Origin of the sequence: Pelagibius sp. (assembly GCF_965227505.1) — a bacterium.
GTDB lineage: Bacteria > Pseudomonadota > Alphaproteobacteria > Kiloniellales > Kiloniellaceae > Pelagibius.
This window is the reverse complement of record NZ_OZ245757.1, coordinates 1,971,608-2,026,890: the sequence shown is the minus strand read 5'-3', so window position 1 is coordinate 2,026,890 and position 55,283 is coordinate 1,971,608. Positions and strand designations below refer to the sequence as shown.

56 protein-coding genes and 1 riboswitch (2 of these 57 running past the window's edge) are annotated in these 55,283 nt (G+C 67.5%); of the genes, 47 read left to right on the top strand and 9 right to left on the bottom strand.

The window, feature by feature from the left end:
• The 18 genes from ACO06P_RS09520 to hypB all read left to right on the top strand — a co-directional run.
• Positions 1-1,246: the 3' portion of a nickel-dependent hydrogenase large subunit gene (locus ACO06P_RS09520; RefSeq protein WP_420349881.1), read on the top strand. 353 nt of this gene lie to the left of the window's left edge; only the last 1,246 of its 1,599 coding nucleotides appear in the window; the start codon falls outside the window, past its left edge; it ends in the stop codon at positions 1,244-1,246.
• Between the two features lie 101 nt (positions 1,247-1,347).
• Entirely contained in the window at positions 1,348-1,734 is a 387-nt protein-coding gene (locus ACO06P_RS09515; RefSeq protein ID WP_420349880.1) for a hypothetical protein, read from the top strand.
• A 25-nt stretch (positions 1,735-1,759) separates the two neighbouring features.
• A complete protein-coding gene (locus ACO06P_RS09510) occupies positions 1,760-2,107 on the top strand; it encodes a hypothetical protein (RefSeq protein WP_420349879.1) in 348 nt (115 codons plus the stop codon).
• Positions 2,104-2,610: a hydrogenase maturation protease gene (locus tag ACO06P_RS09505; RefSeq protein ID WP_420349878.1), complete on the top strand. Its 507-nt coding sequence runs from the start codon at positions 2,104-2,106 to the stop codon at positions 2,608-2,610. The genes ACO06P_RS09510 and ACO06P_RS09505 overlap by 4 nt, the downstream gene beginning before the upstream one ends.
• An 8-nt stretch (positions 2,611-2,618) precedes the next feature.
• Complete coding sequence (locus tag ACO06P_RS09500) at positions 2,619-2,936, top strand: hypothetical protein (RefSeq protein ID WP_420349877.1); 318 nt, start codon at positions 2,619-2,621, stop codon at positions 2,934-2,936.
• Positions 2,937-3,054: 118 nt separating this feature from the next.
• The gene (locus tag ACO06P_RS09495; RefSeq protein ID WP_420349876.1) at positions 3,055-4,050 is read left to right on the top strand and encodes a hypothetical protein; all 996 of its coding nucleotides are present in this window, start codon (positions 3,055-3,057) and stop codon (positions 4,048-4,050) included.
• Between the two features lie 84 nt (positions 4,051-4,134).
• Positions 4,135-4,329, top strand: coding sequence for a hypothetical protein (locus ACO06P_RS09490; RefSeq protein ID WP_420349875.1), 195 nt, complete (start codon positions 4,135-4,137; stop codon positions 4,327-4,329).
• Positions 4,330-4,339: 10 nt separating this feature from the next.
• Complete coding sequence (locus ACO06P_RS09485; RefSeq protein ID WP_420349874.1) at positions 4,340-4,561, top strand: hypothetical protein; 222 nt, start codon at positions 4,340-4,342, stop codon at positions 4,559-4,561.
• Between the two features lie 6 nt (positions 4,562-4,567).
• Complete coding sequence (locus tag ACO06P_RS09480) at positions 4,568-5,446, top strand: NifU family protein (protein WP_420349873.1); 879 nt, start codon at positions 4,568-4,570, stop codon at positions 5,444-5,446.
• 4 nt (positions 5,447-5,450) lie between these two features.
• On the top strand, positions 5,451-6,629 hold the full coding sequence (locus ACO06P_RS09475; RefSeq protein ID WP_420349872.1) for an NHL repeat-containing protein: 1,179 nt from the start codon (positions 5,451-5,453) through the stop codon (positions 6,627-6,629).
• Positions 6,626-9,034, top strand: coding sequence for a carbamoyltransferase HypF (hypF, locus tag ACO06P_RS09470; RefSeq protein ID WP_420349871.1), 2,409 nt, complete (start codon positions 6,626-6,628; stop codon positions 9,032-9,034). Before ACO06P_RS09475 ends, hypF begins: the two co-directional genes overlap by 4 nt.
• A complete protein-coding gene (gene hypC / locus ACO06P_RS09465; RefSeq protein WP_420349870.1) occupies positions 9,012-9,293 on the top strand; it encodes a HypC/HybG/HupF family hydrogenase formation chaperone in 282 nt (93 codons plus the stop codon). Before hypF ends, hypC begins: the two co-directional genes overlap by 23 nt.
• A gap of 37 nt (positions 9,294-9,330) precedes the next feature.
• Entirely contained in the window at positions 9,331-10,032 is a 702-nt protein-coding gene (locus tag ACO06P_RS09460; RefSeq protein WP_420349869.1) for a D-sedoheptulose-7-phosphate isomerase, read from the top strand.
• A gap of 4 nt (positions 10,033-10,036) precedes the next feature.
• Positions 10,037-11,179, top strand: coding sequence for a hydrogenase formation protein HypD (gene hypD / locus ACO06P_RS09455; RefSeq protein ID WP_420349868.1), 1,143 nt, complete (start codon positions 10,037-10,039; stop codon positions 11,177-11,179).
• A complete protein-coding gene (gene hypE, locus ACO06P_RS09450) occupies positions 11,176-12,240 on the top strand; it encodes a hydrogenase expression/formation protein HypE (RefSeq protein ID WP_420349867.1) in 1,065 nt (354 codons plus the stop codon). Before hypD ends, hypE begins: the two co-directional genes overlap by 4 nt.
• A 26-nt stretch (positions 12,241-12,266) precedes the next feature.
• The gene (locus tag ACO06P_RS09445) at positions 12,267-12,986 is read left to right on the top strand and encodes a hypothetical protein (RefSeq protein ID WP_420349866.1); all 720 of its coding nucleotides are present in this window, start codon (positions 12,267-12,269) and stop codon (positions 12,984-12,986) included.
• Positions 12,986-13,228, top strand: coding sequence for a hydrogenase/urease maturation nickel metallochaperone HypA (locus ACO06P_RS09440; RefSeq protein ID WP_420349865.1), 243 nt, complete (start codon positions 12,986-12,988; stop codon positions 13,226-13,228). Before ACO06P_RS09445 ends, ACO06P_RS09440 begins: the two co-directional genes overlap by 1 nt.
• Complete coding sequence (gene hypB, locus ACO06P_RS09435; RefSeq protein WP_420349864.1) at positions 13,228-14,103, top strand: hydrogenase nickel incorporation protein HypB; 876 nt, start codon at positions 13,228-13,230, stop codon at positions 14,101-14,103. The genes ACO06P_RS09440 and hypB overlap by 1 nt, the downstream gene beginning before the upstream one ends.
• Before the next feature lie 76 nt (positions 14,104-14,179).
• Here hypB and ACO06P_RS09430 read toward each other — a convergent pair whose 3' ends face one another.
• Positions 14,180-15,307 (bottom strand): NAD(P)/FAD-dependent oxidoreductase, encoded by a 1,128-nt coding sequence (locus tag ACO06P_RS09430; RefSeq protein WP_420349863.1) that lies wholly within the window; start codon positions 15,305-15,307, stop codon positions 14,180-14,182.
• A gap of 95 nt (positions 15,308-15,402) precedes the next feature.
• Positions 15,403-16,440, bottom strand: a complete 1,038-nt coding sequence (locus tag ACO06P_RS09425) for a LacI family DNA-binding transcriptional regulator (protein WP_420349862.1) — start codon at positions 16,438-16,440, stop codon at positions 15,403-15,405.
• A gap of 142 nt (positions 16,441-16,582) precedes the next feature.
• Here ACO06P_RS09425 and ACO06P_RS09420 point away from each other — a divergent pair, with 142 nt between their 5' ends.
• The 11 genes from ACO06P_RS09420 to ACO06P_RS09370 all read left to right on the top strand — a co-directional run bounded on the left by ACO06P_RS09420 (position 16,583) and on the right by ACO06P_RS09370 (position 29,508).
• Positions 16,583-17,581, top strand: coding sequence for a substrate-binding domain-containing protein (locus tag ACO06P_RS09420; RefSeq protein ID WP_420349861.1), 999 nt, complete (start codon positions 16,583-16,585; stop codon positions 17,579-17,581).
• 98 nt (positions 17,582-17,679) lie between these two features.
• Complete coding sequence (locus ACO06P_RS09415; protein WP_420349860.1) at positions 17,680-19,182, top strand: sugar ABC transporter ATP-binding protein; 1,503 nt, start codon at positions 17,680-17,682, stop codon at positions 19,180-19,182.
• Positions 19,175-20,158 (top strand): ABC transporter permease, encoded by a 984-nt coding sequence (locus ACO06P_RS09410; RefSeq protein WP_420349859.1) that lies wholly within the window; start codon positions 19,175-19,177, stop codon positions 20,156-20,158. The genes ACO06P_RS09415 and ACO06P_RS09410 overlap by 8 nt, the downstream gene beginning before the upstream one ends.
• Positions 20,155-21,141, top strand: coding sequence for an ABC transporter permease (locus tag ACO06P_RS09405; RefSeq protein ID WP_420349858.1), 987 nt, complete (start codon positions 20,155-20,157; stop codon positions 21,139-21,141). Before ACO06P_RS09410 ends, ACO06P_RS09405 begins: the two co-directional genes overlap by 4 nt.
• Positions 21,138-21,986 (top strand): sugar phosphate isomerase/epimerase family protein, encoded by an 849-nt coding sequence (locus tag ACO06P_RS09400; RefSeq protein WP_420349857.1) that lies wholly within the window; start codon positions 21,138-21,140, stop codon positions 21,984-21,986. The genes ACO06P_RS09405 and ACO06P_RS09400 overlap by 4 nt, the downstream gene beginning before the upstream one ends.
• On the top strand, positions 21,986-22,654 hold the full coding sequence (locus tag ACO06P_RS09395) for a nucleoside/nucleotide kinase family protein (RefSeq protein WP_420349856.1): 669 nt from the start codon (positions 21,986-21,988) through the stop codon (positions 22,652-22,654). The genes ACO06P_RS09400 and ACO06P_RS09395 overlap by 1 nt, the downstream gene beginning before the upstream one ends.
• A gap of 206 nt (positions 22,655-22,860) precedes the next feature.
• The gene (locus ACO06P_RS09390) at positions 22,861-23,661 is read left to right on the top strand and encodes an inositol monophosphatase family protein (RefSeq protein ID WP_420349855.1); all 801 of its coding nucleotides are present in this window, start codon (positions 22,861-22,863) and stop codon (positions 23,659-23,661) included.
• 385 nt (positions 23,662-24,046) lie between these two features.
• Entirely contained in the window at positions 24,047-25,081 is a 1,035-nt protein-coding gene (locus tag ACO06P_RS09385) for an ABC transporter substrate-binding protein (RefSeq protein ID WP_420349854.1), read from the top strand.
• Positions 25,082-25,130: 49 nt separating this feature from the next.
• Positions 25,131-27,344, top strand: a complete 2,214-nt coding sequence (locus ACO06P_RS09380; protein WP_420349853.1) for an ABC transporter permease — start codon at positions 25,131-25,133, stop codon at positions 27,342-27,344.
• A 13-nt stretch (positions 27,345-27,357) separates the two neighbouring features.
• Complete coding sequence (locus tag ACO06P_RS09375) at positions 27,358-28,425, top strand: ABC transporter ATP-binding protein (RefSeq protein WP_420349852.1); 1,068 nt, start codon at positions 27,358-27,360, stop codon at positions 28,423-28,425.
• A gap of 69 nt (positions 28,426-28,494) precedes the next feature.
• Entirely contained in the window at positions 28,495-29,508 is a 1,014-nt protein-coding gene (locus tag ACO06P_RS09370; protein ID WP_420349851.1) for an arginase family protein, read from the top strand.
• Between the two features lie 8 nt (positions 29,509-29,516).
• On the opposite strand, the gene ACO06P_RS09365 is transcribed toward ACO06P_RS09370, so the two are convergent.
• Positions 29,517-30,242, bottom strand: a complete 726-nt coding sequence (locus ACO06P_RS09365; protein WP_420349850.1) for a ThuA domain-containing protein — start codon at positions 30,240-30,242, stop codon at positions 29,517-29,519.
• Between the two features lie 250 nt (positions 30,243-30,492).
• Between ACO06P_RS09365 and ACO06P_RS09360 the strand changes: the two genes are divergently transcribed.
• Together ACO06P_RS09360 and ACO06P_RS09355 are read left to right on the top strand one after the other, a co-directional pair.
• The gene (locus ACO06P_RS09360) at positions 30,493-31,113 is read left to right on the top strand and encodes a TetR/AcrR family transcriptional regulator (RefSeq protein WP_420349849.1); all 621 of its coding nucleotides are present in this window, start codon (positions 30,493-30,495) and stop codon (positions 31,111-31,113) included.
• A gap of 115 nt (positions 31,114-31,228) precedes the next feature.
• On the top strand, positions 31,229-31,516 hold the full coding sequence (locus ACO06P_RS09355) for a YciI family protein (protein ID WP_420349848.1): 288 nt from the start codon (positions 31,229-31,231) through the stop codon (positions 31,514-31,516).
• Positions 31,517-31,533: 17 nt separating this feature from the next.
• Here ACO06P_RS09355 and ACO06P_RS09350 read toward each other — a convergent pair whose 3' ends face one another.
• The 4 genes from ACO06P_RS09350 to puuE are packed head-to-tail and all read right to left on the bottom strand — an operon-like array spanning position 31,534 to position 35,486.
• Positions 31,534-32,772, bottom strand: a complete 1,239-nt coding sequence (locus ACO06P_RS09350) for an ArgE/DapE family deacylase (protein ID WP_420349847.1) — start codon at positions 32,770-32,772, stop codon at positions 31,534-31,536.
• Between the two features lie 43 nt (positions 32,773-32,815).
• The gene (locus tag ACO06P_RS09345) at positions 32,816-34,078 is read right to left on the bottom strand and encodes an allantoate amidohydrolase (protein ID WP_420349846.1); all 1,263 of its coding nucleotides are present in this window, start codon (positions 34,076-34,078) and stop codon (positions 32,816-32,818) included.
• Complete coding sequence (uraD, locus tag ACO06P_RS09340) at positions 34,075-34,581, bottom strand: 2-oxo-4-hydroxy-4-carboxy-5-ureidoimidazoline decarboxylase (protein ID WP_420349845.1); 507 nt, start codon at positions 34,579-34,581, stop codon at positions 34,075-34,077. Before uraD ends, ACO06P_RS09345 begins: the two co-directional genes overlap by 4 nt.
• Positions 34,578-35,486: an allantoinase PuuE gene (puuE, locus tag ACO06P_RS09335; RefSeq protein WP_420349844.1), complete on the bottom strand. Its 909-nt coding sequence runs from the start codon at positions 35,484-35,486 to the stop codon at positions 34,578-34,580. The genes uraD and puuE overlap by 4 nt, the downstream gene beginning before the upstream one ends.
• 339 nt (positions 35,487-35,825) lie before the next feature.
• On the opposite strand from puuE, the gene uraH reads away from it, so the two are divergent.
• From uraH to ACO06P_RS09300, 7 genes are read left to right on the top strand one after another with little or no spacing between them, the layout of a single operon-like run.
• A complete protein-coding gene (gene uraH, locus ACO06P_RS09330) occupies positions 35,826-36,227 on the top strand; it encodes a hydroxyisourate hydrolase (protein ID WP_420349843.1) in 402 nt (133 codons plus the stop codon).
• Between the two features lie 4 nt (positions 36,228-36,231).
• Complete coding sequence (gene xdhA / locus ACO06P_RS09325) at positions 36,232-37,722, top strand: xanthine dehydrogenase small subunit (RefSeq protein ID WP_420349842.1); 1,491 nt, start codon at positions 36,232-36,234, stop codon at positions 37,720-37,722.
• Positions 37,715-40,051, top strand: a complete 2,337-nt coding sequence (gene xdhB / locus ACO06P_RS09320) for a xanthine dehydrogenase molybdopterin binding subunit (RefSeq protein WP_420349841.1) — start codon at positions 37,715-37,717, stop codon at positions 40,049-40,051. The genes xdhA and xdhB overlap by 8 nt, the downstream gene beginning before the upstream one ends.
• Positions 40,048-41,634 carry an ABC transporter ATP-binding protein gene (locus tag ACO06P_RS09315; protein ID WP_420349840.1) on the top strand — a complete coding sequence of 529 codons (1,587 nt, stop codon included), beginning with the start codon at positions 40,048-40,050 and terminating at the stop codon, positions 41,632-41,634. The genes xdhB and ACO06P_RS09315 overlap by 4 nt, the downstream gene beginning before the upstream one ends.
• A complete protein-coding gene (locus ACO06P_RS09310; RefSeq protein ID WP_420349839.1) occupies positions 41,624-42,811 on the top strand; it encodes an ABC transporter permease in 1,188 nt (395 codons plus the stop codon). Before ACO06P_RS09315 ends, ACO06P_RS09310 begins: the two co-directional genes overlap by 11 nt.
• A 6-nt stretch (positions 42,812-42,817) precedes the next feature.
• The gene (locus tag ACO06P_RS09305) at positions 42,818-43,747 is read left to right on the top strand and encodes an ABC transporter permease (protein WP_420349838.1); all 930 of its coding nucleotides are present in this window, start codon (positions 42,818-42,820) and stop codon (positions 43,745-43,747) included.
• A 60-nt stretch (positions 43,748-43,807) separates the two neighbouring features.
• Complete coding sequence (locus tag ACO06P_RS09300; RefSeq protein ID WP_420349837.1) at positions 43,808-44,887, top strand: BMP family ABC transporter substrate-binding protein; 1,080 nt, start codon at positions 43,808-43,810, stop codon at positions 44,885-44,887.
• 141 nt (positions 44,888-45,028) lie between these two features.
• On the opposite strand, the gene ACO06P_RS09295 is transcribed toward ACO06P_RS09300, so the two are convergent.
• Positions 45,029-46,240 carry a hypothetical protein gene (locus ACO06P_RS09295; protein ID WP_420349836.1) on the bottom strand — a complete coding sequence of 404 codons (1,212 nt, stop codon included), beginning with the start codon at positions 46,238-46,240 and terminating at the stop codon, positions 45,029-45,031.
• A 59-nt stretch (positions 46,241-46,299) separates the two neighbouring features.
• Here ACO06P_RS09295 and ACO06P_RS09290 point away from each other — a divergent pair, with 59 nt between their 5' ends.
• Together ACO06P_RS09290 and ACO06P_RS09285 are read left to right on the top strand one after the other, a co-directional pair.
• Positions 46,300-47,205, top strand: coding sequence for a LysR substrate-binding domain-containing protein (locus tag ACO06P_RS09290; protein ID WP_420349835.1), 906 nt, complete (start codon positions 46,300-46,302; stop codon positions 47,203-47,205).
• 39 nt (positions 47,206-47,244) lie between these two features.
• Positions 47,245-47,382 carry a hypothetical protein gene (locus ACO06P_RS09285; RefSeq protein WP_420349834.1) on the top strand — a complete coding sequence of 46 codons (138 nt, stop codon included), beginning with the start codon at positions 47,245-47,247 and terminating at the stop codon, positions 47,380-47,382.
• 77 nt (positions 47,383-47,459) lie between these two features.
• Here ACO06P_RS09285 and ACO06P_RS09280 read toward each other — a convergent pair whose 3' ends face one another.
• Positions 47,460-49,178, bottom strand: a complete 1,719-nt coding sequence (locus tag ACO06P_RS09280) for a tryptophan halogenase family protein (protein WP_420349833.1) — start codon at positions 49,176-49,178, stop codon at positions 47,460-47,462.
• A gap of 270 nt (positions 49,179-49,448) precedes the next feature.
• Between ACO06P_RS09280 and ACO06P_RS09275 the strand changes: the two genes are divergently transcribed.
• The 7 genes from ACO06P_RS09275 to ACO06P_RS09245 all read left to right on the top strand — a co-directional run.
• Complete coding sequence (locus ACO06P_RS09275; protein ID WP_420349832.1) at positions 49,449-50,273, top strand: SDR family NAD(P)-dependent oxidoreductase; 825 nt, start codon at positions 49,449-49,451, stop codon at positions 50,271-50,273.
• Positions 50,274-50,310: 37 nt separating this feature from the next.
• Entirely contained in the window at positions 50,311-50,973 is a 663-nt protein-coding gene (locus ACO06P_RS09270) for a cysteine hydrolase family protein (RefSeq protein WP_420349831.1), read from the top strand.
• Between the two features lie 71 nt (positions 50,974-51,044).
• Positions 51,045-51,170, top strand: a riboswitch (TPP riboswitch).
• Positions 51,171-51,297: 127 nt separating this feature from the next.
• A complete protein-coding gene (gene thiC, locus ACO06P_RS09265) occupies positions 51,298-53,136 on the top strand; it encodes a phosphomethylpyrimidine synthase ThiC (RefSeq protein WP_420349830.1) in 1,839 nt (612 codons plus the stop codon).
• Between the two features lie 5 nt (positions 53,137-53,141).
• Complete coding sequence (gene thiO, locus ACO06P_RS09260) at positions 53,142-54,170, top strand: glycine oxidase ThiO (RefSeq protein ID WP_420349829.1); 1,029 nt, start codon at positions 53,142-53,144, stop codon at positions 54,168-54,170.
• A complete protein-coding gene (thiS, locus tag ACO06P_RS09255; protein WP_420349828.1) occupies positions 54,139-54,336 on the top strand; it encodes a sulfur carrier protein ThiS in 198 nt (65 codons plus the stop codon). Before thiO ends, thiS begins: the two co-directional genes overlap by 32 nt.
• A 5-nt stretch (positions 54,337-54,341) precedes the next feature.
• The gene (locus ACO06P_RS09250; protein ID WP_420349827.1) at positions 54,342-55,112 is read left to right on the top strand and encodes a thiazole synthase; all 771 of its coding nucleotides are present in this window, start codon (positions 54,342-54,344) and stop codon (positions 55,110-55,112) included.
• Positions 55,109-55,283: the 5' end (the start) of a thiamine phosphate synthase gene (locus ACO06P_RS09245; protein WP_420349826.1), read on the top strand. The gene runs 437 nt beyond the window's last position; 175 of the gene's 612 nt are visible here — the first part of the coding sequence; the start codon lies at positions 55,109-55,111; its stop codon lies beyond the right edge, outside the window. Before ACO06P_RS09250 ends, ACO06P_RS09245 begins: the two co-directional genes overlap by 4 nt.

Below are 55,283 nucleotides of genomic sequence, written 5' to 3'. Positions count from 1 at the left end.
CTTCACCAATAAGAACTATGCCTCAAGCCAATTCTTCGAAGAGGCGGTGAAACGCTACTCGCCCTTCACCGGAACCTCCTACGAGGCGGGCGTGACGATTTCCGGCCGGCCGGTGGAGATCTATGCGCTGATGGGCGGCCAGTGGCCGCACTCGTCCTACATGGTGCCGGGCGGCGTGATGTGCTCGCCGACGCTGACCGACGTCACCCGCGCCTGGTCGATCCTGGAGCACTTCCGGCGCAACTGGATCGAGCCGCTGTGGTTCGGCTGCTCCATGGAGCGCTACGAGGAAATCAAGTCTTACGACGACTTCATGGCCTGGCTGGACGAGCGCCCGGAACATGCCAACTCCGACCTCGGCCTCTATTGGCGGATGGGGATGGAGATCGGCCTGCAGAACTATGGCAAGGGGCACGGCAAGTTCATCTCCTGGGGCTACCTGCCGCATGAGGACAGGTACCAGAACCCGACCATCGAGGGGCGGAACGGGGCTGTCATCATGAAGTCGGGCGTCTACGACGGCGCCAGCGACAGCTTCAAATCGATGGACCAGATCCATGCCCGCGAGGACATGACCCATGCCTGGTACGACGAGACGGGCGAGACCCATCCCTTCGACCGGGTGACCAATCCCGTCGGCAAGAACCCGGTGGACCCGGAGGGCAAGTACTCCTGGTGCACGGCGGTGCGCCATGCCGAGAACGGCCGCCTGGAGGCCGGACCCCTGGCCCGCCAGCTCATCGCCGGCGGGTCCCATGGCGAGGATTGGCAGCACAGCGATCCGCTGATCCTCGACATGTACCGCAAGATGGGCGGGGCCTCGATCCAGCTGCGGCACTTCGCGCGCATGCACGAGCTCTGCAAGCTCTACCGGGAGGCCGAACGCATCCTGCGCGAGTTCAAGTTGAACGACGAGTGGTACATCAAGCCGACCGAGAAGGATGGTCAGGGCTGGGGCGCCACCGAGGCGATCCGCGGCGCGCTCTGTCACTGGATCGACGTGCGCGACGGCAAGATCCGGAACTACCAGATCATCGCCCCGACCACCTGGAACGTCGGGCCCCGTGCCTCGGACGGCGAGCGTGGACCGATCGAAGAGGCGCTGATCGGCACGCCGATCAAGAGTTCGGCGGATCCGGTGGAGGTCGGCCATGTCTGCCGGTCCTACGACTCCTGCCTAGTCTGCACGGTGCACGCCCACGATGCCAAAACAGGAGACGAACTGGCACGCTTCCGCACTGCCTAAGCCCAAGACGGCGATTGGGGGGTGGCCTGCCACCCCCTTTCCGTCAACAATAACGATAACAAGAAACAACGATAAAAAATGGCAAACTGGGGAAGGGGCGGATGACGCAGGCTGCCACGAGGGATCAGGAGACCGCCGAACGGGAGGCCTATATCGCACGCTACGGCGTCGCGCCGGGCGAAGCCGATCACGCCACCCTGTTGCGGATGATCGAGGATCAGATGAACGAAGGGCTGAAGACCATGGTCGAGCCCTTTCCGGAGACCGACAAGGAGTTCGCGGCCCTTCTCGACGAGCTGCGGCCGCTGAGCGCCGACCAGCTGCGCGAAAAGCTGGTGATCAGCGGCTGGCTGCTGAAGCCCTACGGCGAAGAGGAAATGCGCTGCCAGGAGTGCATGTACTACCTCGTCCACAAGCGCTGGTGCGACCTGCCGGAGCTCAGCCTGCCCGCCGAGCCCGACTGGTGGTGCCGGCTGTGGCGGATCTGATCCTGGCAGACCTGAGGAGGCCGTGATGAGCGAAACCGCATCCGCGCCGCCGGTCGATGCCGCCGATGAGGAGCGCCAGCGGGCCGAGATCGCGGCGCGGCTGAAAGCGGGTCTCGAAACCGAAGCCTGGCCGCGGGCGGAGACCTCGGAGATGGTGAACGAGATCGTCGCCCGCCTGCAGCGCGCGGCGCTGGGGGACCTCGACGCCAAGCTCATCATTGCCGGTGTGACCGACCACACGGTCGAGGCTGACGAGATCGAGCAGCCCTGCGAGACCTGCATGTACTACCTGGTGCACCGGCGTTTCTGCGAACTGCCGGAGCTGATGATCCCGGTGGAGCCGCAGTGGTCCTGCCGGCTGTGGCGGATATGAGCCTGTCCCCGGAAGCTCTGCCCGAAAAGCCAGCGTTCGAGCTGGCGGTGATCGGCTGCGGCAATGCCAACCGCAGTGACGACGGCGTCGGCCCCAGGGTGATCGCGCTGTTGCGGGAGGCGGCGCTGCCGCGCGGGGTGGCGGTCTTGGATGCGGGCACCGACGGCATGGGCGTGATGTACAGCGCCCGGGGTGCCAAGCGGCTGATCATCGTCGACGCGCGGGCGCCGGAGGCGGCGCCTGGTGCGGTCTATGAGGTGCCCGGCGACGCGCTGATGGCGCCGCCGCCGCAAAGCCTGAACCTGCACGACTTCCGCTGGGATCATGCGCTCTATGCCGGGCGCAGGATCTACGGCGAGGCCTTCCCGTCCGAGGTGACGGTCTTCCTGGTGGAGGCGGAGCGCCTGGACCTTGGTCTGGACCTCAGCCCCGCGGTCGAGGCGGCGGCGCGCCGCGTTGCCGGACAGATCGCCCGGCTCGCCGGTGCCCTGGAAGCGGGGTGACGCCGGCCATGGCCGCCACCGTCGATGTCCGTGCCGGTACCGTCTATCTCTCGGCGGCGGTCGTCGAGCGTTACTTCCCCGGCATCGATGCGGTCATCGTCCTGATCCGCGAGGGCGGGCTGCAGGTGCTGCCGGTCCACCGCATGGCCGCCGGGGGCTGCCTGCTGAAGGTCCGCAATGCCGCTGGCGACCGGGTTGCCACGGCGCCCGATGTCTTCCACGCCAACGGCCTGGGCGACTGGGCCGCAGAGGGCCTGGCCGCCCGCTGGTCGGCGCATCACGGCGCCTTGGTCGTCGACCTGCCGTCGATGGAAACTGCAAACTAAGTTTGCAAACCAAAAAAGAAGTAGACAGTTATTTGCAAGGCAGCTTTACTATCTGAAAAGATGGTTTTGCGGCCTTGACCCGGCTGCGCCATCCGAGAAAACCGGGAGGAAACGGGGCATGACCGCACGCAGCCGCACGGAAGATCAGGTGAAAGCCGCCCTGCGGGTTGTCGAAGAGGCGGAGGCGACTCCCGAAGAGAAGGCCGAGATGCTCATGGAGGTCGCCATGGGCCTCCAGCAGAAGCCGCAGGCGGCCGAAGACCTGGAAGCGGCGCTTCAGCTCTACGCCCTGGCCCTGGACCTCTGCCCGCCCGAGCGGGCGCTGCTGGCGGCGCGGATCCGCGCGCGCCGGGGCACGGCGCTGCTGGCCTTTCCGGCAGAGGGGCCGGAGACCATCGTCGAAGCGCGCGAGGCCTTTGAGACTGCACTCGAGACCTTGCGGGTCGAGGGCGCGGCGGAAGAGGTGGCCGAGGCGGAAATGAACCTGGGCCTCGCGCTGCAGAACCTGGCGGGCGCGCAGATGGCGCGCATCCAGGATGCGATCGGCGCCTATCAGCGCGCCCTGCGTACTTTCGACCGTCAGCGCTTTCCCAAGGAGTTCGCCATCCTGCAGAACAACCTGGCGACGGCCTTTCTCTCCATTCCCTTCACCGACGAGCGCGGCAAGATGCGCGAGGCCCTGGCCGTCCAGGCCTTTGAAGAGGGCCTTTCGGTCGTCACCCTCATCGACCATCCGTCCGAATACGCGATGCTGCAGAACAACCTCGGCAACGCCCTGCAGTACGTTTCTTCCAGCCACCGCGTCGAGAACGGCCTGCGCGCGCTGGAGGCTTACGACGAGGCCCTGAAGGTGCGCAGCGCCCGCACTGCGCCGGGCGAGTACGCCAACACCATCGCCAACAAGGCCAACTGCCTGGCCAATCTGCCTGATGATCCGGCCGATCCTGCAGCGGGCAATGCGGGCAACTGCGCGGCGGCCATCGCGCTCTACCGCGAGGCCATGACCATTTTCCAGGACCTCGGCGAGCGCGAGAAGTCGACGACCCTGCAGCTTGCCATTGCCGAACTTGCCGGCGAAACGGAACGCGAAAGCCTGCGGGCCAACGGCGCCTAGCCGGGTGCCGGCGCGGTTCCGTTCAGCCCACTCGAACCAGAGGCCCATTCGGACAAGAGGCCCATTCAGACAAGAGGATAAGACATGGTGATTGCATTTCTCATCGTTTCGCTGGTCTCCGGCATCGCGGCGGCCATGGTGGCGGGCGCCCTTTCCGGCGTGCGCATCGGCGGCGAGGCGATCGGCAACGAACTCGCCGCCTACATGGGCTCGCTCTACGGGTTCCTATCAGGCTCGGTCGGCGTGCTGCTGGGCCTGATCATTCTGCTGCTGCTGTGAGGAGGGGACCATGCTGAGCACGGCAATCGATTCCGCGAAGCTTCTCCTCGCCGGCAAGCTGTTCAAGGACAATGCGAAGGTCATGCGCCAGATCGCCATCGGCGCCGGCAGCGGTGCCGCGGTGGTGGTGGTGGTCGGTCTCTTCGCGCCCATGTGGGTGGCGGCCGTCGCCGGGGGCGCGGTCTCCGGGGTGCTGCAGCCGATCCTCTTCAAAGACCTGAAGTACGCGTAAGAGGCCATGGCCCGGACCGCCGAACAAAACACTTCGGAAGGCGCCGAGCGCAGCCTGGAAGCCATGCTCCAGGACATCGCGGCGCTGGAGGCGCTGGCCGCAGACTGGCCGGAGGCCCACCGCAATGCCGCGCTGGCCCGGTCGCGGGCCATCGACGAGCTGAATGCCGAAGCCTTCCGCCGGCTCATCCGCTCCCTGAAAGCGGCCCCCGGCATGGCGGCGGCGCTGCGCAGGGCGGCTGCCGACGAGGTCGTCTATGCCGTGCTGCGGCGTCACGGGATTCTGAAGCCGTCGCTGTTCGAGCGGGTCGACGCCGCCCTCGACACCATCCGCCCGACCCTTGCCGGCCATGGCGGCGATGTCGAACTGGTGCGGGTCGAGCCGCCCTTGGCCGAGGTGCGGTTCCTCGGCGCCTGCGACGGCTGTCCGGCCTCCATGCTGACCTTCTATGCCGGGGTGAAGAAAGCCATCCAGGACAATGTGCCGGAGATCACCGAGGTCAAGCAAGCCAAGGGCCTGGGCGGTGGTGGCGCCGAGGCGGTGCACTTCACCTCGCCCTTTGCCGCGCAGCAGACCGACGGCTGGCAGGCGGCGGTGGCTCTGGCCGAGCTGCCGGACGGCGCGACCAAGGTGGTCGAGGTCGCCGGTCATTCCCTGCTGCTCTCGCGCTTCGGCGACAAGGTGACCTGCTTCGAGAACGCCTGCGCCCATATGGGCATGCCGCTGGACGGCGGCGAGATCGCCGATGGCCTCATCACCTGCCCCTATCATGCCTTCCAGTACTCGCTGGAAAGCGGCGAGTGCCTGACGGCGCCGGAAGTGCAGCTTCAGCCACAGGGCGTGCGGGTGGTCGGCGAGCGCATCGAAGTCCACCTGGCGGAGTGAGGCGATGCGGGTCGCGATCTCCCCCTCTTTCGAGCCGGTAAAGGCGCCGGGGAGCGTGACCGCAGGGGCGCCGCTGCTGGACCCGGCGGGGCCGCGGGTCGTTCTCGGCTGGACCGCCGAGGCTCTGGCGGCGCCGATCGAACCCTCGCCCAGCGTGCTCTTCGGCCCCCGCGGGGTCTGCCTGCATCCGGACGGCTCGCTCTGGGTCGCCGATACCGGCCATCACCGTCTGCTCGGCTGGCGGCGGGCCCCCAGAGCGGACAACGCGCCGGCCGACTTCGTGATCGGCCAGCCGGACTTCGGTCGCGAAGGGCGCAATGCCAAGGGGGGCGCCGGCGCCGACACCCTGAACGTGCCCACCGGCCTCTGTGCCTGGGGGGCGGGCCTGGCGGTTGCCGATGCCTGGAACCATCGGGTCTTGTTGTGGCGCGAGACGCCGCGGGATTCCCATCAGCCCGCCGACATCGTGCTCGGCCAGGACAGCCCGGCCGGCATGCTGGCCAACCGCGGCGCCGACCTGCCGGAAGCTGCCACCCTGCATTGGCCCTATGGCGTTGCGGACCTCGACGGGCGGCTGCTGGTCGCGGATTCAGGCAACCGGCGGGTCCTGATCTGGGAGAACCCGGAGCACAGCGGCCAGCCGGCCGACCGGGTTCTGGGGCAGCGCGACTTTGTGACGCGGGACGAGAACGCGGGCGGCCCGGTCGGTGCCATGGGCATGCGCTGGCCGCACGGCATCGCCTTCTGGCAGGGCCGCCTTGCGGTTTCCGATGCCGGCAACAACCGCATCATGCTCTGGGACGGCCTGCCGCCGCGCTCCGCCGCACCTTGCGGGCTGTTGCTGGGGCAGGCAGACTTCGCCGCCTGTGACCACAACATGGGCGCCTATTACCCCGATGCTGCGGCCGTGAACATGCCCTATGCGGTGACCGTGGCCGGCGGTCTGCTGATCGCTGCCGATACCGCGAACTCGCGCCTGCTCGGCTGGAGCCGGCCGGCGATGACGGCGCCTGCCGAACGCCTGACCGGGCAGCCGGACTTTGCCTCCAAGGGCGACAACGCCTGGGGCCTGCCGGCCCGCGACACGCTCTGCTGGCCCTACGGGCTTTCCGCGCTCGGGCGGCAGGTCGCCGTCGCCGACAGCGGCAACAACCGCGTGCTGCTCTGGGACCTGGCGTCATGAAGGGCGAGGCCATCACCGTGCGCGGCCAGGTCCAGGGCGTCGGTTTCCGCCCGACGGTCTGGCGCATCGCCACCGAACTGGGCCTGACCGGCGATGTCCGCAACACGGGCGAGGGCGTCGAGATCCGCCTTTGGGGCGCGGCGCTCGACCGCTTTGCCGAACGGCTGCGCGCGGAGGCGCCGGCCCTGGCCCGCATCGACGGCCTGGAACGCCGGCCCCTGGACACTGCGGCGGACGTTCCGGCGCCCGAGGTATTCCGGATCGCCGCCTCCTCCGCCGGGGTGATGCGCGCTGCCGTCACACCCGATGCGGCGACCTGCCCGGACTGCCTGGCGGAGATGCGCGATCCCTTCGACCGGCGCTACCGCTACCCCTTTGCCAACTGCACCAACTGCGGGCCGCGCTTTTCCATCGTCGAGGGTGCGCCCTACGACCGCGACAAGACCACCATGGCCGCCTTCGCGCTCTGCTCGGACTGCCGCGGCGAGTACGAAGATCCGGCGGACCGGCGCTTCCATGCCCAGCCCGTGGCCTGTCACCGCTGCGGGCCGCGCGCCTGGATCGAGCATCTGGGCGGCGGTGCGGTGAACCACGAAGCCTTTTCCATGCTCGACGACGTCGATGCCGCCGGCGGCATGCTGATGATGGGCCACATCGTCGCGGTGAAGGGCATCGGCGGCTTCCACCTGGCCTGCGATGCCACCAAGGACACGGTGGTCGCGCGTCTCAGGGCGCGCAAGCGCCGCCGCGGCAAGGCCTTCGCGCTGATGGCCCGGGATGTGGAGGTCATCCGCCGCTACTGCACGGTTACGGCGGCCGAGGAAGCGCTGCTGAACAGCCCGGCGGCCCCCATCGTGCTGCTGGAAGCGACGGGCGAAGCGCTGCCGGAAGCCGTGGCCCCGGGTCTCGACCGGGTCGGCTTCATGCTGCCCTATACGCCGCTGCATCACCTGCTGCTGCGCCGCATGACGCGCCCGGTGGTCATGACCAGCGGCAACCTCTCCGGCCGGCCGCAGTGCACGGATAACGACGCAGCGCGGGCGGAGCTGGCGGCTGTCGCCGACTTCGCCCTGATGCACGACCGGGGGATCGCCAACCGCATCGACGATTCCGTCGTCCGCCTCGACCTCGGCCGCCCGCGCCTGCTGCGCCGCGCCCGCGGCTATGCGCCGGCCCCCATCGCCCTGCCGGAAGGCTTCGACCGCGACCGGCAGGTGCTGGCGCTCGGCGGCGAACTGAAGAACACCTTCTGTCTGGTGAAGGACGGCCAGGCGGTCCTCAGCCAGCACATGGGCGACCTGGAGGACGCCGCGACCGCCGCGGACGTCAGCCACAACCTGCGCCTTTACGAAGAGCTCTTCGAACCGGCGCCGGAGGCGATCGCCGTCGACTGCCATCCGGACTATCTCTCGACCAAGCGCGGTCAGGCGCTGGCGGAGGAGAAGCGGCTGCCGCTGGTCGAGGTGCAGCACCACCACGCCCATATCGCCGCCTGCCTGGCCGAAAACGGCTGGCCGCTCGAGGGCGGGCCAGTTCTCGGCATCGCCATGGACGGCCTCGGCTATGGCGCCGACGGCACGGTCTGGGGCGGCGAGTTCCTGGCCTGCGACTATCGCGGCTATGAGCGCCTCGGGTTTCTGAAGCCAGTCGCCCTGCCGGGCGGCAGCGCCGCGGTGCGGGAGCCCTGGCGCAATGCCTACGCCCACCTGATGGCTGAGATGGGTTGGTCCGAGTTTGCCATGAACTTCGCCCAGCTTGATCTCTATCAACGGCTGGAGGCCGCCCCCCGTGCGACCCTCGATGCCATGATCGCCAAGGGTCTGAACGCACCTCTGTCGTCCTCCTGCGGGCGGCTCTTCGATGCCGCCGCGGCGCTTTGCGGCTTGGCGTGGGAGGCCCAGGCCTACGAGGGCGAGGCGGCGATGCGTTTCGAGGCGGCCATCGACCCGGCGGCATTGGAGGAGGCGGAGGATCTCGCCTATCCCTTCGCGATCCCGCTGCTCGGCGGCAAGGGCAAGCCCTACATCGAGCCGCTGGCCGCCTGGCGGGCGCTGTTGGGCGATCTGCATCTGAAGACGCCGTTGGGGGTGATTGCGGCGCGCTTTCATCGCGGCCTCGCCAGGGCCATCGTCGCCATGGCCGCGCGGCTGTCTGGTGGTTTGGCGGGGGATGCGAACCGCTTTTCCACCGTCGCGCTAAGCGGCGGCTGTTTCCAGAATGCCACGCTTTTCAAACTGGTCCACGAGGGGCTGGAGCAGCGAGGCTTCACCGTGCTCAGTCATGAAAAGGTGCCGGCCAACGACGGCGGGCTGGCGCTCGGCCAGGCGGTCGTGGCGCTGGCACAAAAACAAGGCGGTCTGCGCCACGAAGCAGGAGAGAGACATGTGTTTGGGGATCCCCGGTAGGATCGTCGAGATCACCGACGCCGCGCGCAAGCTCGGCCTCGTGGAGGTCGCCGGTGTCGGGCGGCAGGTCAATCTCGCCTGCATCGTCGACGAGGAGCATCCGCTGGAGGCCTGCGTCGGCGACTGGGTGCTGGTGCACGTGGGCTTTGCCATGAGCCGCATCGACGAGGACCAGGCAGCCGAGACCCTGGCGATCCTTGCCGAGTTGGGCGAGGTGCAGGAGGAACTGGCGGCGATGCGCGCTTCCGGCAAGGCGTGAAGCCTTTGTCCGGAAGAACGAGACGGAGGGCAGAAGTATGAGCGGCAAGACCGCGTTGGAGGGCCTCTATCCCTTCCTCTACGGCGCCGGGCAGGACGCGGCGGCGGTCGAAGCCGGGCTTGTCGAATCGCTGCGCCAGAAGGCCGACCATTCGGTGGAGACCAAGCGGCAGTTCTTCGAGCGGAACGCCGGGAAGATTGTCGCCGTGGCCCAGGCCGTCGCCGCTGTCTACCGCAACGGCGGGCGGCTGTTCACCATGGGCAACGGCGGGTCCGCCTGCGATGCCGCCCACATCGCCGTGGAGTTCCAGCACCCCGTGACCGCCGGCCGCCCCGCGCTGCCGGCGAAGAATCTGACCGCAGATATTGCGATGATGACCGCCGTCGGCAACGACGTCGGCTTCGAGCACATCTACCTGCGCCAGATCGTCGCCCACGGCCGCGCCGGCGACGGCCTGATCGGCGTCTCCACCAGCGGCAACTCGGCGAACCTCATGGCCGCCTTCGAGAAGGCAAGGGACATGGGCATCACCACCATCGGGCTGGCCGGCATGGAAGGTGGCGCGATGGCGCGCAGTGGCGCGCTCGATCACTGCCTAGTGGTGGAGACCGACAGCATCCACCGCATCCAGGAGTGTCACGTCGCCATCTATCACATCCTCTGGGATCTGGCCCACACCCTGTTGGCCGACACCCGCGGCGGCCTTGCCGATGCCGGCGCGTCCGAGGCGAAAGGCTGAAACCATGAAGTACGTCGACGAGTTCCGCGACCCGGAGAAGGCCAAGGCGCTGTTCCGCGAGATCGAGGCCCTGGCCGCGCGGATCGAGACCCGTGACGGCAAGCCCCTGCAGGTGATGGAGGTCTGCGGCGGCCATACCCATTCGATCTTCCGCTACGGCCTGGAGGGCATGCTGCCGAATAAGATCGAACTGGTGCACGGACCCGGCTGCCCGGTCTGCGTGCTGCCCATGGGCCGGGTCGACGACTGCGTGGCGCTGGCCGAACGGCCGGAGGTCATCTTCACCACCTTCGGCGATGCCATGCGGGTGCCGGGTTCGAAAAAGAGCCTGCTGCAGGCCAAGGCCGAGGGCGCCGACGTGCGCATGGTCTACTCGCCGCTGGATGCCCTGGCGCTGGCCCGCGACAACCCGGATCGGGAGGTGGTGTTCTTCGCCCTCGGGTTCGAGACCACCATGCCCAGCACGGCGCTGACCGTGCTGCAGGCCGAGGCAGAGGGCATCGAGAACTTCTCCCTGTTCTGCAACCACATCACCATCATCCCCACGATCAAGGCGATCCTCGATTCGCCGGATCTGCGGATCGACGGTTTCCTGGGCCCGGGCCACGTGTCCATGGTCATCGGTAATCAGCCCTACGACTTCATCGCCCGCCACTACAGGCGCCCGGTGGTGATCGCCGGCTTCGAGCCGCTGGACATCCTCCATGCCCTCTGGATGCTGATGAAGCAGTTTGCCGAGGGGCGCTGCGCAGTGGAGAACCAGTACGACCGCATCGTGCCCGGCGAAGGCAACCGTCAGGCGCTGGAAGCTGTCGCAAGCGTTTTCGAACTGCGCGAGTTCTTCGAGTGGCGCGGCCTTGGCTCCATCGATCATTCGGGCATGCGTATCCGCGACGCCTATGCGCGCTTCGATGCGGAGCGCCGGTTCCCGCTGCCGCAGGTGAAGATCGCCGATCCCAAGTCCTGCCAGTGCGGCGAAGTGCTGAAGGGCGTCATCAAGCCCTGGCAGTGCAAGGTCTTCGGCAAGGCCTGCACGCCGGAAACGCCGATGGGCGCGCTGATGGTCTCCAGCGAAGGCGCCTGCGCGGCCTACTATCAGTACGGCGGGGGTGCACGCGAGCGCGCCCCGGTGGAGGCGGCGGAATGAACGTCATGGCGCCCGGCAACCCGCCAAGCGGCCGTTTGCGCGCCGAGCGCGTCACGCTTGCCCACGGAGGCGGCGGCAAGGCCATGCGCGATCTCATCGACGACGTCTTCGTCGCCGCCTTCCGCAATCCGGAGATGGGCGAGATGGAGGACCAGGCACGGCTGACCTCGGCGGCCCTGGCCGAGCCCGGTGCCCAGCTTGCCTTCACCACCGACAGCTTCGTGGTCGATCCCCTCGAGTTTCCCGGCGGCGATATCGGCACCATCGCCGTCTGCGGCACGGTGAACGACCTGGCGGTCGGCGGCGCGCGGCCGCTCTGGCTCTCGGCCTCCTTCATCATCGAGGAGGGGGTGGAGGTGGCGCTGCTGCGGCGCATCGCCGCCTCCATGCGCCGGGCAGCAGACGAAGCCGGCGTGGCCATCGTAACCGGCGACACCAAGGTCGTCGGCAAGGGCTCGGCGGACAAGCTCTTCGTCACCACCGCCGGCGTCGGCGTCATTCCGCCGGGCCGCAGCCTGGCGGCCAGCCGCATCCAGGCCGGCGACGTCGCCATCGTGAACGGCGTGCTGGGCGACCACGGTGCGGCGATCCTGGCGGCACGGGGCGACATGGCGCTCACGACGGACATCCCTTCCGACTGCCGGTCTCTGAACGGTCTGATGGAAGCGGTGATCGCCGCCGCGCCCAATCTGCGCGCCGCCCGGGACGCGACCCGCGGTGGGCTCGCTTCGGCCCTCAACGAGATGGCCGAGGCCGCCGGTGTCGGCATCGAGATCGAGGAAACGGCGCTGCCGCTGCGCGACGAGGTCAAGGGCGTCTGTGAAATCCTGGGCCTCGACCCGCTCTATCTTGCCAACGAGGGCACCCTCGTGCTCTTCGTACCGGCTGCGGAGTCGGAGGCGGCCCTGGCCGCCATGCAGGACCATCCGGCCGGCCGGGATGCGAAGATCATCGGCCGCGCGGTGGAGGCCCACGGCGGCACTGTCGTCATGCACACGCTGTTCGGCGGGCAGCGCATCGTCGACATGCTGGTCGGCGAACAGCTGCCGCGGATCTGTTAGGACTCGTTTTTTAAGGGGACAGGGTTTTGGAAGGGTTTTTGGTACTGGGGTTTCTGATCGGTATGCAGCACGCGCTGGAGGCGGATCACCTGGCGGCGGTCGGCGCCATGGCGGTGAGCGGCAAGTCGTCAAAGCGGGGTCTGGCCCTGCGCGGGGCTGTCTGGGGGCTCGGCCACACGATCACGCTCTTTGCCATCTGCGCGGCGGTCATCCTGATGGGTCTGACCCTGACGGAGCAGACCTCGGCGGCGCTGGAGTTCGGTGTCGGCGTCATGCTGGTCCTGCTGGGCCTGGACGTGCTGCGCCGCTTTCGGGCCAAGCGCATCCACTTTCACGTCCACAGCCATGACGCGGGGCGACCGCACCTTCATGCCCACAGCCATGCCGGCGCAACCGCGGCGCATCGCGACGACCCGCACGATCACCGCCACCCGGCGGGCTTTCCCCTGCGCGCGCTGGGGGTCGGGCTGATCCACGGTGCGGCGGGTTCCGCCGGCCTGCTGGCACTGGCCGTGGCGGCAACCCAGGACGCCTGGACGGCACTGGGTTACGTTCTCGTTTTCGGTCTCGGCTCCATCCTCGGCATGGCGGCGCTGTCTTTTGTGGCCGCCTGGCCGCTGGGCGCGGCAGAGCAACGGGCGCGCTGGATTCACACGGGGCTGACGCTGGGTGCGGCGGCTCTGGCAATTGTGCTGGGCGTCGACGTCATGGCCGGCACGGCGGAGACCGCCTGGGGAAGCCTCTGATGCACGAACTGGGCCTCACGCGCAACATCGTCGCCATCGTCGGCGAGCATGCCGGTTCCCGGCGCGTGCGCCGCGTGCGCCTGGCGGTCGGCCCGCTGGCCTGCGTGGAGCGTGAGGCCCTCAGTTTCTGTTTCGACATCGTCGCCGAGGGAACGGCGCTGGAAGGGGCAGCCCTGGAGTTTCTCGACGCCGAGGGCGACGTTTTCATGATCAAGAACTTCGAAGTGGAGGAGGCGGCCTGATGTGCGGAACCTGCGGATGCTCTGATCCGGCCAACGCCGTGACCCTGACCGATCTGGACAAGGGCGAGCAGGCGCTGCTGCGCCAGGATGCGGCCGCTGGAGCGCCCCATCATCATCACCACGATCACGACCATCACCATGGCCATGATCACGACCACAGCCACGACCATGATCATCCTCATGACCACGTCCACGGGCCGCATGGTGAGGTGATCGCGCTGGAGCAGGCGGTGCTGGCCAAGAACGACCGCATCGCAGACCGCAACCGCGGCTGGTTCGAGGGGCGCGGCGTGCTGGCCCTGAACCTCGTCAGCTCGCCCGGCGCCGGCAAGACGAGCCTGCTGGAGCGCACCATCGAGGCGCTGCAGGGCCGCGTTGAGATCGCCGTCATCGAGGGCGACCAGATGACCGTCAACGACGCCGAGCGCATTCGCTCTGCCGGCGCCCGGGCCGTGCAGATCAACACCGGTGCCGGCTGTCACCTGGAAGCGGACATGGTGGCTGAGGCGGTGAAGACACTGGACCCACGGGCCGGCTCGATCCTGATGATCGAGAACGTCGGCAACCTGGTCTGCCCGGCCATGTTCGATCTCGGCGAACGGATGAAGATCGCCGTGATTTCGACCACCGAGGGCGAGGACAAGCCGCTGAAGTATCCGCACATGTTCCGCGCCGCCGAGGTCGTCGTGATCAACAAGATCGACCTGGCCCCCCATGTGGACTTCGATGAGGCGCTCTGCACCGCCAACATCAAAAGCGTGAACCCGGAGGCGCGCCTGTTCACGCTCTCAGCGCGCACCGGCGCAGGGATGGATACCTGGCTCGCCTTTCTGGAGGGCGAGCGCGGCGCGGCCTTCGGACTGGCAGGCGAGTAGCCGCCTCCGCCTCAGGCGAGAACTTTCGGTCGTAGAGCGGATTCACCGGGTTGGATGGATCGCTTTCGCGATTCCATCAAACCCGGATCTGCTCTAGGCGCGCCGGGGCGATGGCCTCCGCCGTGAGCCCCAGTTTTGCGACGTCGTCCGGCAGGCCTGCACCGGTCGCGAGCGCAGCGGCGCAGCGGGCCGCCGCCGGTGCCGTCTGGATGCCGTAGCCGCCCTGGCCGGCCAGCCAGAAAAAGCCTTCCGCCGTCTCGTCGAAGCCGATCACCAGGGACTTGTCGGCGACGAAGCTGCGCAGCCCGGCCCACTTGTGGGCGATGCGCCGCACCTTCAGGGTCGTCGCGCGTTCGATGCGGTCGACGGTGACGGCGATGTCCAGTTCTTCCGGCTGCACGTCGCAGGGCTCCATGGGCGTCTCGTCGCCGGGTGAAGCGAGCAAGCGTCCCGACTCGGGTTTGAAGTAGAATCTCTCGGCGATATCTGCGACCAGCGGCCAGGCGCGGCAGTCCACGTCCTCCGGCGCGTCGAAGGTGATGGCTGTGCGCCGCTTGGGCTGCAGCCCGATGGGCTCTGCACCGGCCAGGCGGCCCAAAGTGTCCGCCCAGGCGCCGGCGGCGTTCACCAGCACCGGGGCGACAAAGACTCCCTGGGCGGTCTCCACCTGCCAGGCCCCGCCGGTCCGCCGGGCGGCGGTCACCTCCGCGCGGGTCACCACCTGGCCGCCGCGCCGCCGCAGGCCCTTCAGATAGCCCTGTTGCAGGGCGTGCACGTCGATATCGCTGGCGTTCTCTTCAATCAGCCCGGCAGCGGCATAGCCCGGGCGGACGACAGGCACCAGTTCGGTCACCTCGGCGGCCGTCAGTTCAGCCGTATCGGCACCGGCGTCCTTCTGGAAGCCGGCAAGATCATCGAGCTGATCCTCTCGCGCCAGATAGACCGAGGGCCGCGGTGAGAGCAGGGCATGCTCGGCAAAGCCTTCCGGCGGCGCGTCGTAAAACGCCCGGCTGGCCCGCGTGATGGCGCGGATGACGTCGTTGCCGTAGCTCTCAAGGAACTGGGCCGCCGAACGTCCGGTGGTGTGGTAGTCCGGCGTCTCCTCGCGCTCCAGCACGATAACGCTGGCGCCGGCGGCCAGTTCGTAGGCGGCGGAGGCGCCGGCGATGCCGGCCCCGACAATGAGACAGTCGCAGCTCTGCATGATCAGTCTTTCGGAACCCGGAACCGGCGCGGCATAGAGGCGCAAAGCCTAGCGGTGAAAGCGGTCGCGGTCACGCCCGGAACCCTGAGGTCGCCTCAGCCGGGCGTGACGAGGGTCGGGGTGACGCGCACGACCTCCGGCGTCGTGGTGTCGGACTCCAGCAGGCGAAAGGCCTCGCGGATCAGCCCTTCCACGTCCTGGCGCATCATGATCACCGGGAAGCGCAGGTAGCGCACGAAGGGATCGTAGTCGTAGCAGCCCACGACAAGGCGCTCGACCGTCTCCGGCGGCAGGGAAGCGAGGAAGCTGAGGCCGCCCTCGAAGGCGATGGTCGAATTCACCAGCAGGGCGCGGGGCGCCGTCGCCGGATCGCGGAACAGCTTCTGCGCCTCCTTGGCGACGATCTCCGGATTGTATCCGGTGGCCACCACCTGCTCGGCGGCGCAGGTGCCGGTGCGCCGCTCGACCACGCTGCGGAACCCGGCAATGCGTTCGCTGGTGGCGAAGTCTTTTTCGCGCCCGCCGAGGAAGAAGATGCGGCCCTTCAGGTGGGCATCGGAATCCGGACGCGCGTCGAACATGGCTTCGGTCAGGGTCATCGCGCCGGCCCGGTTGTCGGAGATCACCGAGGCGGCGAGCTTGCCGGGCAGGTCGACGTTGACATGGCGCACCCCGGCATCGGCGCAGAGACGGCTGACCGCGTCCGGGTCGGTGGCACCGGCGACGAAGAGGGAGTCGACGGCATAGGAGATCAGCGTGTCGACGGTGCGCTGCTCCTCCTCCGGGTCGCGGTGGGTGCTGACGGTGATCGGGCAGAGCCCGCGCTGGCGCGCCTCGACCTCGAAGGACTGGGCGAGAGAGGCGAAGAAGCGGTTGTCGTACATCGGCATGATGAGCCCGGCGATGCCGGAGCGCGACTGCCGGAGGCCGCGGGCCTGCAGGTTGGTGCGGTAGCCCTCCTTCAGCGCGGCCTGCTGGATCTGGCGCACCGTGCTTTCCTTGATGCGCCGCTGCCGCCAGGTGCCGTTGAGCGCCGCGCTGACCGTCGACGGCGAGGCGCCGGTCAGCTGCGCCAGATCGTAGATCGTGGTCTTTTTGGCCGCACCCGGCCGGTTTTTCCCCGCGACCTTCACATCAGACTCCGAACACACTTGACTCCCAACGGGAGTCTAATACCCTTTGCTCTATCGATTGTGCAAGCAGGCTTGCCTCAAAGAAGGTAGGAGAAACACTAAACAGACAATCGTCCATAACGAGAATCATAGGGAGGATGGGATGTTCGCGAGAGTTTTGAAGGCGGCTGTAGTCGCGCTTGCCATGGCCGGGATGACGGCAGCGGGCAGCGTGGCGGCGGCGGACAAGCCGAAACTGGGCGTCGTGGTCAAGATCGGCGGAATCCCCTGGTTCAACGCGATGGAAGTCGGCATCGAGCAGCGCGCCGAAGAGCTTGGCATGGATGCCTTCATGATCGGCCCGACCAGCGCCGATCCTGCGCTGCAGGTGCGCGCCATCGAGGATCTGATCGCCCAGGGTGTCGATGCCATCGGCGTCGTCCCCAACGATGCCGAGGTGCTGGAGCCGGTGCTGGCCAAGGCCCGTGCCCAGGGCATCAAGGTCATCACCCACGAAAGCCCGGACCAGCAGAACGTCGACTGGAATTTCGAGTTGGCCTCGGCCAACGGCTTCGGCGAAGCGCATGCCGACCTGCTGGCGGAAAAGATGGGCGGCACGGGCGACTACGCGGTTTTCGTCGGCTCGCTGACGGTGCCGCTGCATAACGCCTGGGCCGACGCGGCGATCGCCCACATCAAGGCCAACTATCCGGATATGAACCTGATCGGCGAGCGCCACGGCGTGGCCGAGAGTGCCGACGACAGCCGCAAGACGGCGCTCGACCTGATCTCCGCCAACCCCGACCTCAAGGGCTTCCTCGCCTTTGGCAGCCAGGGTCCCATCGGGGCCGGGCGCGCCATCGAGGAGCGCCGCAAGGTCGGCGACATCCATGTCCTCGGCCCCTTCTCGCCGGGCCAGGGACAGAAACTCATCAAGTCCGACGCCATCTCCGGCGGCTTCATGTGGAACCCCATGGAGGCGGGCCGTGTCTTCGTCACCATGGCCGACCTTCTGGTGAAGGGTGAAGAGATTACCGCGGGTATGGAGATCGAAGGACTGGGTACGGTCAACCCGGAGCCGGGTTCGACCAACATCATCGTCGACCAGTTGGTGACCATCAACAAGGATACGGTCGACGAGCTCGCGGCCATGGGCCTCTGACTGCTGTGACCTTGGGGCGGTGCCTGCTGGCGCCGCCCCATTCTTTTTGCGAGGCTCTTTTCCTTACAGGCGCGTCCTTAACAGAGGATTGACCGCTTATGGCTGAGCAGGCCGCGCGGGGGGCGGTGCTGGCGATGCGCGGGGTCTCCAAGACCTTCGGCGGCGTCAAGGCCCTCGACGATGTGTCCTTCACGGTGCGCCCGGGCGAGGTTCACTGCCTGGCCGGCGAGAACGGCTCGGGCAAGAGCACGGTGATCAAGATCGCCACCGGCGTCTACACGGCCGATGCGGGGGCCAGTATCGAGATCGCAGGGCAGAGCGTCGCAGCACCGACTCCGGGTTTGGCGCGACGCCTGGGCATCGCCGTGATCTGGCAGGACCTGGCGCTCTTCCCGGAAATGACCGTCGCCGAGAACATCGGCTTTGAGGCGCTGCTGGGCGCAAGACCCAAGCCGGTGGCGCGCCGGCGCATGCGCGAGACGGCAGCGCGGGTGCTGGCCCGCCTGGGCGTCGCGCTGGACCCGGACGCGCCGCTGCGCCGCCTGCCCATCGCCAAGCGCCAGATCGTCGCCATCGCCCGCGCCCTGGTGGGCGAGGCGCGGCTGATCTTCATGGACGAACCCACCGCTTCGCTTACCCAGGCCGAGACCGATCACCTGCTGGAGATCGTGCGCAGCCTGTCCGCCTCCGGCGTGGCGGTGGTCTTCGTCAGCCACCGCCTGGCCGAGGTGCTGGAGGTCTCCAGCGCCGTCACCGTGCTGCGCGACGGGCGGCTGGTGGGGGTCTTCCCGACCGAGGGCATGACCCAGTCCCGGCTGACCGAGTTGATGACCGGCCAGACCTTCGACAGTGCCGTGGCCGCGCGCGACCGCAGCGCGGCCCCGCCGGTTCTCGAACTGAAGGGCCTGACCCGCGAGGGCGAGTACGCCGACATCGACCTCACCATCCGCAAGGGCGAGATCCTGGGCATTACCGGGCTCATCGGCGCCGGGCGCACGGAGTTGGGTCACACCCTCTTCGGCATGACCCGTCCGGACCGCGGCGAGATCCGCCTGAACGGCCAGGCGGTGCGCTTTCGCTCCAACGGCCAGGCGATCCGTGCCGGCATTTCCTATGTTTCCGAGGACCGCCTGTCCCTCGGCCTCATCCAGCCGCAGTCCATTGCCGACAATCTGAGCCTCACGGTGCTCGACCGGCTGCTGACGCTTGGCCTCATCTCGCCGGGGCGCAAGGCCAGCCTCGTCGATCATTGGATTCGCGAACTTGCCGTGAAGATCGGCACACCCGCCGACCCCGTGGCTACGCTTTCCGGCGGCAACCAGCAGCGCATCGTCTTGGCCAAGTGGCTGGCGACGGAGCCGCGGTTGTTGGTGCTCGACGCCCCGACGGTGGGTGTCGACGTCGGCGCAAGGGCCGGCATCTTCGCCATCATCCGCCGTCTCGCGGAGCAGGGGCTGGCGATCCTGCTGATTTCCGACGAGGCGCCGGAGGTCTATTTCAATGCCGACCGCGTGCTGCACATGGCAGGCGGGCGCATTATTGGCCACTACGATCCCCGCGCGACGAGCCTCGCCGAACTGGAACAGGCGGTCTATGCGTAGACTGATCCACGCCAATGCCACCGAGGCCTGGCTGATCCTCGTGATCTTCGCTCTCGGGCTGTTTCTTTCCCTGACCACCGATCAGTTCTTCACGCTGGTGAACTTCACCGACCTGCTGAACACCTCCGCCGTCAACCTGATCTTCGCCATGGGACTGGTGGTGGTGCTGATCGCCGGGGCCATCGACATCTCTTTTGCGGTGGCGGCGTCGGTGGTGCAGTACGTGGCCGCGCTGGCGCTGATGGCGCTGGGCGGCGGCAACTGGGTGCTCGGCTTCCTCATCGCCGGGACCTGCGGCATTCTCTTGGGCGCGGTGAACGCGGCGCTGATCCATCACTTCCGGATCATCTCCATCGTCGTCACCATCGCCACCTTCAACGTCTTCTTCGGCCTCTTGATGTTCTTCACCCGCGGGGTTTCGATCTACAACCTGCCGGACTGGTGGAGCGACCGCATCATTCTCTGGGAGTACGAGACCGCCAGCGGCGCCTGGGCGGAGATCACCCTGCCGGTGCTGGTGATGGTCTTCGCGGTGATTGCCACCTGGCTGCTCATCAGCCACAGCTCCACCGGGCGCCAGCTCTATGCCTACGGCGACAACCCGGAGGCAGCGCGGCGCATCGGCATCTCGCCCGGCGCGGTGCAGTACATCGCCTTCGGCTGGCTCGGCCTGATGCTGGGCATCGCCGGACTGATGCAGGTGAACTACGCGCAGGAGGTGGTGCCCAACGCCCTCTTCGGGCGGGAGTTGGACGTGCTGGCCGCTGTGGTCCTGGGCGGCGCGCGCCTGGGCGGAGGGCGCGGCACGGTGCTGGGCTGCGTGCTGGGCGTCCTGCTGATCGCCATCACCGAGAACGGCCTCAACCTGCTGGGGGTCTCGCCCTATGCCTTCAAGATGGTGGTGGGCGGCATCATCCTGGCGGCCATCACCCTCTCCAACCTCTCCCTCGAAAGCCTGGCGGGGCGGCGGCCATGATGGACGAGCTGAAAGCGCGGCTGGGGCCGGAGGTGTTGGGCCTGACGGTCTTCCTGCTGGCGGTCATGCTGGTCTTCTCCTTCCTCAGCGACCGCTTCCTCACCAGCGCAAACTTCGGCTCCGTCGCCGTGCAGTTGCCGGAACTCGGCATCCTCACCCTTGCCATGCTGTTGCCCATTCTCTCCGGCGGCCTGAACCTGGCGATCATCTCCACCGCCAACATCTCGGCGCTGACGGTGGCCTGGGTGCTGCAGGTGAACGGCGGGCCGGAGGCGGGCATGGGCGCCTTCCTGCTGGGCGCCGCCCTGGCGCTGGCGGTGGGGGGTGCCGCCGGCTTCGTCATGGGGGCGGTGACCGCTGTTTCCGGCGCTCATCCCATCCTTGTCAGCCTGGCGATGATGATCTTCCTGCGCGGCCTTGGCGAATACCTGACCCGCGGCGGCGACATCTCCGGCTTTCCCGATTTCGTCGCCGCCATCGGCCACGGCAGCCTTCTGGGTATCCCCGCGCCGCTGATCGTCTTTCTCGCCTGCGTCGCTGTCTGGCAGGTTCTGCTGGGGCGCACGCGCCTCGGCTTCTTTACCTACATGGTCGGCTCCAACATCGAGGCGACGCGTTACTCCGGCGTCGACACCAAGCGCGCCCTGATGCTGATCTACACCCTCTCCGGGGTGATGTGCGCCATTGCCGGCATCGTCATGATGGCGCGCTTCAACTCGGTGCGGGTCGGCCACGGCGAGGCCTATCTCCTGATCACCGTGCTGGCCTGCTTCCTGGGCGGCGTCGATCCCTTCGGCGGCTTCGGGCGGGTGGCTTCCGTCCTGCTGGCCCTGGTGATCCTGCAAATTCTGTCCTCCGGCCTGAACCTGCTGGGGGCCAACCAGCACCTCAGCACCGCGGTCTGGGGGCTGTTTCTCATCGCGGTCATGGTCCTGCGCTTTGGCTGGAAGCGATGGTTCGAAAGAAAGAGAGGCAAGACATGAAGGGTCTGGGCGTACACACGAGCCTCTGGGCCATGGAATGGACCCGGCAGGGGGCCGAAACCTCGGTGGCTGAGGCCAAGCGCTACGGCGTCGACTTCATCGAGATCGCGCTTCTCGATCCCCCGGCGGTGGACACCGCCCACACCCGCGCGCTGCTGGAAGCCGCGGAGATGACGGCGGTCTGCTCCCTCGGCCTGCCGGAGAGCGCCTATGCCTCGCGGGACCCGGAGAAGGCGGTGGAGTTCCTTTCCCTGGCCATCGACAAGACGGTGGAGATCGGCGGCCTGGCGCTCTCCGGCGTCACCTACGGCGGCATCGGGGAGCGCACCGGCGTGCCGCCGACCCAGGCGGAGGTCGACAACGTCGCCCGCGCGCTGGAGGGTGCGGCCAAGTACGCCAGGACCAAAGGCATCGACCTGGGCATCGAGCCGGTGAACCGCTACGAGAACCACATCATCAACACCGGCCGCCAGGCGGCGGAGATGATCGCCAAGGTGGGCGCCGACAACATCTTCATCCATCTCGACACCTATCACACCAACATCGAGGAGCATGGCGTCGCCAACGGCATCCTCGCGGCGCGCGAGCACCTGCGCTACATGCACATGTCGGAGAGCCACCGCGGCGTGCCCGGCAGCGGCACCTGCGACTGGAACGAGATCTGCGGCACCCTGGTGGCCATCGGTTTCGACGGCGGTCTGGCGCTGGAGAGCTTCATCAACCTGCCGCCGCAGATCGCCTCGGCCCTCTCGGTCTGGCGGCCGGTCGCCGACAGCGCCGACCAGGTGATGCAGGAAGGCCTGCCCTTTCTGCGCAACATGGCCCGTCAGTACGGGCTCGTCTGATGACCCCTGCCGGGCGGACGACGGCGGAGGGGCCGCTGGATCCGGAAGGCTTCCTGGCGACTCTGGAGGAGATGCTGTCGGATATCCCGGAGGGCGAGCGCCGCCTGATTGCCATCGCCGGGGCCCCGGCCTCCGGCAAGACCACCCTGGCCGCCGAAGCGGAGCGGCATCTGAATGCCACGGCGCCGGGCTCCGCCGCCGTGCTGCCCATGGACGGTTTCCACTACGACGATCAGGTGCTGGTGCCGCGCGGCTGGCGGGCGCGCAAGGGGGCGCCCCATACCTTCGACGTCGGCGGTCTTGCCGCCATGCTGGCGCGGCTGAAGCGCAACGACGAACCCGCTGTCGCCGTGCCGCGCTTCGACCGCACGCTGGAGATCGCCCGCGCCGGCGCCGCCCTCATCGACCGCTCCGTGCGTCTCGTGCTGGTCGAGGGCAACTACCTGCTGTTGGACGAAGCGCCCTGGGATGCGCTGGCGCCTGCCTTCGACCTCACCGTGATGATCCGTGCCGAGGAGGCGGCTCTGGCCGAACGTCTGCGCCGGCGCTGGGTCGACCACGGCCTCGACGCCGCCGGCATCGCCGCCAAGCTGGACGACAACGATCTGCCCAACGCCCGCCTGGTCTACGCGAAGAGCCGGGCGGCGGACCTTGAAGTGCTGAGTTAGCGCAGGCTTGCAGTGCGTCGGAGCGGCACACTAGACTGGCGGCCTCACAGAGGGACGCCGCGGGCCCGGTGTGCGACAGTATCCGTTCCGTCCAAGCCGCTGAGAGCAGGCGGCGGACTTGTCTGGAGCGCGCGCCCGCAGGTTTGCCGCAGATCCTCCCGTCTGGTTTCCATGCCGCGCCGATGAGAAAAGGAACGCTTCCGGCCATGGACGCTCGCTATGCCCTTGCCCAGGATCTTGCACGGGAGGCCGGCGGCCTGGCCTACGGCTACTATCGCCGGCGACACGAACTCGCTGTCGAAAACAAGGGTCTGCAGGATGCGGTCTCCGTTGCCGACAAGAAAACCGAGGACCTGATCCGCAGCCGGATCGCGACGCGCTTCCCCGACGACGCCTTTCTGGGGGAGGAAAGCGGTGCGAGCGAAGGCCTGCTCGACGGCCGGCCCATCTGGGTGGTCGACCCCATCGACGGGACGGCCTGCTTTCTGAACGGCATGCCGACGTGGTGCGTTTCGATCGCCCTTGTACAGGACGGCACGATCGAACTGGGTGTGATCTATGACCCGAATGTCGATGAACTCTACGCGGCACGGCGCGGGGAGGGGACGTTTCTCAACGGCGTTCGCCAGCCGGTGCCTTCGGCGAAGGCCTTCAGCGACGGCCTCTTCGGGACCGGGTTCTCCCACCGCTCGCCAACCGGCGACTTTGTGCCCTTCCTCTCGGGTCTGCTGGAGGACGGCGGGCTGTTCCTGCGCAACGGATCGGGCGCCCTGATGCTCGCCTACGTGGCGGCCGGGCGGCTGATCGGCTACTTCGAGCCGCATATCAATTCCTGGGACTCTCTTGCCGGGCTGCTTCTGGTGCGCGAGGCCGGCGGCTGGACCAGCGACTTCCTGGCGGATGACGGCCTGCTGCGCGGCAACCTCTGTGCCGCCTCGGCACCGGACCTGGCGCCGGCTCTGCGCGCCCTGCTCGCGAAGACCGTGCCGCAGCCTGCACGCCCTTGAGCGGCCGCAGCACCTCGCCCGGCTGACCGATCCCTGGCTGTCGGAGCCGGTCCGCCACCGCGCCCCCGCCTTCGCACGCAACGCTTATCCGAAGGCCTTGGCTGGGGAGGGTCCGCTTCGCGCGGCTGCGCTGCCTACTCCGCAGATTGAAAACAAAATTCCATCTCTACTCAGTATGAAATACCTGTTCTAATATTACTGTTTTATGATATTTTTATTGCATAGGGTCCGAAAGCCGCTGAGGCGGTGGATTTTGGCGGCGCTCTTGCCGCTGCCATGCCGCGAAAACCCCTCGCCAACAACGAGTGACCCTGACCGAGGTACCGTGGCCCGCCGCTGCAAGAGACCGGGCCCACGCCATGCCGCGTCACAAGGGAGGAACAAGATGACACGGATATTGGGCAAGGCCGCTCTGGCGGTTTTGACATTGGCACTGGGCGCCGCCGCCGGCTCGGCCCAGGCTGCCGAACGGCTCACGCTTTACTGCAGTCCGCAGATCGAATGGTGCCAGTTGATGGTGGAGGCCTTCACCAAGGAGACAGGCATCGAAGTCGCCATGACCCGCAAATCCTCTGGCGAGACCTTTGCCCAGATCAAGGCCGAGGCCAGCAACCCCAAAGGCGACGTCTGGTGGGGCGGCACCGGTGACCCGCACCTGCAGGCCGCCGAGGAAGGGCTGACCGAGCCCTACAAGTCCCCGACTTTCGATGCGCTGCTGCCCTGGGCTCAGAACCAGGCAACGGCTGCGGAGTCCAAAACCGTTGGCATCTACGCCGGTGCGCTGGGTATCGGCTACAACGAGGAGCTGCTGAAGGAAAAGAACCTTCCGGTGCCGCAGTGCTGGGCGGACCTGACAGACCCTGCCTACAAGGGCGAGGTGCAGATCGCCAATCCCAATTCCTCCGGAACCGCCTATACGACGCTGGCGACGATCGTGCAGATCTTCGGCGAAGACAAGGGTTTCGAGTGGCTGAAGGGCCTGCACAAGAACGTCAATCAATACACCAAGTCCGGCTCGGCGCCGATCAAAGCGGCCGCTCGTGGTGAGACGGCCGTGGCGATCACCTTCATGCATGACATGGTGACCCAGGTGGTCTCCGGCTTTCCGATCAAGATCGTCGCGCCCTGCGAGGGCACGGGCTACGAGATCGGTTCGATGTCGATCATCAAGGGCGCGCGCAACCTGGAAAGCGCCAAGAAGTTCTACGACTTCGCGCTGAGCCCGGAGGTGCAGATGCTGGCCGCCCAGGCGAAAGCCTATCAGGTCCCCTCGAACGCGGGGGCGACGCCGCCGCCTGGTGCGCCGAACCTGGATGAGCTCAAGCTGATCGAATACGACTTCAAGAAGTACGGTTCCTCGGCCGAACGCTCGCGGCTTTTGAAGAAGTGGGACGACGAGGTCGGCTCGTTGCCGCAGTAGCGGGAGTCGACCAAAGGCGAAGTCGCCGCCGAAGTCGGACAACAGCGTGGTGAACAGAACCGTTTGTCTATGGCTGACCGTTGGTTGGCTTGGCTATCTGGTGTTGCCCTGGTACGCCATCGAGTATGGCTTCTGGGCCTTCGACTGGCCGTTTGAGGGCTATCCGCTGGATGGCGAGTCGGCGCCGGCGGTGTTCCAGGTCGCGGTGTCGGGTAAGACCTGGCTCGCGCCTCTCGGGGCAGCGCTTCTCGCGCCGCTTCTGGTGGTCGGGCGGCCGAAGAACGATCCTCTGTTCGGAACCGTGCTCTTGCTCGCCGGCGGCGGCGGCCTTGCCTATCTCGTCGTGCAGGCCTTCGCCATCGGCCTGCGGGGCTGGGATTTCGCCTTTCTGGAGGCGGCCTTTGGCCCGCTGGAAAGCCGGCAGTTCGGCCTGGGCTACGGCGCGCTCCTGGTTTCCTGCGCCTTGCTGTTTTTCCTCACCCAAGGCATCGCCGCCCGCGGGGCCATCAAGGGCGACGTCTTCGTCGTCGGTTCCATTGGCCTGATCATCGCTCTCGTCGCGGCTTTCGTCTTCTTTCCGGTGCTGAACATCCTGACCTCGGCCCTGCACGACAAGGACGGCGCTTTCTCCGCGCTCGCCTTCGCCGACCGCTTCGTCGATCAGAAGATCTGGGGCCTCAAGTGCCTGACCGGCCCCTACTCCTGCGGCGTTGCCTGGAACTCCCTCATCCTCGCGCTCCTGACCGGGCTGTCGACGACGGTGCTGGGTCTCGCCTTTGCCTTGATCGCCACGCGCACCGGCTTCCGCTTCAAGCGTTCGCTCAGGGTTCTGACGGTGCTGCCGATCATCACGCCGCCCTTCGTCATCGGCCTTGCGGTGATTCTCCTGCTCGGCCGCTCCGGCGCGGTCACCCAGTTTCTCGATTTTGCATTCGGCATTCCCGCGACGCGCTGGATCTACGGGCTGCCCGGCATCTGGTTTGCCCAGACCCTGGCCTTCGCGCCCATCGCCTTTCTCGTCATGATCGGCGTTGTGGAGGGCGTCAGCCCTTCGATGGAGGAAGCGGCCCTGACCTTGCGGGCCGATGCCTGGAAGACCTTCACCACCGTGTCCCTGCCCCTGATGCGGCCGGGCCTGGCCAACGCCTTCCTGCTCGGCTTCATTGAAAGCCTGGCCGACTTCGGCAATCCCCTCGTTCTCGGCGGCCGTTTCGGTGTGTTGTCGACGGAGATCTTCTTTTCGATTGTCGGCTCGCAGTACGACCAGGGGCGCGCCGCGGTCCTGGCGATGGTGCTGCTCACCTTCACGCTCGGTGCCTTCTATGCGCAGCGCCGCTGGGTCGGCCGCAAGTCCTACGCCACCGTCACCGGCAAGGGCGATTCCGGCCTCCACGCGCCGCTGCCGCGGCTGGTGACCGGCGCGGCCTATGGCCTGGCGCTGCCCTGGGCGGCGCTCACCCTGGTGATCTATGCGATGATCATGGTCGGCGGCTTCGTCGAAACCTGGGGCCGCGACCACAGCCTTACCCTGCGTCACTACATCGAGGCCTTCTCGATCACCACCAGCGAACATGGCCTGATCTGGAGCGGGGCGGCCTGGAACTCCTTCTGGACGACCATCACCATCGCCACCATCGCCGCGCCCCTGACCGCCTCCATCGGCCTGCTGACCGCCTACCTTCTGGTCCGCCAGCACTTCGCCGGGCGCGACGCCTTCGAGTTCGGCACCATGCTGAGCTTCGCCATTCCCGGCACCGTCATCGGCATCAGCTACATCCTGGCCTTCAATGTCCCGCCACTCGAGCTTACGGGAACCGGAGTCATCCTCGTGATCTGTTTTGTCTTCCGCAACATGCCGGTGGGCGTGCGCGCCGGCATCGCCGCCATGAGCCAGCTCGACCAGAGCCTCGACGAAGCCTCGCTCACCCTCGGCGCCAACACCTTCGCGACGGTCCGGCGGGTCATCCTGCCCCTGCTGCGCCCGGCCATCGTGGCGGCCCTGGTCTTCAGCTTCGTGCGCGCCATGACCGCCATCAGCGCCGTCATCTTTCTCGTCAGCGCCAACTACGATATGGCGACTTCCTACATCATCGGCCGGGTCGAGAACGGCGACTACGGCCTCGCCATCGCCTATTCCTCAACGCTGATCCTGGTCATGCTCCTGGCCATTACCCTGGTACAGCTTGCCGTCGGCCAGCGGCGCATCCGCCGGCGTGGCACGACGGCGGCCGGCGCCGTTGCCGGGCAGGGGGTGGCGCGATGACGGAGGGGCTGTCATGACCCTGCGGGGCAAAGCCGCACGCGTCGCCTTCGAGGGCGTCACCAAGGCCTTCGGCGAGGTCGTGGCGGTCAACAAGGTTTCATTCGAGGTGGAGCCGGGAACCCTGGTCACGCTGCTCGGCCCCAGCGGCTGCGGCAAGACCACGACCCTGCGCATGATCGCGGGACTGGAGATGGCGACCGCCGGGCGCATCCTGATCGGCGATCAGGACGTCACCCAGCTGCCGGCGACGGATCGCGACGTCTCCATGGTGTTCCAGTCCTATGCGCTGTTTCCGCACATGACCGTGGCGGAGAACGTGGCCTATGGGCTGACCATGAGCGGTTTTCCCAAACCGGAGACCCGCGAGCGCGCGGAAGAGGGGCTGAATCTGGTCGGCCTCGGCGGCTATGGCGCGCGCCTGCCGAGCGAACTCTCCGGCGGCCAGCAGCAGCGGGTCGCCGTGGCGCGCGCCCTCGTGCTGGAGCCGGCGGTGCTGCTGTTCGACGAACCGCTCTCCAACCTGGACGCCAAACTGCGCCGACGCGTGCGCGAGGACATTCGCGACCTGCAGCAGAAACTGGGCCTGACCTCGGTCTATGTGACCCACGACCAGGAAGAGGCGCTGGCGGTCTCCGACCGCATCATCGTCATGCGCAATGCCGAGATCGCTCAGGAAGGCAGCCCGCGCGATCTCTACGAGCAGCCCTCGGACAGCTTCGTGGCCGACTTCATCGGCGACGCCAACCTGGTCGATGCGGAGATCGCGGCGGTCGAGAACGGCGTGGCCCAGGTGCGCATCGGCGATGCCGAACAGAGCCTGCCGGCCCGCGGCCTTTCGCCCGGTCCCGTGAAGGTCGCCATCCGGCCTGAGGCCATCCGGCTCGCGGAAAGCGGCAACGGCGGCGTGCTCGAAGCGCAGGTCAGCAAGGCCACTTATCTGGGCAGCCACATGGAATACACCCTGGCGACCCCGCAGGGCGATCTTTTCGCCGTCGATCCGAACATCGACCGCCCCGTCACGGTCGGCAGCGGCGTTTCCATCCAGTTGCTGCGCCACGGCGTCACGCTGGTGCGCGGCTAGGCCCGGCTTCCGTCCGCAGGTAAGATCGCGCCTTCGCTGACGCAATCGAGACGACGGGAGGGCCGGGCCATGGCATCAGACGACGAAGCGCCGCAGACCGCACGCGACCACAAGGCCTTCATGGACGCGCTTTACTGGTGGGGGGTGCCGACCCTGTTCCGCGCGCCGCACGACCCCGATCCGGCGGCCTGCGACATCGCGCTGGTCGGCGTGCCCCACTCGACCGGCAACGGCACCACGGAGCGCGACCAGCACCTGGGCCCGCGGGCGGTGCGCGACATCTCGGCCAACGGCCGGCGCGTCCACATGCACTTCGAACTCGACCCCTGGAATGCCTGCCGCATTCACGATCTGGGCGACGTCCCGCTGCCGGAGGCCAACAACAACGAACGCTGTATCGAACGGATCACCGAGTTCTACCGCGCCGTCGATGCTGCCGGTACGCGGCCGGTTTCCGTCGGCGGCGACCATTCCATCACCGGCGGCATTCTGCAGGCCCTCGGCGGTCCCACGTCACGGCTGACCGGCGGGAAGAAGGCGGCGATCCTGCACTTCGACGCCCACACCGATGCGTTTTCCAACATGAAGCACTTTCTGGGGGCCGAAAAGTCGGCCGCCCATTGGGCCGCCTATCTGGTGACCGACGGCCATGTCGACGCCGAACGCAGCGTTCAGGTCGGCATCCGCGGCAACGCCCGCACGCTCGACTGGCTGAAGCCCAGCTACGATCTGGGCTACGAGGTCATCACCATGGACCGCTACAAGGAGATCGGTGCAGCGCGCTCCATCGAGATCATCCGCGAGCGCATTGGCGATCATCCCGTCTACATCACCTTCGATCTCGACTGCCTCGATCCCATGGTGGCACCGGGCTGTGCCAATATCGAAGCGGGCTGCAACGGCTTCATGATCGACGAGGCCATGGCACTGCTGCGCGCCCTGCGCGGCTTCAACATCATCGGTGGCGACGTCGCCTGCCTGATGCCGACCAAGGACAGTCCCAACAAGATCACCGCGATGGTGACCATGGCCGTGATGTTCGAGATGCTGAGCCTGATCGCCGACAGCCATTTCAGGCCGTAGGCAGGGCGCTACAGCGCCTCCAGCGGGTCGTGATGTCCGAAGCGCCGTGTTCCGCCTGCTGTTGGCGCGGCCCAGCGTGCGGCGTTGCGCAGCACCTGTCGGATCTCGGGCTGCAGGAAGGTGGGGTAGGTCTCGTGGCCCGGGCGGAAGTAGAAGATGCGGCCCCTGCCGCGGCGGTAACAGCAGCCGGAGCGGAACACCTCGCCGCCCTTGAACCAGCTTATGAAAACCAGTTCGTCGGGGGCCGGTACGTCGAAGGGCTCGCCGTACATCTCCTCCTGCGGCAGGTCGATGGTCTCGCCGAGGCCCTCAGCAATGGGATGGCCCGGTGCCACCACCCAGAGGCGCTCGTTCTCGCCCGCGTTGCGCCACTTCAGATCGCAGCTCGTGCCCATGAGATCCTTGAAGACGCGCGCGAAGTGGGCGGAATGCAGCACGATCAGGCCCATGCCGTCGAGGACCCGCGCCTTGACGCGGTCGACGACCGACTGCGGCACGTCGTCGTAGGCGTGATGGCTCCACCAGACGATGACGTCGGTTGCATCCAGCACCGCCTCGGTCAGGCCACAGTCCGGCTGCTCCATTGTGGCGACGGAAACCGCGATGTCGTCTGAGTCTTCAAAGGCGGCGGACAGCGCGCCGTGGATGCCCTGCGGATAGATCTCCAGCACCTCCGGCTTGCGCGTCTCTTCGACGTTCTCGTTCCAGACCAGAACGCGGAGTTTCTTCGACATCGGGCTTTAGTCCCCTGATCGGGTGGAGCGGCGCGCTTACGCCCCTTTACCAGATCGTGGAGTGTGAGCGCCACTGCGAAGGTGCTCCGGCCCCGAAGGGTGCTGGGGCGGGTCTTGCCTGCGCGCTCCATCGCCGTTGACAAACTCGGACGCCCGTCCTAATAAAGAACTCGGACAAGCGTCCTAATTTCTGCTGCCGGCGAAGGAGTGTCTCGTACCAGCGGATTTGGGCGCCCCGGGAGGCGGACTTATGAGTGGCAAGACAACACGCGAGCGGATCGTCGATGCTGCCGACCGGCTGTTCTACCGGCAGGGTTACGCGCATACGTCCTTCACCGACATTGCCGGCGTGGTGCAGATCTCGCGCGGCAACTTCTATCATCACTTCAAGACCAAGGACGAGATCCTGGAGGCCGTGATCGAGTTCCGCCTGGCCAAGACGCAGGCGATGCTCGAGCGGTGGGAGGCTGAGGGGAGGAACCCGGAAGAGCGCATCCGACATTTCATCCACATCCTGATTGCCAACTGGGACGACATAAAGCTCTACGGCTGCCCGGTCGGCACCTTGAGTACGGAGCTTGCGAAACTGAACCACGCCTCGCAGGAAGAGGCGAAGCGTGTCTTTACGCTGTTTCGGATTTGGCTCTGCCGGCAGTTCGCCGCGCTTGGTCACGAGGCGGAGGCCGACGAACTGGCGCTCCATCTTCTCGCGCGCAGCCAGGGTGTCGCCATGCTGGCAAACGCCTTCCACGACAGGGCCTTCGTCGCGCAGGAGGTGAATCAGATGTGCGACTGGGTGGCGTCCTACGCGCAGCCTGCGGGCGGATCCGGGAAACGGAGCGGCGCGGCAAAACGGAGGAAGGCGAAGTGAAAGAAGAGGGCGGACCAAAGGGCTGCGTCCGGACGGTGATATCGGCAGCGCCTTGTACCGGGTCCGCCCGAAGACCGTGATTCAAACCGACTGTTACAGATGGGAGAACGACCCGATGTTTTTCGTCCAGCTCAGGTTTTCGAGCAACAAGGGCCAGGCCGGCCAGTTCATGGAGGGTCACAAAGACTGGATCAAACGCGGCTTCGACGACGGTGTGTTTTTGCTGAGCGGCAGCCTTCAGCCCAATCTGGGTGGCGGGATCGTCGCACACAACACCTCGCTGCCGGATCTTCAAAGCAGAGTGAACGAAGACCCCTTCGTCGCCCAGGATGTGGTGCGCGCGGAGATCATTGAACTCACGCCCTCGCGAACCGACGAGCGGCTGGCGTTCCTTGCCGGCTGAACGGCGTCCTCGACTTCTCAGGCCTTCAACAGATCCAGCAGCGTCAGTGCCACCACCTCGGTGGCTTTGTGCAGGTCTTCCAACGGCAGGCGTTCGTCTGCGCGGTGGGCGTTGGCTTCCTCGATGGTATGGGGGCCGGCGCCGTAGAGCACGGTGGGGATGCCGGCGGCGGTGTAGTGGCGGGCATCGGTGTAGAGCGGTACGCCCTTGGCCGCCACCGGCTCGCCCATCACTTCCGCCGCCCGCGCAGCCAGGCGCTCGGTCAGGTCTTCGCCGCCCTCCAGCGGCATCAGCGGCGCGGCCAGCAGGATGCGCCGGATGGTGACGGTGATCCCCTCGAAGGGCTCGGCCGCCGATTCGATGAGCGCGCGCAACTCGGCCTCGGCCTGCTCGGAGTTTTCCTCCGGGATCATGCGGCGGTCGAGACGGAAGGTGACGCGGTCCGGCACCACGTTGGTGTTGATCCCGCCCTCGATGAGGCCGACGGTCATCTGCGGGCTGCCGATGCCCTCGATCTCCGAAACCGTCTTGCCGAGGTCTTTGCGCCAGTCATAGAGCGCGGAGAGCACGGCGTTGGCGGCTTCCAGGGCGTCGTGGCCGGTGTAGGGCATGGCGGCGTGGGCCGACTTGCCGTGCACCGTCACTTCCAGGTGCAGGCAGCCGTTGTGGGCGGTCACCACGTTGTAGGAGAAGCCGGCGCCGATGGAGAGGTCCGGCTTGCTGAGGCCCTGGTCGATCAGCCAGCGCGGGCCGATCTCGCCGCCGGCCTCCTCGTCGTAGGTGAAGTGCAGTTCGACGCTGCCGTTGAGCGCGGCGCCGTCCGCCGCCGCCCGCTCCAGCGCGATCAGGGCGTAGGTATAGGTGGCAAAGTCGGACTTGGAGACGGCGACGCCGCGCCCGTACATCCAGCCGTCCTCGATCTCGGCGCCGTATGGGTCCTTGGTCCAGCCCTCGCCCGGCGGCACCACGTCGCCGTGGGCGTTGAGGGCGATGACCGGACCCTCACCGAACTTCTTCCGCACAATGAGATTGGTGGCGGAGATCATGCCCGCGGCCTTCACCGTTTCCTCGGGCACCGGGTGGCGCTCAACGGTGAAGCCAAGCTCTTCCAGCAGCACGGCAGCGCGCTCCCCATGAGCGCTGCAGTCGCCGGGCGGATTGTCGGAGGGCATCTTCACCAGCTCCGCCAGGAAGCGGACCTGTGCGTCGCGCTCGGCCTCGAGGGTGGCGCGGATGATGTCTTCTGGATTGCTCATGCGGGTTCTTCTTTTTTTGAGGGCTTGAACGGGCGCGCCGGCCTTACCGGGTGAGGGACGCCGGGTCCAGGTGTTCGAGGAAATCGAGGAAGACCCGCGCGCCCACCTCGGCGTCCTCGGCGGTGATGCTCTCCAGCGGGTTGTGGCTGATCCCGCCGCCGCAGCGCAGGAAGATCATGGCGATGGGGCAAAGGCTTGCCAGCGCCATGGCATCGTGGCCGGCGCCGCTCGGCAGCCGCAGGGGGCTGATGCCCTGGCGCAGGATGGCCTGGTCGAGTTCGGCCATCAGCGCGGGATCGCAGGCGGCGGCCGCTTCGGCGTAGAGACACTCGATGGTGAAGTCGAGACCGCGGCCTTCGGCGATGGCGGTCATCTCGGCCTTCAGCGCGGCGACGGCGGCGTCGCGCTGGTCGTCCGCCGGGGCACGGATGTCGAGGGTGAAGGTGACTTCGCCGGGAATCACGTTGATGGCGCCGGGCGCCGCCTCGATGCGCCCGACGGTGGCGACCAGGCCATCCTCGGCGCGGCCCCGCGCCTCGACCGCCAGCATCATCTCCGCCGCACCGGCCAGGGCGTCCCGGCGCAGGCCCATGGGCACGGTGCCGGCGTGGCCCGCCATGCCGCCAAGCGTGACGGCGAAGCGGCTGGCGCCGTTGATGGCGGTGACCACACCCACCGGCAGACCTTCGGACTCCAGCACCGGGCCCTGCTCGATGTGCAGTTCGACGAAGGCCAGGATGTCCTTGGGGTCACGCGCCTCACCGGCGATCTCCGCGGGCTCGCAGCCGAAGCGGCGCAGCGCCTCTTCCAGGGTGGTGCCCTCGGAATCCTGCAACGCGAGGATCGCCGGGTCGACGCTGCCGGCCACGGTGCGCGAGCCGGAGAGGGTGGTCGGGAAGCGCACGCCCTCCTCGTCGCCGAAGGCGATGACCTCGACGGCGAAGGGCAGGCGCTTGCCGCGGGCATTCAGGTCGGCGATGCAGGCAATCGGGAGAGCAACGCCCAGGTTGCCGTCATAGGCGCCGGCATCGCGCACGGTATCGATGTGGGAGCCGGTGAGGAGCGTCTTCGCCCCCGGCTGCGCGGCCTCATAGCGGCCCACGACATTGCCGATGGCGTCGATGCGCGCGGTCATGCCGGCGGCTTCCATGGCGTCGATCACCGCCGTTGCGCAGGCTTTGTGCTCCGGGCTGAGGAAGACCCGGGTCAGCTTGTCGGGTTCTTCGCTGAAGCGCGCCCAGGTGTCGACCAGAGCCTTGATTTCATGGCCGCTGAGGGCGAGGGGCTGTGCCGCAGCCAGGGTCATGGCAGCATGTCCTTCAGTCTGAGAAGCGCGATGCGCTCGATCTGTTCCAGGGCGGTGGCGAACTCCGCCTCCGCATCGTTGTTCAGGCGTGCGTGGAAGGCATCCAGGATCTCGTCCTTGGAGCGCCCCTTCACCGCCATGATGAAGGGCATCCGGAAGCGGTCCTTGTAGGCCTCGTTGAGGGCCGTGAAGGCCTCCCGTTCGGCGTCGCTCAGCAGGTCGAGGCCGGCGGAGGCCTGCTCCCTGGCGGAGTCGGCGGTCAGCCGCCCGGCCCGGGCCAGTCGCCCGGCGAGATCGGGGTGGGCGGCGATGAGGGCACGCTTCTGGTCCTCGCTGCCCGCCCGCATGGCTGCAACCAGGAGTGCGTGCAGCGCCTCGGCCGTCTCGGCGTCTGCCGGGATGCCGGCGTCGTAAGCCGCCTCGGCGATCCAGGGCGAATGCTCGAAGACGCCGCCGAAGCGGGCGACGAAGCTGTCCCGGTCGAGCTCGGCCGGCCTGCTCACGGCCTGTGCTTCTCGTGCCAGTGGCGGGCGATGTCGATGCGCCGCGGCGTCCAGACGGCGTCGTGCGACGTCACGTAGTCGAGGAAACGGGCCAGCGCCGCCGCCCGCCCGGGCCGCCCGGCGAGGCGGCAGTGCAGGCCCACCGAGAGCATCTTGGGCGCGCCGGCCTTGCCCTCCGCATAGAGCAGGTCGAAGGAGTCCTTCAGGTAGGTGAAGAACTGATCGCCCGCGTTGAAGCCCTGGGGCGTGGCGAAGCGCATGTCGTTCGCATCCAGGGTGTAGGGGATGATGAGGTGCGGGCCCTTGGGGCCCTCGACCCAGTAGGGCAGGTCGTCGGCATAGGAATCCGAAGAATAGAGAAAGCCGCCGTCCTCCATCACCAGGTCCAGAGTGTTGACGGAGGTGCGGCCGGTATACCAGCCGAGCGGGCGTTCGCCGGTGACGCTCTCGTGGATGCGGATCGCCTCGGCCATCTGGGTGCGTTCCTCCTCGCGCGGGAAGTCCTTGTATTCGATCCACTTGAGGCCGTGGGAGGCGATCTCCCAGTCCGCCTCCTGCATGCCCCGGACGGCGGCGGGATTGCGTTCCAGGGCGGTGGCGACGCCGTAGACGGTGACCGGGATTGCGGCCTGGGTGAACAGCCGGTGCAGCCGCCAAAAGCCCGCGCGGCTGCCGTATTCGTAGATCGATTCCATGTTCATGTGGCGCTGCCCGGGCCAGGGCTGGGCGCCGACGATCTCCGACAGAAAGGCCTCGGAGGCCGCATCGCCGTGGAGGATGGAGTTTTCGCCGCCTTCTTCGTAGTTGATGACGAACTGAACGGCGATCATCGCACCGCCGGGCCAGCCCGGGTCGGGCGGCGTGGCGCCATAACCGATCAGATCGCGCGGATATTCGCCCGCCATCCCCTATCCCCTTTCGGCGTCCCTTTGCTGCGTCCTCTCGAGGGCCCAGTTCCGCACGCGCACGAACTATTCTAGTGCAGATTATTGCGCCCTCACTTGCAGGTTTTTTTTGAAACTGCTTATGGAGGGAGTAATCTTCTGTTTTCTGTCGCTGCCTTGGAAGATAGAGCGTCTCATAAGGCCAGCGACAAGGCGAGGGCCCCTCTAAAACAATCAGGGTCCGCCCGTAAAGGGTAAAAGCTGCAAGGCCGGTGGATCGCGCCCGTGGTATGACCGATCAGGGGAGCGGCCAGCGGCCAAAGGCCGGAACAGGGACAGGCTGATCAGGAGGGGGATTGTATGGCTGGCAGCAGCGCCAGTGTGTCCGATAGCGGGCCCGGCAGTGGGCCCGGCAGGCTGACCACCCATGTGCTGGACACGGCCAACGGCCGCCCGGCAGCGGGCATCCGCATCGCGCTTTACCGGCTCTCGGGCGAAACGCGCGAGCACCTGGTTACCGCCGAGACCAATGCCGACGGGCGCTGCGACGGGCCGCTGCTGGAGGGCGCGGCCTTTGCCGCCGGCACCTACGAGCTTGTCTTCCAGGCCGCCGACTACTTTCGCGGGCTCGGCACGGCTTTGCCCGATCAGCCCTTCCTGGACGTCGTGCCGATCCGCTTCGGGATCGCCGCGCCTGGGGAGCATTATCACGTCCCGCTCTTGATCTCGCCCTACGGCTACTCGACCTACCGGGGCAGCTGAGCCCATGCGCCGCGAACTCCGCTTCCTGCTGAACGATACCCCGCGCCGCCTGACCCAGGTCGATCCCACCATGACGGTGCTCGACTACCTGCGCCTGGTCGAGGGCCTGGTGGGTACCAAGGAAGGCTGCAACGAGGGCGACTGCGGCGCCTGCACCGTGGTGCTGGCACGCCCGCGCGACGGCGGCCTTGCCTATGAAGCGGTGAACGCCTGCATCCAGTTCGTCGGCACCCTCGACGGCTGCCAGCTCATCACCGTGGAACACCTGGCGGAAAATGGCACCCTGCATCCGGTGCAGCAGGCCATGGTGGACTGCCACGGCTCGCAGTGCGGCTTCTGCACGCCCGGCTTCGTCATGTCGCTCTTCGCCATGACGCGCCACCACGCCGCGGCGCCCGACGATGCGACCGTGAACGACGTGCTCGCCGGCAACCTCTGCCGCTGCACCGGCTACGCCCCCATCGCGCAGGCTGCCAAGCAGGCCTACGAGGAGGCGCCGCGCGACGACCGCTTTGCGGCGCAGGAGGCGGAGACGCTGGAGGCGCTTGCCGCCCTACAGGACGACAAGACCCTCGCGGTCGCGGATGAGAGCGGCAGCCGGCAGTTCTTCGCGCCGGCCAGTCTCGAAGTTCTGGCGGAACTCTACGAAGAGCATCCGGAGGCGACCCTGGTGGCCGGCTCCACCGACGTGGGCCTTTGGGTCACCAAGGACCTGTTCCGCCCGCAGACGGTGATCGCCCTTGGCCGCGTCGCCGGGCTCGCGCGGATGGAGGAGACAGCAGACGCGCTGGAGATCGGTGCCGGGGTCACCTACAGCGACGCCATGGCGCGGATTGCCGCGCACTATCCCGACATGAGCGAGGTGATGCGGCGCCTCGGATCGGTGCAGATCCGCAATGCCGGCACCATCGGCGGCAACATCGCCAACGGCTCGCCCATCGGCGATTCCCCGCCGCTGCTGATCGCCGCCGGCGCGACGCTGCACCTGCGCAAAGGGACAGCACGGCGCTCCCTTCCGCTGGAGGACTTCTTCATCGACTACGGCAGGCAGGACCGGGCGGCGGGCGAGTTCGTCGCAGGCATGACCCTGCCCCTGCCACAGCCCGGCCAGGTGTTCCGCGCCTACAAGATCTCCAAACGCTTCGACCAGGACATCTCCGCATTGTTGGGAGCCTTCAGTCTGACGATCGAGGACGGGCGCATTGCCGAAGCCCGCCTTGCTTATGGCGGCCTGGCGGCCACGCCCAAGCGCGCCCCCGCGGCCGAGGCCGCGCTGACCGGCGCGGTCTGGGACGAGGCCACGCTGGAGCGTGCCATGACCGCGCTGGAGTGCGACTTCGCCCCGATCAGCGACTGGCGCGCCTCGGCGGACTATCGGATGACCGTTGCGAAGAACCTGCTGCGGCGCTGCTTCATCGAAACGACGGCCCCGGACAGCGCGACGCGGCTGGTGGGCCCCGGCGCTATCGGCGCCCGGGACTATGCCCATGTCTGACGCGACGATCGAAGGCGGCGTCCGGCAGCCGCTGCGTCACGACAGCGGGCACAAACACGTCTCCGGCGCGGCCGCCTATATCGACGACCTGCCGGAGCCGCAGGGGCTGCTGCATGTCGCGCTCGGCCTTTCCACGGTCGCCCACGGCCGCATCTGCAGGCTGGACCTGGCGCCGGTGCGCGCGGCGGAGGGGGTCGTTCTGGTGCTCACCGCCGCCGACGTTCCTGGGGTCAACGACATCAGCCCGACCCACCGCCATGACGAGCCGATCCTGGCCGAGGAGACGGTGGAGTATGTCGGGCAGCCGATTTTCGCCGTGGCGGCGCGCACGCGCGATCAGGCGCGGCGCGCGGCGCGGCTGGCGGAGATCGACTACGACGCGCTGCCGGCGGTGCTGAGCTTTGCGGAGGCCCGCGCGGGCGGGGAGATGGTGACGGAGCCCATGACCCTGGCCCGCGGCGATGCCGCTGCCGCCTTGAAGACGGCGCCGCGCCGGCTGCAGGGCCGCATGGCCGTCGGCGGGCAGGAACACTTCTATCTGGAAAGCCAGATTGCCATGGCCCTGCCCGGCGAGGATGACGAGGTCCGGGTGCTGTCGTCCACGCAGCATCCCACTGAGATCCAGACCATGGTGGCCGGGGCGCTGGGCGTGCCCGCCAACGCGGTCACCGTCGAGGTGCGGCGCATGGGCGGCGCCTTCGGCGGCAAGGAGACCCAGGGCAATCTCTTCGCCGTGGTGGCGGCCCTGGTCGCCAAGAAGACCGGTCGCGCGGCCAAGATCCGGCCCGACCGTGACGACGACTTCGCGGTGACCGGCAAGCGTCACGACTTCGAGATCGACTACGACGTCGGCTTCGACGGGGAGGGGCGTATCCTGGCGCTGGACATGACCTATGCGGCGCGCTGCGGCTGGTCGGCGGACCTTTCCGGTCCGGTCACCGACCGCACTCTCTTTCATGCCGACAACTGCTATTACTTTCCCGACGTGCGCCTGACCTCCCAGCCGCTGAAAACCAACACCTGCTCCCACACCGCCTTTCGCGGTTTCGGCGGCCCCCAGGGCATGATCGGCGGCGAGCGGGTGATCGAGGAGATCGCCTTCGCCCTCGGCAAGGACCCGCTGGAGATCCGCAAGCTGAATCTCTACGGCCCCGGCGGCCGAGACGTGACGCCCTATCACCAGCAGGTCGAAGACAACATCGCGCCGGAGATCATCGAAAAGCTGGAGGCCGACAGCGGCTATCAGGCCAGGCGGGATGCGCTCCGGGCGTTCAACGAGACCTCGCCGGTGATCAAGCGCGGCATCGCGCTGACGCCGGTGAAGTTCGGCATCTCCTTCACGCTCACCGCCTACAACCAGGCCGGCGCGCTGGTGCACATCTATCGCGACGGTTCCATTCATCTGAACCACGGCGGCACCGAGATGGGCCAGGGGCTCTACACCAAGGTGGCCCAGGTCGTCGCGGAGGCCTTTCAGGTCGACATCGACCGGGTGCGCATCACCGCCACCTCCACCGGCAAGGTGCCCAACACCTCGGCCACCGCGGCCTCCTCCGGGTCGGACATCAACGGCATGGCCGCGCTGAACGCCTGCAACGCCATCAAGGCGCGGCTGGTCGACTTCGCCATTGAGAACTGGGGCGTGCCGGAGGACCAGATCGAATTCCTTCCCGGCTGCCTGCGTGTCGGCAACCAGAAGATCGCCTTTGCCGAGGTCGTGAATGCGGCCTATCTGGCACGGGTCTCGCTGTCCTCGACCGGTTTCTACAAGACACCGAAGATCCACTGGGACCGCGCCGCGGGCCGGGGCCGCCCGTTCTATTACTTCTCCTACGGCGCCGCGGTCAGCGAGGTGGCCGTCGATACGCTGACCGGCGAGTACAGGGTCGAGCGCGTCGATATCCTGCACGACGTCGGCGAGTCCCTGAACCCGGCCATCGATCTGGGCCAGATCGAAGGCGGCTTCGTGCAGGGCATGGGCTGGCTCACCACCGAGGAACTGTGGTGGGACGACGCCGGTCGCTTGCGCACCCATGCGCCCTCGACCTACAAGATTCCGGCCTGCGGCGACCGGCCCCCGGTCTTCAATGTCGAACTGCTGAAGGACAGCCCCAACCGGGAGGAAACCATCTTTCGCTCCAAGGCCGTCGGCGAGCCGCCGCTGATGCTGGCGATCTCCGTGCTCCATGCACTCTCCGACGCCATTGCCGCCGTCGGCGACTACCGCCTCTGTCCGCGGCTCGACGCCCCGGCAACGCCCGAGCGGGTGCTGATGACCATCGAACGCCTGCGCAAAGAGGTCTTGGCGTCTGCAGAGGCGGCGTCATGACCGCGGCCGGAACCCACAGCGGTGCGGCCCGGCCGGCGCCCCGCCTCGAAGTGAAAGGCGTTACCAAGCGCTTTCCCGGTGTGCTCGCCAACGACCACGTGGACTTTGCCGTCGCGCCCGGGGAGGTGCATGCGCTGCTGGGCGAGAACGGCGCCGGCAAGTCGACCCTGGTGAAGATGATCTACGGCGTCCTCCACCCCGACGAGGGCACGTTGGCCTGGAACGGCGAGGTGATGCAGATCGCCGACCCGCACGCCGCCCGGGCGCTGGGCATCGGCATGGTGTTCCAGCACTTCTCCCTCTTCGAGGCGATGACGGTGCTGGAGAACATCGCCCTCGGCATGGACCGGCCCGGCGACATGGCGATGCTGTCGGAGCGGGTGCGCGATGTCTCCGAGCTTTACGGCCTGCCGCTGGACCCGGCCCGCGACGTCTACACGCTCTCGGTCGGCGAGCGCCAGCGCATCGAGATCGTGCGCTGCCTGCTGCAGAACCCCAAGCTGCTGATCATGGACGAGCCGACCTCTGTGCTGACGCCGCAGGAGGTGGAGCGCCTGTTCGAGACGCTGCGCAAGCTGGCCGCCGAGGGCGTGTCGATCCTCTACATCTCCCACAAGCTGGAGGAGATCAAACAGCTCTGCGACCGCGCGACCATCCTGCGCGGCGGCCGCGTCGTGGCGGAATGCGATCCGGCCCAGGAGACCGCCAAGTCCATGGCGCAGATGATGATCGGCACGGAACTGAAGACCGTGGAGCGGCGTGCCGAAGGGGCGACGGGCGAGGCGCGGCTGGTGGTCGAAGGGCTGACTCTGGCCTCCGAAGAAATCCACGGCGTCGATCTGAAGAACATCTCCTTTGCCGTGCGCGCGGGGGAGATCTTCGGCATCGCCGGGGTCGCCGGCAACGGCCAGAACGAGCTGCTGCTGGGTCTCTCCGGCGAGCGCCTGGCGGATCATGAATCCGTGCTGCGCATCGACGGTGCGCCGGCGGGCCGCAGCAATGCCGGCGCGCGCCGCAAGCTGGGCCTCTGCGCCGTGCCGGAGGAGCGCAACGGCCACGGCGCGGTGCCGGGCATGACCCTGGTGGAGAACGCGGTCCTGAGCGGCCATCACCGCATGGGCCTCTTGTCTTCCCTCTTCATCCGCGCCGCCGCGGCGGCGCGCTTCGCGCAGCAGATCGTCACCGCCTTCGACGTGCGCACCCCCGGCGTCACCGCCTCCGCCGGCAGCCTTTCCGGCGGCAACCTGCAGAAGTTCATCGTCGGGCGGGAGATCCTGCAGAAGCCCAAGGTGCTGGTGGTCTCCCAGCCGACCTGGGGCGTGGACGCCGGTGCCGCCGCGGCCATCCACCAGGCGCTGGCCGACCTGGCGGCCGAGGGCGTGGCGGTGGTCGTCGTCTCCCAGGATCTCGACGAACTGCTCGCCATCACCGACCGCCTGGCCGTCATCAACGTCGGCGTGCTTTCCAGCGCCATGCTGACCCGCGAGGCCTCGGTGGAGGAGATCGGCCTGCTGATGGGCGGCGTCCACGGCGTCAGCACCGATGCCGCCGTTGTGCATCCGGAGGCCGCCCATGTCGCCTAGCCAGACGTCGCTTAATCAGACGTCGCATAACCCGGGAGCAGCCGGCAACCGGCTGGTCGTCTACAGCGTCTTCAACCCGGCGTCCTGGAAGATCGAACCGCGGCGGGAGATCCCGCAGGGCCTGCTCTACGCCACGCCGCTGCTGGCGGTGGTGCTGACGGTGGTGGCCGGCTTCTTCATCTTCCTCTCCATGGGTTACAACCCCTTCCTCGCGCTCTATCACTTCTTCGTCTCGCCGCTGCTCACGCTCTACGGCCTCAGCGAGCTTCTGGTGAAGGCGGGCCCGCTGATCATGATCGGGGTCGGTCTCGCCGTCGGCTTCCGCGCCAACGTCTGGAACATCGGCGCCGAGGGCCAGCTCACCTTGGGCGCCATTTCCGGCGGCGTGATCGCGCTGGCCTTCTGGAACCAGGAGACCTGGTGGACCCTGCCGCTGATGTGCCTCTGCGCGGTCGGCGGCGGCATGGCCTACGCGGCGATCCCGGCCTTTCTGCGCACCCGCTTCAACGTGAACGAGATTCTCACCAGCCTGATGCTGACCTACGTGGCGACGCTGTTTCTGTCGACCCTGGTCTACGGGCCGCTGAAGGACCCCATGGGCTTCAACTTCCCGCAGTCGCGCATGTTCGGCGACGCCGCCCTGCTGCCGATCCTGCTGGAGGGCACGCGCCTGCATCTCGGCGGCGCCATTGCGCTGGCGATCGCGGTGGCGGTCTGGGTGCTGATGACCTTCACCATCGTCGGCTTTCAGGTGCGCGTCCTCGGCCAGGCGCCGGCGGCGGCCCGCTACGCCGGCTTCAGCGGCAAGCGCATCGTGTGGTTCTGCCTGCTGCTGAGCGGCGGCCTCGCCGGGCTTGCCGGCACCTTCGAGGTGGCCGGGCCCATCGGCCAGCTCGTCCCCGTGATCTCTCCCGGCTACGGCTTCACCGCCATCATCGTCGCCTTTCTCGGGCGCCTGCATCCACTGGGGATCATCCTCTCCGGGCTGGTGATGGCGCTCTCCTACATCGGCGGCGAGAACGCCCAGGTGCAGGTCGGCCTGCCCCAGGCGGTGACCGGCGTGTTCCAAGGCCTGCTGCTGTTCTTCCTCCTGGCCTCCGACTTCCTGGTGCGCTACCGCGTCCGCCGCAATCCCGCGGCGCTGCGGCACGCGCCCCAGGCGCAACCGGCGGAGTAGACGCCCATGTCCATCGATGCCGTCGCCCTCGTGCTCCTTACCGTCATCGGCTCGGCGACGCCGCTGCTCTTCGCGGCGCTGGGCGAACTGGTGGTGGAGAAATCCGGTGTCCTCAACCTGGGCGTCGAGGGCATGATGATCCTGGGCGCCGTCGCCGCCTTCGGCGTCGCGGTCACCACCGGCTCCGGCACCCTCGGCGTGCTGGCGGGCGCGGCGGCGGGCATGGCCATGGCCTTCATCTTCGGCGTGCTGACCCTCACCCTGGCCGCCAACCAGGTGGCCACGGGCCTGGCCCTCACCATCTTCGGGCTCGGTCTTTCCTCCCTCATCGGCGTCGGCTTCATCGGCATCCCGGTGGAGCCGCTGCCCAAGCTCATGCTACCCGGCCTCAGCGACCTGCCACTCATCGGCCCGCTACTCTTCGGCCACGATGCCCTGATCTACCTGTCGATCTTCGCCGTCGCCGCCGTTGCCTGGTTCCTGAAGAAGTCGCGTGCCGGAATGATCCTGCGCGCGGTGGGCGAGTCCGACATCTCCGCACACTCCATCGGATACGATGTCATCGCCGTGCGCTATCGCGCCGTTCTTTTCGGCGGTGCCATGGCGGGCCTCGGCGGTGCCTTCCTCTCTCTGGTCTACACGCCGCTGTGGAACGAAGGCATGACCGCCGGGCGCGGCTGGATCGCGCTGGCCCTGGTGGTCTTCGCTTCCTGGCGGCCCTGGCGCCTCTTGGCCGGTGCCTATCTCTTCGGCGGCGTCACCATCCTGCAGCTCTACATGCAGGGCGCGGGCGGCTTCGACATCCCGGCCCAGGTGATGTCCATGCTGCCCTATCTGGCGACCATTCTTGTACTGACGATCATCGCCGCCGGCCCCTGGAAGGGCCGCCTCGATGCTCCGGCTTGCCTCGGCAAGCCTTTTAGGCCATCAACGTAAAGCAAGGATTTGCACTAGGGGACACCGGGAAAGAACCCCATCACTAGGAGGCTCAGAAGAATGTTCAAGACCCTGTCACGCCGCCATTTCCTGGCGGGCAGTACCGCTGCGGCGGGTGCGCTCGGCCTGGGAAGCCGCGCCGCCTTTGCCGCCGATCCGCTGAAGGTCGGCTTCGTCTACGTCGGGCCCATCGGCGACTTCGGCTGGACCCATGGCCACGACGTCGGCCGCAAGGCCGTGGAGAAGGAGTTCGGCGACAAGGTGGAGACCACCTATGTCGAAAGCGTGCCGGAGGCGGACAGCGAGCGCGTCATCCGCCAGCTTGCCGCCGCCGGCAACAAGCTGATCTTCACCACCTCCTTCGGCTACATGAACCCGACCATCAAGGTCGCCAAACAGTTCCCCGACGTGAAGTTCGAGCATGCGACGGGCTTCAAGACCGCGCCGAACGTCTCGGCCTACAACGCCCGCTTCTACGAGGGACGCGCGGTCATCGGCACCATAGCCGGGCACCTGACCGAGACCGGCAAGTTCGGCTACATCGCCTCCTTCCCCATTCCGGAGGTGGTGATGGGCATCAACGCCTTCATCCTCGCCGCCCGCAAGGTGCGGCCGGATGCGGAGATCAGCGTGGTCTGGGTGAACTCCTGGTTCGACCCGGGCAAGGAGGCCGATGCCGCCAAGGTGCTGATCGACCAGGGCTGCGACGTCATCACCCAGCACACCGACAGCGCCGCGCCGATCCAGACCGCCGGGGCCCGCGGCGTCTGGTGCTTTGGCCAGGCTTCCGACATGTCGTCCTTCGCGCCGGAGCATCATGCCACGGCCATCCTCGACGTCTGGGCGCCCTACTACATCGCGCGCACCGCCGCGGTGCTGGACGGCACCTGGCAGACCACCAACGTCTGGCAGGGCATGAAGGAGGGCATGGTGGAGATGTCCCCCTACAACGAGCGCCTGCCGGCCGAGGTGGTGGAAGCGGCGGAGAAGGTGCGCAAGGGCATCCTCGACGGCAGCCACCACGCCTTCACCGGCCCCATCAACGACCAGACCGGCAAGGAGCGCGTCCCCGCCGGCGTGACCATGACCGACGAGGCCCTGCTCACCATGGACTGGTACGTCGAGGGCGTGACGGCGTAAGCCGCAAGCGGCAAGGGACGAAAGAGAAGCGGCGGGGACCTTTCCCCGCCGCTTTTGCATAAATGGCCTGGCCCCGCGCTGTTGCCACGGGGCGAGACTCCCTGGCCTTCGCGTCCGTGTCGATTGGTGTGCGAGCCATGATCACGGCCAGAGACCAACCACCAGCATCAACAGGGCCATGCCGACCAGCGCCTGCATGACCGCTCCGCCGGCCAGAGTGCGGATCACCCGCGCCTCGCTGGCCTCATCTTCGAACGCATCGCGGCGCACCAGCCAGTAGTAGCTGTCATTCGGCAGAATCGCGATGAAGGAGCCGAGGCAGATCGCAAAGACGGCGGCGATGGGATCGGCCCCGCTTGCCGCCACGACAGGGGCGGCCACCGGGGCAACGGCGGCGAAGGTTGCCATCGAGGACCCTTGTGCCAGCTTGAAGATCACCGTCAGGCCGAAAAGCGCCATCAGCGTCAGCAGCCCGCTTCCTGTCGGCGCCAGTTGGTTCAGCGGCACCAACCCCGTCACCACGGCCCCGAAGGCGCTGGCCGCGCCGATCACCAGCAAGAGCGAGCCGGTGCGCCGCACGGCGCTGTCGAGGCAGGCGCGGCGCTCGGCAGCGGGCGTTTGCAACAGAGCAAGGACCGCAGCGGCGATCAATGCACCTTTCGGTGTGAACAGGAAATCAAGAGCGCCGATACCGGTCTGTCCGACCAGGCCGCCCAGGACGAGCAGGGCGGTCAGGACCGCAAAGGGCGCGGCGGCGATCCACAGCCGTCCTTCGTGGCGATCCGACTCCTCTGCGTTCCCATCCGCGATCCTGCCAACAGCGAAGCGTCCCCAGATCACCCCGGCAGCCCAGACCGGTAGCGTCAGCAGGAGACCGAACAGGAGCAGCATGGCCGGCTGTGCACTTGCCGTGCTGGCCGCTCCCAGGCCCACCGCCACAATCAACGGCCCTGCGGGATAGAGCAGTTTGAACCCGGCATAGGCCCCAAACGCCAGATCGAGCTTGTAGTGCCCGGCCGCCGGGGCGAGGGCGGCATAGGCCGTGTCGGGGCAGATCATGGCGGCACCCGCAACGGGCGATGCCAGGGCGGTAGTGCGCCCTGCCGCCTCGGACGCCACGTTCCGGCAGGAGAGGGCCGCCGCCATCGTGAAGGACGGCAGCAGGATCAGGGCGAATTCGCCCAAGGCCCAGCCGAACCCGGTGTTGAAGGTGGCAATCATCTCCGTCGCACCGAGGCCACCGGCAAGGCCAAGCAGCAGCGTCAGCAGCACCATCCAGACGACCAGGGGAAGGTCCGGAAGCCATTGCGAGCGGGCGGAGGGATGAGCGGTGGACGTCGTGGTCTCTGCCATATCGGAAAGCCTGTAAGATGAATCAGGCTCATGATAAGCTGCTATAGCTAGCAGCAATAATGAGAAAACCCGACGTCATCATGCGTCACAGTCATGCTAAAATCCCGCTCCGATCACTCCAGGTCTTCGAGGCCGCCGCCCGTTGCGGCAGCTTCACCGCCGCCGGGACAGAACTCGGGATCACCCAAAGCGGAGTCTCCCGGCAGGTTGCGGATCTCGAAGCCGTCCTGGGTGTCGCGCTCTTCACCCGGAACGGCGCCCGGTTGACGGTGACATCAGCCGGACAGCGGCTGGCCGACCAGCTTGCCGATGCCTTCGCCCGGACATGGGCAGCGGTTGCCGAGGCCACGCGCTCGGACCAGGTGGTGATCCTTTCGATGCTGCCGTCCGTTGCGACCCGCTGGTTCGCGCCGCGCCTCGGGCGCTTTATGGCGGCGCACCCGGAGATCGACCTGCGGATCACGGCCTCGCGCCATCTGGTGGACTTTGCCGCGGAAGGCATAGATGCCGCGATCCGCTACAGCCCGGCGCCATCCCCCGATCTGGCGGCGACCAAGCTCGCGGATGAGACGGTGCGGCCCGTCTGCACCCCTGACTACGCCCGCAAGCTCGGCCTGTCCGCGCCGGACGACCTTGGCCGCGCGGTCCTGCTCCACGGAGACATTCCGGAAAACTGGGACGCCTGGTTTGCCGCGGCGGGCTGTGCGCAGGACCCGCAGCCGGGACCGCGCCTGGGCGATGACGGCGCTATCCTCCAAGCCGTGCTGGACCATCAGGGCGTGGCGCTTGGTCGGTCCCTCCTTGTGGCCGACGATATTGCCTCTGGCCGTCTGGTCACGCCCTTCGAGACGTCGCTCGCAGCCAGCCATGCCTATTGGTTTGTGCGTCCCGACAGCAGCCCACCGACCAAGGCGACATCGGCCGTGCAGGCATGGTTGCTGCACGCGTTTGGGAAGGACGGCTGATGTTTCCAGAGCAGACGTTGTCCCAGAGCAGATCCGGGTTTGAGGGAACCGCGAAAGCGATCTTTCACCGGCCCGATCGAGGACCAGGACGGCAAGGAGCGCATCGCCGCCGGCGAGACCATGATCGACGAGGCCCTGCCCCCCATGGACTGGTACGTCGAGGGCGTGATGGCCTAGTCCTCAAGCGCCCGCAACCAAGAAAAACGGCGGAGCCAAAGGCTCCCGCCGCATTTGTTTCTGACGTTTTCTGCAGGTTACTTGCGTCCTGCCGTCTTCTTCGTCTTCGTCGTGATCACCGGCTGCAGCGGGGCGGCCTGGCCGGGGAGGGGGACGGTGGGCATCTGAAATTGGGCGCTGGGCAGTTTCGGTTTCGCGGGGAGCTTGGGGCCGGGTGCGGGCTTGCCTGAGACCGTTGCCCCCTCGCCGCGGATGTTCATGAGCAAGGTCCGGTGGTCGGGCAGGGCCTTCACCGCGGCGTCGATGGCGCGGCGGTTCTGCTTCACGCAGTCGCGCCAGGGGGCGGGGCGCAGCACCACGCCGCCGTCGCGCGGCGGGGCGGCGTGGCCGGTCTCGTAGACCTGCTTGCCCAGCATCACCGCGTGATAGACGCGGTAGGAGAACAGCGAGGAGAACGCGAGATCGTAGCGCGTCGGCACGGCGTGTTTCCAGAGCTCCAGGTTGGCGGCCAGGGAGTCCGGCACCTCGAGGTCTTCGCGGGCGTCGATCCAGTAGGGGCTGTCCGTGCGGTTGCCCAGCGCGTAGTGCAGGCAGATGAAGTCCCGCACCTCGTCGTAAAGCTGCGTCGCGATTTTGTTGTAGCGGTCGCGCGGCGGCGCGGCGAAGTCCTTGTCGGGGAAGTAGGCGAGCAGCCAGCGCGCGCTCATCTCGATCATGTAGATGGCGGTCGATTCCAGCGGCTCGATGAAGCCCGACGAGAGGCCGATGGCGACGCAGTTCTTTACCCAGGGCCGGCGCGTGCGCCCGACCCGCATGGGGATGAAGCGCGGCGTCGCGTCCTTGGCCGCCGCGCCCAGTTGCGGGGCCAGATGCTCCAGCAGTTCGGCGCCGGCCTTGTCGTCGCTGCGGTGGGCGCTGGAGAAGACGTAGCCGGTGCCGACCCGGCTGTAGAGCGGCACGCGCCAGACCCAGCCGGCGCCCAGCGCCGTCGAGCGGGTCAGCGGCTCGATCCTCTCCGGGTTCGGATGGGGGATCTGCACCGCCGCCGCGCGGTCGTTGGCGAGGTACTTGGAGTAGTCGACGAAGGGTTCGCCCAGCGCCTTGTTGATGAGGAAACCGCGGAAGCCGGTGCAGTCGATCACCAGCTCCACCGGGTGGGCGCCGCGCTCCTTCAGGGTGAGGGCGGTGATGAAGCCGCGCTCGTCGGTTTCGATGTCCTCCACGTCGTCGCGGATGTGCTCCACCCCGCGCGCCACGCAGACCTCGCTCAGCAGTTCGGCGAAGCGCCCGGCGTCCAGGTGATAGGCGAAGCCGGCGCCCTGGGTGAAGGGCTTGGCGTCCAGCGGACGCGGCCCCTTGAGGGCGAGGCCCAGATCCAACGCCGGGGAGATGACGCGGGAGAAGTCGTGCCCGCCGGCGCCGTACTTCAGGAAGTAGTGGGCGGAATCGACGCCGGCGACCACCGGCGCCTCGTTGAAGGAATTGATGTAGGCGATGCGTTTGCCGTTTTTGTCGACGTTCCAGTTGTCGAACAGCACGCCCAGCTTGAAGGAGGCGTTGCAGTGCTTGAAGAAGGCGCGCTCCTCGATCCCCATCTGCTGCAGCAGCCGGGGCATGGCCGGAACCGTCGCCTCGCCGACGCCGACGGTGGAGACGTTGGGCGACTCGATCAGCGTGACCTTCCGCGCCCCAGCATCTTTTGCCTGGGTCCTGAAGGCCGTGGTCAGAATCAGCGCCGTCAACCAGCCGGCCGTGCCGCCACCCACGATGGTGACGGCGGTAATCCGCTCGCCCATGTTGTCTTTCCCCCCTCCGGACAGGCTCTTCTACGGTGCGTCTAACCGAACCGTTGGTGCCTTCCTGGCCAGCCCCTCCTAGCCAAAACGTCCGGGCGTCAGCTTGCGCCTGTGGCAAACCTGGGTCAATGGGTCAGCCGCGATGGCCGGCGGTTCTTTCGGGGGATGGCCGGTCGAGGGGTGCTTTGGCTTTGAGACGGCGCGGTTTTTTGCCAGACTTGGGATCGGACTTGGTTCTTTCCGTCCGCCGCAGCAGGGGGAGCGCGTGCGATGACTGCATCTTTTCTTCAACCCGGCCGTGTTGCGGTGGTGACCGGCGCGGCTTCCGGCATCGGCCTTGCCGCCTGCAAACGCTTTGCGGAGCTGGGCCTGAAAACCGTGCTGGCCGACGTCGAGGCGGCGGCCCTGGAGCGCGCGGCGGATTCGGTGGCGGCGCTGGCCGCGGGCGGCGCCGAGGACGTTCTGGCTGTTCCCACCGACGTCGCGTCCGAGGACGCCATCGCGGCGCTGGCGGAGGCGAGCTATCAGCGCTTCGGGCGCTGCGATCTCCTCATGAACAACGCTGCCGTTCGGGTCTCCGGCGGGGCGAGCGAGGATCTGGGCGACTGGCGCCAGACCATGGAAGTGAACTTCTGGGCCGCCGTGGTGGCCGAGCGCGCCTTCCTGCCGCGCATGATCGCGCAGGGGGAGCCGGCGGCCATCGTCAACACCGGTTCCAAGCAGGGCATCACCAACCCGCCGGGCAACACCATCTACAATGTCACCAAGTCGGCCCTGAAGACCTATACCGAACAGCTTCAGCACCGCCTGCGCAACACCGAGGGCTGCCGGGTCTCCGCCCACCTGCTGGTGCCGGGCTGGACCACCACCGGCAACCGCGAGCACAAGCCCGGCGCCTGGCTACCGGCCCAGGTGATCGACGTGATGGTGGAGGCGCTGGAGCGCGGCGACTTCTACATCATCTGCCCGGACGATGAGGTGACGGCGGAGACGGACCACAAGCGCATGCTCTGGGCCGCCGGCGACATCATCGAAAACCGCCCGCCGCTGTCGCGCTGGCACAAGGACTGGGCCGACCGGTTCGACCAGGGCTGATCTCAACCCCAGTCCATTCACCCATGTCCACGCCCCCATGACAGAGACTCAACCGCTGACCCGCGACCTGCCCCTCGCCCCTCGGCAGACGGCCTTGTTGGTGGTCGACATGCAGAACTTCTGCGTGCGTGCCGACGGTGGCGAGATAGCGCTGCTGTCCCCTGAGACGGACGAAATCGACTACGGCGCCTACTTCCGGCGCCTGGAGGAGACCACGGTCCCCAACATCCAGCGGCTGCAGGCGGCCTGCCGCGCCGCGGGGGCGGAGGTGCTCTACACCACCATCGAAAGCCTGACCCTGGACGGGCGTGACCGCAGCCTCGACTACAAGATCAGCGGCTTCAACATCCCCAAGGGCTCCTGGGAGGGGCAGGTGGTTGACGCCCTTGCGCCCGGCGCGGACGAGATCGTTCTGCCGAAGACCTCCTCGTCGGTGTTCATCTCGACCAACATCGACTACGTCCTGCGCAACCTCGGTGTCCGCCAGCTTGTCATCTGCGGCATCCGCAGCGATCACTGCGTGCAGAGCGCGGTGCGCGACGCCTGCGACCTCGGCTACCTGGTGACCCTGGTGAGCGACGCCTGCACGTCCTTCAGCGAAGACGTCCACCGGACCGCGCTGCGGACGCTGCAGGGCTATTGCCGGCTGGCGATGACCGACACCCTGCTGGCCGAGCTCTCGGCCGGGGCATCTTCCTAGCGCGGGCCTCTTCCTAACAGGCTAAACGATCCGGTCGGGTTGACAGGCGGCGCCCGCCAAACAAAGATTAAGGCAGTAGCCAGGGGAGCTCCGGCAAGGAGCTGAGAGGCCGATAGGGTGCTGAGAGGCACCGGCGCGGCGACCCTTCGAACCTGATCCAGTTAACGCTGGCGTAGGGATGGCTGGAAGCCGGCACCCGCCAAAGGTCTCCAGACCCGCAGAAGGTCCCCAGACCAAAGACTCCAGAAAGCGAGTCCGGCCCCAAGAAATCCTCACAGCCGAAGCGTGAATTGGGTCTCTCGACGACCAACGAGGGAGAGCCAAATGAACGCCGTTTCACCTGATACGAAATCCCAGCAGGCACCCAACATCACCACCGGGCCCCTGCCTTCGTCCCGCAAGGTCTACGAGCCGGGGGCGCTGCATCCGGACCTCCGCGTCCCCTTGCGCGCCATCGACCTGCACCCGACGGCGGAGGAGCCGCCGGTGGTGGTCTACGACAGCTCCGGTCCCTATACCGACCCGGCGGTGACGACCGACATCGCCGGCGGCCTGCCGCGCCTGCGCCAGCCCTGGATCGAGGCGCGCGGCGACGTCGAGGGCTACGACGGCCGCCACGTGAAGCCGGAGGACAACGGTTTCGTCGGTGCCGACAAAGAGACGCCGGAATTTCCTGTTCGTCACCGGCCCCTGCGGGCGCGGGGCAATGGCGCCGTGACACAACTCGCCTACGCCCGCGCCGGCATCGTGACGCCGGAGATGGAGTTTATCGCCATCCGCGAGAACCTGGGCCGCGCCGAACTGAAGGAGAAGATGGAACGCGACGGCGAGAGTTGGGGCGCGAGCATCCCCGACCATGTCACGCCGGAGTTCGTGCGCGACGAGGTGGCCCGCGGGCGCGCCATCATCCCCGCCAACGTGAACCATCCGGAAATCGAACCGATGATCATCGGCCGGAACTTCCTGGTGAAAATCAACGCCAACATCGGCAATTCCGCGGTCACCTCCTCCATGGCCGAGGAGGTGGACAAGATGGTCTGGGCGATCCGCTGGGGCGCCGACACGGTGATGGATCTCTCCACCGGCCGCAACATCCACAACATCCGCGAGTGGATCATCCGCAACAGCCCGGTGCCCATCGGCACGGTGCCGATCTATCAGGCGCTGGAGAAGGTGAAGGGCGTGGCGGAAGACCTGACCTGGGAGGTGTTCCGCGACACCCTCATCGAGCAGGCCGAGCAGGGCGTCGACTACTTCACCATCCACGCCGGCGTCCGCCTGCATTACATCCCGCTGACGGTGGAGCGCACCACCGGCATCGTCTCGCGCGGCGGCTCCATCATGGCCAAGTGGTGCCTGCACCATCACCAGGAAAGCTTCCTCTACGAGCACTTCGAGGAAATCTGCGACATCTGCCGCGCCTACGACGTGTCGTTCTCCCTGGGGGACGGCCTGCGCCCCGGCTCCATCGCCGATGCCAACGACGCGGCGCAGTTCGCCGAGCTGGAGACCCTGGGCGAGTTGACGAAGATCGCCTGGGACCGGGACTGCCAGGTGATGATCGAAGGCCCCGGCCACGTGCCGATGCACAAGGTCAAGGAGAACGTCGACAAGCAGCTCGAAGCCTGCGGCGAGGCGCCCTTCTACACCCTGGGGCCGCTGGCCACCGACATCGCACCGGGCTACGACCACATCACCTCCGGCATCGGGGCGGCGATGATCGGCTGGTTCGGCACGGCGATGCTCTGCTACGTCACGCCGAAGGAGCACCTCGGCCTGCCCGACCGCGACGACGTGAAGACCGGCGTCATCACCTATAAGATCGCCGCGCATTCGGCGGATCTCGCCAAGGGTCACCCGGCCGCCCAGCTGCGTGATGACGCGCTGTCGCGGGCGCGCTTCGAGTTCCGCTGGGAGGATCAGTTCAACCTCTCCCTCGATCCCGACACGGCGCGCTCCTTCCACGACCAGACCCTGCCCAAGGAGGCGCACAAGGTGGCGCACTTCTGCTCCATGTGCGGGCCGAAGTTCTGCTCCATGCGCATCTCCCACGACATCCGCGCCGATGCCCGCAAACAGGGCATGGCGGAGATGGCGGCGCGCTACCGCGACGGCGGCGATCTCTATGTCCCGGCGGAGCGGGCAGGCGACGCGGCGGAGTGACCGCCATGGCGGAAAGGCAAGAGGTCACGGTGGTCGGCGGCGGGGTCGCCGGCCTCTGCGCCGCCGTGGCGCTGCGCGAGCGCGGCCATCCGGTGACGGTGGTCGAGCGCGGGCTCGGCCCCGGCCGCCAGTCCTGTTCCTGGTACGCCGGCGGCATGCTGGCACCCTGGTGCGAAGGCGAGACAGCGGAGGAACCCGTCGTCCGCCTTGGGCAGGAGGCGATCGGCTGGTGGGCGGAGCGGGTGCCGGGGGTGGAGCGGCGCGGCTCCCTGGTTCTGGCTGCCGCCCGCGACGGCCCCGAACTGGACCGCTTCGCCCGGCGCACGGCCGCGCAGCCCGGGGTCCATCACCTGCTGAACGACGGCGGCATCGCCGCCCTGGAGCCGGCGCTGGCCGGGCGCTTTACGCGCGCGCTCTACTTTCCGCAGGAAGCGCATCTCGATCCGCGGGCGGCCCTGGCCGCGCTCAGCCGCCGCTTCTGCGGCCTGGGCGGAATCATTCGCTACCGCAGGGAAGCGGATCACATCCCGCGCGGTCTGGTCGTCGATGCGCGCGGTTTCGCGGCCCGCGATGCGCTGGCGGATCTGCGCGGCGTGCGGGGCGAGATGCTGATCATCCGCGCCCCTGAAATCCGGATCACGCGGCCGCTGCGCCTGCTGCACCCGCGCCACCCGCTCTATCTCGTCCCGCGCGGGGAAGGGCTTTACATGCTGGGCGCCACCCAGATCGAGTCGGAGGATCGCGGCGGTGTTACCGCGCGCGGCGTCGTCGACCTGCTGAACGCCGCCTATGCCCTGCATCCGGCCTTTGCCGAGGCGGAGATCGTCGAGACCGGTGCCGATTTGCGCCCGGCCTTTCCCGACAACCTGCCGCGTCTTCGCCGGCGCGGCCGCCGGCTCTATGTGAACGGCCTTTTCCGGCACGGCTTTCTGCTGGCCCCGGCCTGCGCGCGCATGCTGGCGGAGGTTGTCGCCGATCCAAGCTTCATACCGGAGATCATGGATGAAGATCATCGTGAACGGTCGCCCGCTTGAGGTGACCAGCGCTTCGCTGGAGGCCCTGCTGGGCGAACTCAGCTTCAGGAACAAGAGCGTCGCCACGGCGGTGAATGGCGCCTTCGTGCCGCGCGCTGCGCGCGCGGGCATCGTGTTGCAGGAAGGGGACAGCCTTGAGGTTCTCGTCCCCATGCAAGGAGGGTGAGGACGATGCACCTCTATGACGTCGAACTCACCGCGCGTCTGCTGCTGGGTACGGCACAGTATCCGTCGCCGGCCATTCTCGCGGAGGCGGTGCGCGTCTCGGAAACGCAGGTCGTCACCGTCTCCCTGCGGCGCGAGGCCGCCGGCGAACGCCAGGGCGAGGGCTTCTGGTCGCTGATCCGCTCCCTCGGCGTCCGCGTGCTGCCCAACACCGCCGGCTGTCACAGCGTGGCGGAGGCGGTGACCACCGCGCAGATGGCGCGGGAGGTCTTCGGGACCCCCTGGATCAAGCTGGAGGTCATCGGCGAGAACGACAGCCTCTGTCCGGATGTCTTCGGGCTGGTGGAAGCGGCACGCATTCTGACGGAGGAGGGGTTTGCCGTCTTCCCCTACACCACCGAGGATCTGGTGGTCGCGGAGCGCCTGCTGGCCGCCGGCTGCCGGGTGCTGATGCCCTGGGGGGCGCCCATCGGTACCGGGCGCGGCCTCAACAACCCTTACGGCCTGCGCAGCCTGCGCGCCCACTTTCCCGACGTGCCTCTGATCATCGATGCCGGTCTCGGCCTGCCGTCCCAGGCGGCCCGCGCGATGGAACTGGGCTATGACGCGGTGCTGCTGAACACCGCCGTCGCCAAGTCCGGCGATCCGGTTGCCATGGCGCGGGCCTTCGCCCAGGCGGTTGCGGCGGGGCGGCAGGCCTACGAGGCCGATCCGATGGAACCGCGCGACATGGCCGCGCCTTCCACCCCTGTTCTTGGACAGGCTGTGCTGGGATGACCGTCGCGTTGGACCGTTTCTATTTGATCGTCGACAGCGCGGCCTGGATCCGGCGTCTCGTTCCGCTGGGCGTGAAACTGGTGCAGCTGCGCATCAAGGATCCGCCGGAGACCGTCCTGCGCCACGAAGTGACGGCCGCCCAGGCCATCTGCCGGCGTCACGGTTGCCAGC

What these genes read in the sequence shown, in the direction of transcription:
- puuE (WP_420349844.1), bottom strand. Translation starts at nt 35,486, where the DNA reads ATGGCGGGCGAATATCCGCGCGATCTGATCGGTTATGGCGCCACGCCG.
- ACO06P_RS09510 (WP_420349879.1), top strand. Translation starts at nt 1,760, where the DNA reads ATGAGCGAAACCGCATCCGCGCCGCCGGTCGATGCCGCCGATGAGGAG.
- ACO06P_RS09290 (WP_420349835.1), top strand. Translation starts at nt 46,300, where the DNA reads ATGAGAAAACCCGACGTCATCATGCGTCACAGTCATGCTAAAATCCCG.
- ACO06P_RS09345 (WP_420349846.1), bottom strand. Translation starts at nt 34,078, where the DNA reads ATGACCCTGGCTGCGGCACAGCCCCTCGCCCTCAGCGGCCATGAAATC.
- ACO06P_RS09370 (WP_420349851.1), top strand. Translation starts at nt 28,495, where the DNA reads ATGGCATCAGACGACGAAGCGCCGCAGACCGCACGCGACCACAAGGCC.
- hypF (WP_420349871.1), top strand. Translation starts at nt 6,626, where the DNA reads ATGAAGGGCGAGGCCATCACCGTGCGCGGCCAGGTCCAGGGCGTCGGT.
- ACO06P_RS09310 (WP_420349839.1), top strand. Translation starts at nt 41,624, where the DNA reads ATGTCGCCTAGCCAGACGTCGCTTAATCAGACGTCGCATAACCCGGGA.
- ACO06P_RS09440 (WP_420349865.1), top strand. Translation starts at nt 12,986, where the DNA reads ATGCACGAACTGGGCCTCACGCGCAACATCGTCGCCATCGTCGGCGAG.
- ACO06P_RS09505 (WP_420349878.1), top strand. Translation starts at nt 2,104, where the DNA reads ATGAGCCTGTCCCCGGAAGCTCTGCCCGAAAAGCCAGCGTTCGAGCTG.
- ACO06P_RS09390 (WP_420349855.1), top strand. Translation starts at nt 22,861, where the DNA reads ATGGACGCTCGCTATGCCCTTGCCCAGGATCTTGCACGGGAGGCCGGC.
- ACO06P_RS09350 (WP_420349847.1), bottom strand. Translation starts at nt 32,772, where the DNA reads ATGAGCAATCCAGAAGACATCATCCGCGCCACCCTCGAGGCCGAGCGC.
- ACO06P_RS09500 (WP_420349877.1), top strand. Translation starts at nt 2,619, where the DNA reads ATGGCCGCCACCGTCGATGTCCGTGCCGGTACCGTCTATCTCTCGGCG.
- ACO06P_RS09355 (WP_420349848.1), top strand. Translation starts at nt 31,229, where the DNA reads ATGTTTTTCGTCCAGCTCAGGTTTTCGAGCAACAAGGGCCAGGCCGGC.
- thiO (WP_420349829.1), top strand. Translation starts at nt 53,142, where the DNA reads ATGGCGGAAAGGCAAGAGGTCACGGTGGTCGGCGGCGGGGTCGCCGGC.
- ACO06P_RS09410 (WP_420349859.1), top strand. Translation starts at nt 19,175, where the DNA reads ATGCGTAGACTGATCCACGCCAATGCCACCGAGGCCTGGCTGATCCTC.
- uraH (WP_420349843.1), top strand. Translation starts at nt 35,826, where the DNA reads ATGGCTGGCAGCAGCGCCAGTGTGTCCGATAGCGGGCCCGGCAGTGGG.
- thiS (WP_420349828.1), top strand. Translation starts at nt 54,139, where the DNA reads ATGAAGATCATCGTGAACGGTCGCCCGCTTGAGGTGACCAGCGCTTCG.
- hypE (WP_420349867.1), top strand. Translation starts at nt 11,176, where the DNA reads ATGAACGTCATGGCGCCCGGCAACCCGCCAAGCGGCCGTTTGCGCGCC.
- ACO06P_RS09305 (WP_420349838.1), top strand. Translation starts at nt 42,818, where the DNA reads ATGTCCATCGATGCCGTCGCCCTCGTGCTCCTTACCGTCATCGGCTCG.
- ACO06P_RS09475 (WP_420349872.1), top strand. Translation starts at nt 5,451, where the DNA reads ATGCGGGTCGCGATCTCCCCCTCTTTCGAGCCGGTAAAGGCGCCGGGG.
- ACO06P_RS09480 (WP_420349873.1), top strand. Translation starts at nt 4,568, where the DNA reads ATGGCCCGGACCGCCGAACAAAACACTTCGGAAGGCGCCGAGCGCAGC.
- ACO06P_RS09405 (WP_420349858.1), top strand. Translation starts at nt 20,155, where the DNA reads ATGATGGACGAGCTGAAAGCGCGGCTGGGGCCGGAGGTGTTGGGCCTG.
- ACO06P_RS09515 (WP_420349880.1), top strand. Translation starts at nt 1,348, where the DNA reads ATGACGCAGGCTGCCACGAGGGATCAGGAGACCGCCGAACGGGAGGCC.
- ACO06P_RS09490 (WP_420349875.1), top strand. Translation starts at nt 4,135, where the DNA reads ATGGTGATTGCATTTCTCATCGTTTCGCTGGTCTCCGGCATCGCGGCG.
- ACO06P_RS09385 (WP_420349854.1), top strand. Translation starts at nt 24,047, where the DNA reads ATGACACGGATATTGGGCAAGGCCGCTCTGGCGGTTTTGACATTGGCA.
- ACO06P_RS09460 (WP_420349869.1), top strand. Translation starts at nt 9,331, where the DNA reads ATGAGCGGCAAGACCGCGTTGGAGGGCCTCTATCCCTTCCTCTACGGC.
- hypC (WP_420349870.1), top strand. Translation starts at nt 9,012, where the DNA reads ATGTGTTTGGGGATCCCCGGTAGGATCGTCGAGATCACCGACGCCGCG.
- ACO06P_RS09300 (WP_420349837.1), top strand. Translation starts at nt 43,808, where the DNA reads ATGTTCAAGACCCTGTCACGCCGCCATTTCCTGGCGGGCAGTACCGCT.
- ACO06P_RS09375 (WP_420349852.1), top strand. Translation starts at nt 27,358, where the DNA reads ATGACCCTGCGGGGCAAAGCCGCACGCGTCGCCTTCGAGGGCGTCACC.
- ACO06P_RS09400 (WP_420349857.1), top strand. Translation starts at nt 21,138, where the DNA reads ATGAAGGGTCTGGGCGTACACACGAGCCTCTGGGCCATGGAATGGACC.
- hypD (WP_420349868.1), top strand. Translation starts at nt 10,037, where the DNA reads ATGAAGTACGTCGACGAGTTCCGCGACCCGGAGAAGGCCAAGGCGCTG.
- ACO06P_RS09295 (WP_420349836.1), bottom strand. Translation starts at nt 46,240, where the DNA reads ATGGCAGAGACCACGACGTCCACCGCTCATCCCTCCGCCCGCTCGCAA.
- ACO06P_RS09495 (WP_420349876.1), top strand. Translation starts at nt 3,055, where the DNA reads ATGACCGCACGCAGCCGCACGGAAGATCAGGTGAAAGCCGCCCTGCGG.
- ACO06P_RS09420 (WP_420349861.1), top strand. Translation starts at nt 16,583, where the DNA reads ATGTTCGCGAGAGTTTTGAAGGCGGCTGTAGTCGCGCTTGCCATGGCC.
- xdhA (WP_420349842.1), top strand. Translation starts at nt 36,232, where the DNA reads ATGCGCCGCGAACTCCGCTTCCTGCTGAACGATACCCCGCGCCGCCTG.
- ACO06P_RS09430 (WP_420349863.1), bottom strand. Translation starts at nt 15,307, where the DNA reads ATGCAGAGCTGCGACTGTCTCATTGTCGGGGCCGGCATCGCCGGCGCC.
- hypB (WP_420349864.1), top strand. Translation starts at nt 13,228, where the DNA reads ATGTGCGGAACCTGCGGATGCTCTGATCCGGCCAACGCCGTGACCCTG.
- ACO06P_RS09280 (WP_420349833.1), bottom strand. Translation starts at nt 49,178, where the DNA reads ATGGGCGAGCGGATTACCGCCGTCACCATCGTGGGTGGCGGCACGGCC.
- ACO06P_RS09270 (WP_420349831.1), top strand. Translation starts at nt 50,311, where the DNA reads ATGACAGAGACTCAACCGCTGACCCGCGACCTGCCCCTCGCCCCTCGG.
- ACO06P_RS09315 (WP_420349840.1), top strand. Translation starts at nt 40,048, where the DNA reads ATGACCGCGGCCGGAACCCACAGCGGTGCGGCCCGGCCGGCGCCCCGC.
- xdhB (WP_420349841.1), top strand. Translation starts at nt 37,715, where the DNA reads ATGTCTGACGCGACGATCGAAGGCGGCGTCCGGCAGCCGCTGCGTCAC.
- thiC (WP_420349830.1), top strand. Translation starts at nt 51,298, where the DNA reads ATGAACGCCGTTTCACCTGATACGAAATCCCAGCAGGCACCCAACATC.
- ACO06P_RS09395 (WP_420349856.1), top strand. Translation starts at nt 21,986, where the DNA reads ATGACCCCTGCCGGGCGGACGACGGCGGAGGGGCCGCTGGATCCGGAA.
- ACO06P_RS09360 (WP_420349849.1), top strand. Translation starts at nt 30,493, where the DNA reads ATGAGTGGCAAGACAACACGCGAGCGGATCGTCGATGCTGCCGACCGG.
- ACO06P_RS09275 (WP_420349832.1), top strand. Translation starts at nt 49,449, where the DNA reads ATGACTGCATCTTTTCTTCAACCCGGCCGTGTTGCGGTGGTGACCGGC.
- ACO06P_RS09485 (WP_420349874.1), top strand. Translation starts at nt 4,340, where the DNA reads ATGCTGAGCACGGCAATCGATTCCGCGAAGCTTCTCCTCGCCGGCAAG.
- ACO06P_RS09365 (WP_420349850.1), bottom strand. Translation starts at nt 30,242, where the DNA reads ATGTCGAAGAAACTCCGCGTTCTGGTCTGGAACGAGAACGTCGAAGAG.
- ACO06P_RS09415 (WP_420349860.1), top strand. Translation starts at nt 17,680, where the DNA reads ATGGCTGAGCAGGCCGCGCGGGGGGCGGTGCTGGCGATGCGCGGGGTC.
- ACO06P_RS09250 (WP_420349827.1), top strand. Translation starts at nt 54,342, where the DNA reads ATGCACCTCTATGACGTCGAACTCACCGCGCGTCTGCTGCTGGGTACG.